This is a genomic window from Chlorobium ferrooxidans DSM 13031, assembly GCF_000168715.1.
Classification (GTDB): Bacteria; Bacteroidota; Chlorobiia; order Chlorobiales; family Chlorobiaceae; genus Chlorobium; species Chlorobium ferrooxidans.
This window is the reverse complement of sequence record NZ_AASE01000006.1, coordinates 1-57671: the sequence shown is the minus strand read 5'-3', so window position 1 is coordinate 57671 and position 57671 is coordinate 1. Positions and strand designations below refer to the sequence as shown.

54 protein-coding genes and 2 tRNA genes (1 of these 56 running past the window's edge) are annotated in these 57671 nt (G+C 49.3%); 38 read left to right on the top strand and 18 right to left on the bottom strand.

Annotated features, from left to right (window positions below):
- Together CFERDRAFT_RS04750 and CFERDRAFT_RS04745 are read left to right on the top strand one after the other, a co-directional pair.
- Positions 1–86, top strand: partial view of a protein-L-isoaspartate(D-aspartate) O-methyltransferase gene (locus tag CFERDRAFT_RS04750; RefSeq protein WP_040433210.1) — the 3' portion only. It extends 574 nt beyond the left edge of the window; the window shows 86 of its 660 coding nt (coding positions 575–660); its start codon lies beyond the left edge, outside the window; it ends in the stop codon at positions 84–86.
- Positions 87–132: 46 nt separating this feature from the next.
- Positions 133–2241 carry a peptidylprolyl isomerase gene (locus CFERDRAFT_RS04745; RefSeq protein WP_006366082.1) on the top strand — a complete coding sequence of 703 codons (2109 nt, stop codon included), beginning with the start codon at positions 133–135 and terminating at the stop codon, positions 2239–2241.
- A gap of 18 nt (positions 2242–2259) precedes the next feature.
- Here CFERDRAFT_RS04745 and ptsP read toward each other — a convergent pair whose 3' ends face one another.
- The 6 genes from ptsP to rfaE2 form a co-directional block, all read right to left on the bottom strand.
- Entirely contained in the window at positions 2260–4065 is a 1806-nt protein-coding gene (gene ptsP, locus CFERDRAFT_RS04740) for a phosphoenolpyruvate--protein phosphotransferase (protein ID WP_006366081.1), read from the bottom strand.
- A gap of 9 nt (positions 4066–4074) precedes the next feature.
- On the bottom strand, positions 4075–5601 hold the full coding sequence (gene dnaB / locus CFERDRAFT_RS04735; RefSeq protein ID WP_006366080.1) for a replicative DNA helicase: 1527 nt from the start codon (positions 5599–5601) through the stop codon (positions 4075–4077).
- Complete coding sequence (locus CFERDRAFT_RS04730; RefSeq protein ID WP_006366079.1) at positions 5598–6254, bottom strand: uracil-DNA glycosylase; 657 nt, start codon at positions 6252–6254, stop codon at positions 5598–5600. The genes dnaB and CFERDRAFT_RS04730 overlap by 4 nt, the downstream gene beginning before the upstream one ends.
- A 4-nt stretch (positions 6255–6258) precedes the next feature.
- Entirely contained in the window at positions 6259–7506 is a 1248-nt protein-coding gene (gene coaBC, locus CFERDRAFT_RS04725; protein ID WP_006366078.1) for a bifunctional phosphopantothenoylcysteine decarboxylase/phosphopantothenate--cysteine ligase CoaBC, read from the bottom strand.
- 64 nt (positions 7507–7570) lie between these two features.
- Positions 7571–12106 (bottom strand): translocation/assembly module TamB domain-containing protein, encoded by a 4536-nt coding sequence (locus CFERDRAFT_RS04720; protein WP_006366077.1) that lies wholly within the window; start codon positions 12104–12106, stop codon positions 7571–7573.
- Positions 12093–12614, bottom strand: a complete 522-nt coding sequence (rfaE2, locus tag CFERDRAFT_RS04715; RefSeq protein ID WP_006366076.1) for a D-glycero-beta-D-manno-heptose 1-phosphate adenylyltransferase — start codon at positions 12612–12614, stop codon at positions 12093–12095. Before rfaE2 ends, CFERDRAFT_RS04720 begins: the two co-directional genes overlap by 14 nt.
- 106 nt (positions 12615–12720) lie before the next feature.
- On the opposite strand from rfaE2, the gene CFERDRAFT_RS04710 reads away from it, so the two are divergent.
- The 9 genes from CFERDRAFT_RS04710 (at position 12721) to waaF (ending at position 22079) form a co-directional block, all read left to right on the top strand.
- The gene (locus CFERDRAFT_RS04710) at positions 12721–13626 is read left to right on the top strand and encodes a lysophospholipid acyltransferase family protein (RefSeq protein WP_040433173.1); all 906 of its coding nucleotides are present in this window, start codon (positions 12721–12723) and stop codon (positions 13624–13626) included.
- Positions 13627–13717: 91 nt separating this feature from the next.
- Positions 13718–15643, top strand: a complete 1926-nt coding sequence (locus tag CFERDRAFT_RS04705) for an ABC transporter ATP-binding protein (RefSeq protein ID WP_006366074.1) — start codon at positions 13718–13720, stop codon at positions 15641–15643.
- A 60-nt stretch (positions 15644–15703) separates the two neighbouring features.
- Entirely contained in the window at positions 15704–16531 is an 828-nt protein-coding gene (locus CFERDRAFT_RS04700) for a glycosyltransferase family 2 protein (protein ID WP_006366073.1), read from the top strand.
- A gap of 161 nt (positions 16532–16692) precedes the next feature.
- A complete protein-coding gene (locus CFERDRAFT_RS04695; protein WP_006366072.1) occupies positions 16693–17502 on the top strand; it encodes a glycosyltransferase family protein in 810 nt (269 codons plus the stop codon).
- A 72-nt stretch (positions 17503–17574) separates the two neighbouring features.
- Positions 17575–18648, top strand: a complete 1074-nt coding sequence (locus CFERDRAFT_RS04690; protein ID WP_232209758.1) for a glycosyltransferase family 9 protein — start codon at positions 17575–17577, stop codon at positions 18646–18648.
- Positions 18627–19385, top strand: a complete 759-nt coding sequence (locus CFERDRAFT_RS12455) for a glycosyltransferase family 2 protein (protein WP_040433171.1) — start codon at positions 18627–18629, stop codon at positions 19383–19385. Before CFERDRAFT_RS04690 ends, CFERDRAFT_RS12455 begins: the two co-directional genes overlap by 22 nt.
- Positions 19357–20169: a glycosyltransferase family 2 protein gene (locus tag CFERDRAFT_RS12450; RefSeq protein ID WP_040433170.1), complete on the top strand. Its 813-nt coding sequence runs from the start codon at positions 19357–19359 to the stop codon at positions 20167–20169. Before CFERDRAFT_RS12455 ends, CFERDRAFT_RS12450 begins: the two co-directional genes overlap by 29 nt.
- Positions 20170–20171: 2 nt before the next feature.
- Entirely contained in the window at positions 20172–21041 is an 870-nt protein-coding gene (locus CFERDRAFT_RS04675; protein ID WP_006366068.1) for a glycosyltransferase family protein, read from the top strand.
- Positions 21042–21098: 57 nt separating this feature from the next.
- Positions 21099–22079: a lipopolysaccharide heptosyltransferase II gene (gene waaF, locus CFERDRAFT_RS04670; protein ID WP_006366067.1), complete on the top strand. Its 981-nt coding sequence runs from the start codon at positions 21099–21101 to the stop codon at positions 22077–22079.
- 11 nt (positions 22080–22090) lie between these two features.
- Here waaF and CFERDRAFT_RS04665 read toward each other — a convergent pair whose 3' ends face one another.
- The 3 genes from CFERDRAFT_RS04665 to CFERDRAFT_RS04655 all read right to left on the bottom strand — a co-directional run bounded on the left by CFERDRAFT_RS04665 (position 22091) and on the right by CFERDRAFT_RS04655 (position 25303).
- On the bottom strand, positions 22091–23068 hold the full coding sequence (locus CFERDRAFT_RS04665) for a glucosamine inositolphosphorylceramide transferase family protein (RefSeq protein WP_006366066.1): 978 nt from the start codon (positions 23066–23068) through the stop codon (positions 22091–22093).
- Positions 23069–23156: 88 nt separating this feature from the next.
- Entirely contained in the window at positions 23157–24206 is a 1050-nt protein-coding gene (locus CFERDRAFT_RS04660; RefSeq protein WP_006366065.1) for a glycosyltransferase family 9 protein, read from the bottom strand.
- A 17-nt stretch (positions 24207–24223) separates the two neighbouring features.
- A complete protein-coding gene (locus tag CFERDRAFT_RS04655) occupies positions 24224–25303 on the bottom strand; it encodes a glycosyltransferase family 4 protein (RefSeq protein ID WP_040433166.1) in 1080 nt (359 codons plus the stop codon).
- 257 nt (positions 25304–25560) lie between these two features.
- Here CFERDRAFT_RS04655 and CFERDRAFT_RS04650 point away from each other — a divergent pair, with 257 nt between their 5' ends.
- The 17 genes from CFERDRAFT_RS04650 to CFERDRAFT_RS04570 all read left to right on the top strand — a co-directional run bounded on the left by CFERDRAFT_RS04650 (position 25561) and on the right by CFERDRAFT_RS04570 (position 39861).
- A complete protein-coding gene (locus CFERDRAFT_RS04650; RefSeq protein ID WP_006366063.1) occupies positions 25561–26532 on the top strand; it encodes a CPBP family intramembrane glutamic endopeptidase in 972 nt (323 codons plus the stop codon).
- A gap of 10 nt (positions 26533–26542) precedes the next feature.
- A complete protein-coding gene (locus CFERDRAFT_RS04645; RefSeq protein WP_006366062.1) occupies positions 26543–27364 on the top strand; it encodes a phosphatidate cytidylyltransferase in 822 nt (273 codons plus the stop codon).
- Positions 27365–27489: 125 nt separating this feature from the next.
- Positions 27490–27960, top strand: coding sequence for a PTS sugar transporter subunit IIA (locus CFERDRAFT_RS04640; RefSeq protein WP_006366061.1), 471 nt, complete (start codon positions 27490–27492; stop codon positions 27958–27960).
- A gap of 103 nt (positions 27961–28063) precedes the next feature.
- Entirely contained in the window at positions 28064–29353 is a 1290-nt protein-coding gene (hisS, locus tag CFERDRAFT_RS04635) for a histidine--tRNA ligase (RefSeq protein WP_006366060.1), read from the top strand.
- Complete coding sequence (locus CFERDRAFT_RS04630; protein WP_006366059.1) at positions 29350–29604, top strand: glutaredoxin family protein; 255 nt, start codon at positions 29350–29352, stop codon at positions 29602–29604. The genes hisS and CFERDRAFT_RS04630 overlap by 4 nt, the downstream gene beginning before the upstream one ends.
- Before the next feature lie 131 nt (positions 29605–29735).
- Positions 29736–29945, top strand: a complete 210-nt coding sequence (locus tag CFERDRAFT_RS04625; protein WP_156777996.1) for a hypothetical protein — start codon at positions 29736–29738, stop codon at positions 29943–29945.
- A gap of 124 nt (positions 29946–30069) precedes the next feature.
- The gene (rimP, locus tag CFERDRAFT_RS04620; RefSeq protein WP_006366058.1) at positions 30070–30591 is read left to right on the top strand and encodes a ribosome maturation factor RimP; all 522 of its coding nucleotides are present in this window, start codon (positions 30070–30072) and stop codon (positions 30589–30591) included.
- Positions 30592–30704: 113 nt separating this feature from the next.
- Positions 30705–32255: a transcription termination factor NusA gene (gene nusA, locus CFERDRAFT_RS04615; protein WP_006366057.1), complete on the top strand. Its 1551-nt coding sequence runs from the start codon at positions 30705–30707 to the stop codon at positions 32253–32255.
- A gap of 65 nt (positions 32256–32320) precedes the next feature.
- Positions 32321–35026, top strand: coding sequence for a translation initiation factor IF-2 (infB, locus tag CFERDRAFT_RS04610; RefSeq protein WP_006366056.1), 2706 nt, complete (start codon positions 32321–32323; stop codon positions 35024–35026).
- 18 nt (positions 35027–35044) lie between these two features.
- The gene (gene rbfA / locus CFERDRAFT_RS04605) at positions 35045–35410 is read left to right on the top strand and encodes a 30S ribosome-binding factor RbfA (RefSeq protein ID WP_006366055.1); all 366 of its coding nucleotides are present in this window, start codon (positions 35045–35047) and stop codon (positions 35408–35410) included.
- A gap of 21 nt (positions 35411–35431) precedes the next feature.
- Positions 35432–36154, top strand: a complete 723-nt coding sequence (gene truB / locus CFERDRAFT_RS04600; protein WP_006366054.1) for a tRNA pseudouridine(55) synthase TruB — start codon at positions 35432–35434, stop codon at positions 36152–36154.
- 17 nt (positions 36155–36171) lie between these two features.
- Complete coding sequence (locus tag CFERDRAFT_RS04595) at positions 36172–37137, top strand: bifunctional riboflavin kinase/FAD synthetase (protein WP_006366053.1); 966 nt, start codon at positions 36172–36174, stop codon at positions 37135–37137.
- 45 nt (positions 37138–37182) lie between these two features.
- Positions 37183–37452 (top strand): 30S ribosomal protein S15, encoded by a 270-nt coding sequence (gene rpsO, locus CFERDRAFT_RS04590; protein WP_006366052.1) that lies wholly within the window; start codon positions 37183–37185, stop codon positions 37450–37452.
- 90 nt (positions 37453–37542) lie between these two features.
- Positions 37543–38430: a YicC/YloC family endoribonuclease gene (locus CFERDRAFT_RS04585; protein WP_006366051.1), complete on the top strand. Its 888-nt coding sequence runs from the start codon at positions 37543–37545 to the stop codon at positions 38428–38430.
- 4 nt (positions 38431–38434) lie between these two features.
- Positions 38435–39013 carry a guanylate kinase gene (gmk, locus tag CFERDRAFT_RS04580; protein WP_006366050.1) on the top strand — a complete coding sequence of 193 codons (579 nt, stop codon included), beginning with the start codon at positions 38435–38437 and terminating at the stop codon, positions 39011–39013.
- 19 nt (positions 39014–39032) lie between these two features.
- Positions 39033–39386 carry a DNA-directed RNA polymerase subunit omega gene (locus tag CFERDRAFT_RS04575; RefSeq protein WP_006366049.1) on the top strand — a complete coding sequence of 118 codons (354 nt, stop codon included), beginning with the start codon at positions 39033–39035 and terminating at the stop codon, positions 39384–39386.
- Positions 39364–39861 carry a VOC family protein gene (locus CFERDRAFT_RS04570; RefSeq protein WP_006366048.1) on the top strand — a complete coding sequence of 166 codons (498 nt, stop codon included), beginning with the start codon at positions 39364–39366 and terminating at the stop codon, positions 39859–39861. Before CFERDRAFT_RS04575 ends, CFERDRAFT_RS04570 begins: the two co-directional genes overlap by 23 nt.
- Positions 39862–39991: 130 nt before the next feature.
- Here CFERDRAFT_RS04570 and CFERDRAFT_RS04565 read toward each other — a convergent pair whose 3' ends face one another.
- The 7 genes from CFERDRAFT_RS04565 to fni form a co-directional block, all read right to left on the bottom strand.
- Positions 39992–40732: a sugar phosphate nucleotidyltransferase gene (locus tag CFERDRAFT_RS04565; RefSeq protein ID WP_006366047.1), complete on the bottom strand. Its 741-nt coding sequence runs from the start codon at positions 40730–40732 to the stop codon at positions 39992–39994.
- A gap of 31 nt (positions 40733–40763) precedes the next feature.
- A complete protein-coding gene (panD, locus tag CFERDRAFT_RS04560; protein WP_006366046.1) occupies positions 40764–41150 on the bottom strand; it encodes an aspartate 1-decarboxylase in 387 nt (128 codons plus the stop codon).
- 16 nt (positions 41151–41166) lie between these two features.
- A complete protein-coding gene (lptC, locus tag CFERDRAFT_RS04555) occupies positions 41167–41718 on the bottom strand; it encodes an LPS export ABC transporter periplasmic protein LptC (RefSeq protein WP_232209757.1) in 552 nt (183 codons plus the stop codon).
- 9 nt (positions 41719–41727) lie between these two features.
- Positions 41728–42270 (bottom strand): OmpH family outer membrane protein, encoded by a 543-nt coding sequence (locus tag CFERDRAFT_RS04550; protein ID WP_006366044.1) that lies wholly within the window; start codon positions 42268–42270, stop codon positions 41728–41730.
- 246 nt (positions 42271–42516) lie between these two features.
- The gene (gene dprA, locus CFERDRAFT_RS04545) at positions 42517–43644 is read right to left on the bottom strand and encodes a DNA-processing protein DprA (RefSeq protein WP_006366043.1); all 1128 of its coding nucleotides are present in this window, start codon (positions 43642–43644) and stop codon (positions 42517–42519) included.
- A gap of 30 nt (positions 43645–43674) precedes the next feature.
- Positions 43675–44673, bottom strand: coding sequence for a polyprenyl synthetase family protein (locus CFERDRAFT_RS04540; RefSeq protein WP_040433199.1), 999 nt, complete (start codon positions 44671–44673; stop codon positions 43675–43677).
- Positions 44674–44684: 11 nt separating this feature from the next.
- Positions 44685–45758: a type 2 isopentenyl-diphosphate Delta-isomerase gene (gene fni / locus CFERDRAFT_RS04535; RefSeq protein ID WP_006366041.1), complete on the bottom strand. Its 1074-nt coding sequence runs from the start codon at positions 45756–45758 to the stop codon at positions 44685–44687.
- A gap of 184 nt (positions 45759–45942) precedes the next feature.
- Between fni and CFERDRAFT_RS04530 the strand changes: the two genes are divergently transcribed.
- Complete coding sequence (locus CFERDRAFT_RS04530) at positions 45943–47211, top strand: ABC transporter permease (RefSeq protein WP_006366040.1); 1269 nt, start codon at positions 45943–45945, stop codon at positions 47209–47211.
- 137 nt (positions 47212–47348) lie between these two features.
- Here the strand turns inward: CFERDRAFT_RS04530 and CFERDRAFT_RS04525 are convergent, their stop codons facing one another.
- Together CFERDRAFT_RS04525 and glmM are read right to left on the bottom strand one after the other, a co-directional pair.
- Entirely contained in the window at positions 47349–49205 is a 1857-nt protein-coding gene (locus tag CFERDRAFT_RS04525) for an ABC transporter ATP-binding protein (protein ID WP_006366039.1), read from the bottom strand.
- Positions 49206–49214: 9 nt separating this feature from the next.
- Positions 49215–50624: a phosphoglucosamine mutase gene (gene glmM, locus CFERDRAFT_RS04520; protein WP_006366038.1), complete on the bottom strand. Its 1410-nt coding sequence runs from the start codon at positions 50622–50624 to the stop codon at positions 49215–49217.
- Between the two features lie 403 nt (positions 50625–51027).
- Here glmM and rpsT point away from each other — a divergent pair, with 403 nt between their 5' ends.
- From rpsT to CFERDRAFT_RS04465, 9 genes are all read left to right on the top strand, one after another.
- On the top strand, positions 51028–51303 hold the full coding sequence (gene rpsT / locus CFERDRAFT_RS04510) for a 30S ribosomal protein S20 (protein WP_006366037.1): 276 nt from the start codon (positions 51028–51030) through the stop codon (positions 51301–51303).
- Between the two features lie 118 nt (positions 51304–51421).
- A complete protein-coding gene (gene ruvA / locus CFERDRAFT_RS04505; RefSeq protein ID WP_006366036.1) occupies positions 51422–52024 on the top strand; it encodes a Holliday junction branch migration protein RuvA in 603 nt (200 codons plus the stop codon).
- Between the two features lie 9 nt (positions 52025–52033).
- Entirely contained in the window at positions 52034–53302 is a 1269-nt protein-coding gene (locus tag CFERDRAFT_RS04500; protein WP_006366035.1) for a bifunctional folylpolyglutamate synthase/dihydrofolate synthase, read from the top strand.
- Positions 53303–53622: 320 nt separating this feature from the next.
- A complete protein-coding gene (gene rho, locus CFERDRAFT_RS04495; RefSeq protein WP_006366034.1) occupies positions 53623–54912 on the top strand; it encodes a transcription termination factor Rho in 1290 nt (429 codons plus the stop codon).
- Positions 54913–55193: 281 nt separating this feature from the next.
- Positions 55194–55266, top strand: a tRNA-Lys gene (locus CFERDRAFT_RS04485).
- 33 nt (positions 55267–55299) lie between these two features.
- Positions 55300–55381, top strand: a tRNA-Leu gene (locus tag CFERDRAFT_RS04480).
- Positions 55382–55519: 138 nt separating this feature from the next.
- The gene (locus CFERDRAFT_RS04475; protein WP_006366033.1) at positions 55520–56275 is read left to right on the top strand and encodes an electron transfer flavoprotein subunit beta/FixA family protein; all 756 of its coding nucleotides are present in this window, start codon (positions 55520–55522) and stop codon (positions 56273–56275) included.
- A gap of 12 nt (positions 56276–56287) precedes the next feature.
- Positions 56288–57274 (top strand): electron transfer flavoprotein subunit alpha/FixB family protein, encoded by a 987-nt coding sequence (locus CFERDRAFT_RS04470; RefSeq protein WP_006366032.1) that lies wholly within the window; start codon positions 56288–56290, stop codon positions 57272–57274.
- A gap of 80 nt (positions 57275–57354) precedes the next feature.
- Positions 57355–57671: bifunctional nuclease family protein (locus CFERDRAFT_RS04465; protein WP_040433155.1), on the top strand; the 317-nt coding region annotated here is incomplete at its 3' end.

The following is a 57671-nucleotide window of genomic DNA, read 5'->3' as shown; positions in this document are numbered from 1 at the left end:
TTGGTGACGAACTCAGAAAAGAGGTGTTTCAGCAGTTTGTTTTTGTGCCGCTGATTGGCAGGGAGGGCTGGAGCGATGACCTGTAACGGACGATTTTTATATTTAATAACATCATAATTGAAGGGATGATCTATGGCTCTCATGTCCAACTTGCGAGATAAGACTCATATTATACTCTACACGCTTATGGCGGCATTTCTTGCGCTGATTGTGTTTGAGTGGGGGATGAATTTTACCGGATTTACCACCAAGGCAAATCAGGCGGGTAAAATCAATGGAAAGACGGTTTCCATGGCAGAGTATGATGAGGTGTACAAAAATTTTACTGCAAATTATCGAAGAGCCAATCCCGGAGCTGAGCTGACTCCGGAAGCCGAACTCTCGCTTCGTGAGCAGGCCTGGAATACGGTTGTAGACCAGACTCTTCTTGAACAGCAGTTTGAAAAGTTCTCCATCTCCCTGCAGGATCAGGAGGTGGTTGAAGCTCTGGAAAGTTCTGCTCCGCCCCAGGTGATCCGTCAGAATTTCAGTGATCCGGCTACCGGAGCACTTGATCGAAAAAAGCTCGACAGTGCACGTCGTGATCCCCGCAACAAGGAGTTGTGGCTGCAGATAGAGAAGATTGTCCGTCAGGAGCTGAAGGTCAACAAGCTGATCAGGGCATTGCAAACCCTTGACCATGTGACCGGCAGGGAGGTTGACGATATTATAAACAGGCAGTTCACAAGGTTTTCTGCCTCTTTTATACCTGTTCCCGTAAGCTTTGCCGGTGCTGACAGCAACTTTCCGGTAAAGGAAGAGGAGATCAAAAAGTATTATGATGATCACAAGGAGCTTTTCCGGCAGGCGCCTTCAAGGAAAGCCGATTTTGTGTTTTTCCCCCTTACTCCCTCAGCAAAAGACAGTCTTGCCGTTCGAACCGAGCTTGAATCGATCAGGGCTGAGTTTTCTGCTCCTACGGTTAATGACAGCGATTATGTGAAGGTACAGAGTGACCGCCCGACCGGGATTAATGTAACCTATAACCGCAGCGATTTTTCACCGGCAGCCGGAGCAACACTCTTTAATCCTTCAAATCTCAAGCCGGGAACGATTGTCGGTCCTTTAGCTGATCGGGGTGAGTACCGCATGATAAAAATCAAGCAGGTTACTACCTCCCGGCAGCCAGTGGCAAGGGCCTCACATATTCTTCTGAGGTTTAATCCGGCCAGCCGGGCTGAAGTGCAGAAAGTCAGGGAGCTTTCACTGCTGATTTCACAACAGCTTCAGGCTGGTGTTCCTTTTGAGTCTCTTGCACGGAAATATTCTGCTGATCCCGGAAGTGCGCTGAATGGCGGTGATATCGGATGGTTCAGCAGGGAACGGATGGTTCCTGAATTTGCTGCAGCAGTGTTCAATGCTCGTCCCGGTGCGGTTATCGGTCCTGTTCAGACACAGTTCGGACTGCATATTATCAAGGTTACCGGTTTTGACCAGAGTGCGGTGGTCTGTTCGGAGATAGTCCGCAACATCCGCCCCTCCACGGAGAGTGTCGAGAGTGTAAGGCGTCAGGCTCTTGCCTTTCAGGCCTCGGCCAAGGAGAAGGGCTTCGACCAGACTGCGGCTGCTGCGAAATTGCGTATTGACAAGACCGGAGAGTTTGGCAAACATATGGCGGTTGCGCAGATCGGATACAGTGATAAGGTAACGGCTTTTGCCTTTAAGGCATCCGAAGGAGACCTTTCAGATCTGCTTGAGACTGAAAAAGGGTTCTATGTCATGCGTCTTACGGAGAAGAATGATACCGGATACCGGCTGCTGGATCAGGATATGAAAAGCAGGATTACGGCAGAGCTGGTAAGGGAGAAGAAGGGTGCCGCCCTTGAGAAAAAGCTCTCCGCAATGGCGAAGGGAGCCGGAATGTCGATTGAAAAGATCGCTGCGGCAAATCAGGGCTTGGCTGTCGTGTCAGCAGAGAATATCCAGTGGAGTGACGGGCTTATTCCGGGTTATGGCGTTGACCGCCCTCTTGTTGAAGCCATGTCAGGTATGGTGGTTGGAAAACTCTCCTCGCCGGTGAAAACTACCGATGGATATGCGCTGGTTCTTCTCACGAAGAGAGCGCTTCCCGAGGGGCTGGATCCCAAAGCGGAAAAAGTTACGGTAACACCCCAGCTGCTCCGGGCAAAACAGGAGCAACTGTTTGCTGAATTTTTTGCAGCTGTTCGCAAAAACGCAAAAGTTGAGGATTTGCGACCCTGATCACCCCCCGGATTTGGATCAATGAGCCGCCTGGAAGGTTTCCAGGCGGGCTTTGATGGCTTGGGTGCTGTTGAGTGTCAGGCACTCCCCGGCAAGTTCTTCGGTTTCGGCAATGGTGTAGTGTGATACCAGTGATTTAAGGTTCGGTATATCCGAGGCTACAACACTGAATCTTCTGAGCCCGCATCCAATCAGGAACGGCAGGGCAAGCGGGTCTGAACCCATGTCACCACATATCATCGCCCTGCAGTGGTTTCTGTTGGCGGAAGCAATAACCCGGTGCAGCTGGCGTATAATTGCCGGATGGAATTTTTCAAAGAGGTCCTGCACAACCACGTTGTTCCTGTCCACAGCGAGGGTGTATTGGGTAAGGTCATTGGTCCCGATGCTGATGAAATCTACATGTCTGGTGATTTCATCAATGATCTCCACCGCTGCCGGGACCTCAATCATTGCCCCGATTCCCGGCCTGTCAATCTGTTGCTCCATCTCTCTGGATAGCTCCTCAATGTGGCGGTCGATAACCTTCCGGACATGGTGAATCTCTTCAAGAGAGATGATCATGGGGATTAAAATATCAATGTTGCCGTGGACATTAGCCCTGATTACTGCCCGTATCTGGTCATCAAGTATTTCAGGCATATCAATCAGTATTCTGATGCCCCTCCATCCAAGGTTAGGATTGGGTTCCCTGACGGGAGAGTAGATCAGTTTGTCGCCTCCGATGTCAAAGAGCCGAATATCAAGTGGCATGGGAGCTATCGTTTCAGCCATATCGATGTAATAGGAGTACTGTTCGGACTCCTTTGGCACTTTGGTTCCGTCAGTAAAGAGGTTCTCGCTTCTGAAAAGCCCTACACCTTCCCCACCCGAAGCCGTCAGGTTCTGGAGCTCCTCCTTGAAATCGATATTGGCGAAAAAGGTGATTCTGACACCGCATTTCGTTGTTGCCGGCAGCGTAGCTGTCAGTGATGCACTCTCTTCATGCTCTTTCTCCTCCTCTTTTTTCCTTTCATACCAATCAATTCGCTCCTGACCGGGATTGGTGATTACGACTCCTGTTGTTCCATCAAGGATCACAGGCATGCCGGTTGTCACCTTGTGTGAGAGGTTTCCGAGTCCTACGACCATCGGAATATTGAGTGACTTGCATATCAGGGAGATATGGGAGGTGGTTCCGCCTGAATCGGTTAAAAATCCCTTTACATTGCTTCGGCTGAGCAGGATGACATCGGCAGGAGAGAGATGATAGGATGCGACAATGACACCTTCAGGAATCCATGAGTGCAGTTTTCGTACATGAAGGTTTCTGATGATCCGGTCCTTTATATCGAGGAGATCGTCAGCCCGCTCCCGGAATATCTGTTCTTCGGAAGTTTTGAATTTTTCAAGATAGAGGTTGAACTCCTCCTCTATGACCATATGTGCCGGTTTTCTCTCGGAGAGAATTCGCGATGAGATGGTATCAATAAGTACCGGATCATGCAGGATCATGATCTGGGCCTGAAAAAGATTGGAGTATCCTTTACCGAGTTTTCTTGTTGTTACCCGCTCAATTTTTTTCAGTTCTTTCTCGGAACGGTTCAGTGCAGCAAGAAAACGTTCAATCTCGTCATTGATATCCCCGTGTTTCAGTTCCTGGATCTCATGATGATCGGTCTCCTTGACAAAACTGTAGCAAGTTCCGATTGCTATCCCTTTGGATGCACCGATCCCTGCATAGGACAGCTCCCTTTCCTGCCCCGTTGTGTCGCTGTTTTTGATCGCCGGTTCCGGTGCTCCATCTGTTTTTCCGGAGTCCGGGGAGTGAGTATTGTCTGACATAGGTGAGGGTTAAAAGGGTGCTTCATCCTGATTTATGAATACTCCGGCATTGGATTTACCGGATTCCGGCAGTGAGGGCGTGTAGCGTTCAGGCTCATGGGATGTATCAGCAGCTTCGCCGGCAGTGATATAGGTATTTGCCGTTGACTGAAACCGCCCGTAGTTTTTCAGGAAGAGCAGACGGATGTCGCCAATCGGGCCGTTTCTCTGCTTGCCTATAACAATTTCTACAACATCCTTGGTTGATGAGCCGTCCTCGAAGGTTGTTTTACCGTACATTTCCGGCCGGGAGAGGAACATGACGACGTCGGCATCCTGTTCGATAGAGCCGGACTCCCTGAGATCGCTGAGCTGGGGCCTGCGGTCGCCCGAGCGCTGTTCAACCGAGCGGTTAAGCTGGGCAAGCGCAATGACGGGAATGTTCAGCTCCTTTGCCAGTGCTTTCAGCGATCTTGAAATCTGCGCAATCTCCTGTTCACGGTTTGTTTTCCCGTCACGTACGGGAGTGACCAGCTGAAGGTAATCGACCACAAGCATACCGATATTGTGCTCCTGCTTCATACGGCGGGTTTTGGCGGCAAGCTCCATAATCGAGATACCCGGTGTATCGTCAATAAAGAGTTTCGCTTCGTTGAGCTTGTCCATGCTGTTGATGATCCTGCCCATCATTTCCGGCGTTATACGCCCTGTTCTGACAAGCTGGGACTCAACATAGGCTTCGGCGCACATGAGCCTTACGGCAAGCTGAACCTCAGCCATTTCAAGGCTGAAAAAAAGAACCGGTGTATCAAAATCGACCGCTGCATTTCGGGCAAGGGCAAGCGCAAACGCGGTTTTACCGGCCGAAGGCCTTGCTGCAATGATAATCATGTCGGAGCCCTGGAATCCGGCAGTCATCTGATCCAGTTCAGAGAATCCCGATCCGATGCCGGTGACGGAGGATTGTGATGCCCTGAGGGTTTCAAGCATCCGTATGCCGTTTTTTACCAGCTCTTTTATCAGTGAGGCCTTCTTTTTTATTCCCGCCTGGGAGATATTGAAAAACTGCTGGGAAGCATGTTCAACCAGATCAAAAATATCCATTGATGAGCTGTAGGCAGCCCCGGATATCTTGGCTGATATGGAGATCATTCTCCGGTAGAGGTACTTCTCCTTTGCCAGGCGGGCATAGTACTCGATATTGGCGGCGCTGATAACTTTGCCGGAGAGTTCCGCCAGATAGTGCCGTCCTCCGACAGGCTCCAGTTCGTTCATTTTCAGCAGCTCTTCACTGACGGTGATAATGTCAATAGCCTGCCGTTTATGGTAGAGCTGCATCATCGCCCTGAAGATGATCTGATGACGTTTTTCATAAAAAACCTCTTCACCATTATCACCGAATATCTGGATGACCTGTTCAATAGGGTCATCTTCGAGCAGAATGCAGGCAAGGACCTCCTGCTCGATTTCAGTAGAATAGGGAGGAACGCGGCTCTCCTGACTGAAATCAATATCCTTGTCAAAATCTATGGCAACCGCTGCTTTCTTGATCATCATGCAATATCCTTGTCGTGAAGCGTTTCTTTTCCGCCCGTTTTTTTGTAATGGTGCTCCATCATCTGCACATCCTCCCAGCAGGCTCTTTTCCAGTTGGGGTTACGCAGCAGTGCGGCCGGGTGATAGGTCACAAAACAGTCAAACCCTTTCCATTCGATCAGCTTTCCCCTCATCATTCCCATGGAGAGCTTATTTTCAAGAATGGTATTTGCGGCAACCTTTCCAAGAATAAGAATTATTTTAGGCTTTAAAATCTGCAACTGCTGTTGCAGCCATGGCCGGCAGAATCCGATTTCATCCTCAAGCGGGTTGCGGTTTCCCGGCGGCCGGCACTTCAGAATGTTGCAGATATAGACCTTTTCACGTTCAAAATGAACCGCCTGCAGAATTTTTGTGAGGAGCTGGCCGGATCTTCCGACAAAAGGCCGTCCCGACGCATCCTCTTCTGCTCCGGGGGCTTCGCCGATGACAACAATTTCTGCAAGAGGGCTCCCTTCGCCAACGACAACATTCCGCCTTGTTTCGGCGAGCCGGCACTTTCGGCACGCCATTGCAGCTTTTTGCAGCTCCGCAAGCTGTTCAGCTGCCGAAGCGGAAGGGTGTTCACTGCCGGACGGCGTGCTCACTACAGGATCAAATAACAGGCCTTCCATGCAATTATCGGCTGTTTTTATGGAGAGGAGACTTACTCCCGTACTGTTTTTCTATGACCTCAAGCAACCGCTCTGCCGCGTCATGTTTTGTCAGTTGAGGCAGCTCGGTTGTTTTGCCGCTACGCTCTATCAGGGTCAGAATATTGGTATCAACTTCAAAACCGGAAGTTTTGCGATCAAAAAAGTTGAATGCTATCAGGTCAAGCTGCTTTGATTCCAGTTTCTTGCGTGCATTATCAATATCTGACTGCATTTCGAGTGCAAATCCTATGGCAAGTTGTTTGGTGCTTTTCTGCAGGCTGAACTCTGCAAGGATATCCGGGTTTTTTACAAGCGTAATCTCGATCTCTTCGGCCTCTTTTTTCATTTTTCTTTCATATGGTGCGGCCGGTCGATAATCTGCTACAGCCGCCGCGCCGATAAAGATATGGCAGCTTTGGAAAAATGTTCGGGCGGCAGCATGCATCTCCAAAGCACTTTCAACATCGATGCGTTTCACTCCCGGAGGAGTTTCAAGATGAACCGGGCCTGTAATGAGGGTCACCAGTGCTCCGCGTTTTGCTGCAGCACCGGCTATGGCGAATCCCATCTTGCCCGAAGAGTAGTTGGAGATGTAGCGCACGCCATCAATCTTCTCTCTTGTCGGTCCGGCTGTCACAACAATGGATCTGCCCTGCAGGGGGGACTCTTGCTGTGTTGAGTGCAGGGCCTCTTCAAGATGGGTGTGGATGGTTTCGGGCTCAGGCATCCGGCCGGTTCCGGATTGTCCTGAAGCGAGCTCTCCGCTTTCAGGTTTGAAGACCAGGCAGCCCTGTTTTTCAAGGAGTGCGATATTTCGCTGCACTGATGCAGAGAGAAACATCTGGCCATCCATGGCAGGAAAAATAAGTACCGGTTTGCCTGGCCGCAGAGTGAGAAAGCAGGCTGTGAGCATATCGTCGCAAAGGCCTGCCGCCAGCCGTGCAAGAGTATTGGCTGTTGCCGGGGCAATGACCAGCGCGTCGGCCCACTCGCCAAGCGAGATATGGTGAGTGTAATCGGTTTCCGGTGTGTCAGCAGGAGGGAATATATTCCGGTAGACAGCCTCCTGGGAAACGGTTGCAAGCGCAAGTTCACTGACAAAACGGGCGCCGCCGTCGGTAAGGGCAACCCTGACATTTGCCCCTGCTTTTTTCAACACTCTTACCAGTTGCGGCGTTTTGTAGGCGGCAATGCCGCCGCAGATGCCGATGATGATGTTTTTGCCTCTCAAGAGCTTATTTCCTGTGGGTTTATTTCAGAATGGTTAACCTGTCAATTTACAAAAACAGCAGGATTTATTTTTTTTTGCCGGATGAAGGGATAATTCGTTTCCAGAACTGATCCCATGAGTTGAACCGCTCCCTGAAGGAGACGCTTGCTCCCCATGTTTCCGAAGGTTTCTGCAGATTGATGCTCGATGTTTCATTTCCGGTCTGTCCGTAAGAGCGATAGGCCTCCAGGTATATTTTCGGAGTTACACGGTATTCGATTTTCTGTGCAGTACCGTAATAGTCTGACATAACAGATTGTTTCATGCTCGGTGAGCTGCCTGTGCCTACAAAGCGGACTTTCCCGCCGGTACCGGGGACATTGAGTGCAAAGTAAAGATCAAGTCCGCTAAGGGCTCCGCGGTTGTCCACGCCGACATTGACATTGAAGCTTTCGATTCCGGCAATATCCTGCACGACTCTTGAGAGCTGTGAAGAAATCATACCTGTTCCGGTCGATATTCCGACGTTTGATGCAAAGCCGGTGTTCTGGTTGCTGCTGCCCGGCCTGATATACCACTGTTTTGAAAGCAGCATGGTGATAACATTCAGCTGCGCGTTCGGGTCTATCTGGCTTGATTGTCCGCCGATGGTGTTCCGGGAGGAGAAGGGTTGAGACTGCTCGTTGAGGTAATAGCCCATCTCCACCTGTGGTTCATTGAGCGAACCGGTGATGGCAAGCAGCAGTTTTACATTATCCCGTTCACCGGTCTGCTGGTTTACAGCAGTTACGTATTTGGCTCCATACAGATTGTCCATAACGCCGCCCCGGATGTCAGCGTTGTTCCAGGTTACCTTGCCGCCATCCTGCAGATCGAAATTTGAGTTGGAGAATTTGTATTTACCTCCGATGACATTCACCGAACCGAACAGCCGGTAGAGCTGATCGGTTTTATTGACGACAAGTGAGAGATTGTTTACCGTTGTTTCAATCTGTTCGCCTCTGAGGCGGTCAAAAATCACACTGCACTTGATCGGTACATTACTTGTCAGCCTCAGGTTTTTTATCTGGAGGATATCAAGCAGTGAATAGTAAAACTCTGCGGGTTGAACGGCTGCGTTACTTCCGGCAATCTCAGCTGAACTCTGTGATGGATAGCGGGGAACAAATTCAATGAACTTGTTGACTCCAATATACTTCGCGCTTTCATTGGCTCCAGCCCGATAGAGAGAGAAATCAGCAGCGTTGATTCGCAACTCTCCTTCGGCGAGCGGGGAGGTGAATGTGCCATGCAGCAGCAGATTGTTTGTAGAACCGGTTATGGTTCCAAAAGAGGTTTCATCCTTCCGGTCTTTTTTGTTGAACAGTAACAGATTGTCAATCCGGCATTCAAGAGCAAGTGCTCCCGGTTCCAGTTTGTCAAGTTTTACCACGCCGTTGATATGCCCTGTGCCCTTGAGATTGTCGCGGATTTTGATATCGCGAAGTTCGATCGCTTTCGGGGTTATAAAGAGCTCCCCATTGAGCAGATAGGTAACCTGGGTGGGTTCAATTCTGATTTTTGTATCAAGCAGCCGGCTTGTCAGATAGATATCGGGTGTCGGTGTTCTCCCTTCAATTTTGAGTGTTGTCGGTATTATGCCTTCGGCATCATCAACGATGGGAACTATATATTTGAGCAACTGCGCGGAAAGATTATCCGATCGGAATGAAACTCTGATGGGTTGTTGCGGTGCAGTCCGGATGTGCAGGGGGTAGTAACTGAGTTCCAGCGGAATGGTTCCGCTTCCCTCGAACGTGTTCATTACCACTATCGGTTTTGCACTGTTCAGTGCGCCCGGTGAGCTGTTATGCATCTCAAACTGAAGCTGGCCGGAACTGTGCCGAGCTGTGCCCTGCACGGTTCCTATCCGGATTTTATCATAGCGGATATCCTCTCCGTTCAGTTTGAGTGCCGTTGTTTTCGCGCCGGGTGTACCGCTGACTGTCAGAGAGGCATTGATGGTTCCTGCAAGCAGATCAAGTGATGGATTGATGGCTAACTGTCTCAACTCCCTGAGCTGAACTTTGTAGAGTATACATTGAAAGGTACCTGACTGAGAATTGCTGAGCTCTCCATTAAGCACAATCTGCTGACCCCCTTTCATCAGACTGAAACGGTTGAAGAGTGCTGATGTTCTGCCGAGCATGATATGTGACTTTTCAGATGCCTGCCAGATACCTTCAGCATCTTTCAGAGAGAGGTGGTTAACGGTCAAATCATAGCTGCTGCCGCTTTTTGCGGCTGATAATTTTGCCGAAAAGTTCTGCTTCGGTTCAAGGGTGGAGATGTCGAGAGTGGTCTCCAGCCGTGAAGGGGTATACAGCGCAGTAAAGATGGCTGCACCTGTTTTTTTGCCGGCCAGGGAGAGTGATGCTGCCTTTGCATTTACCGATGCTTTTTTCGTCCCGCTGGCAGTACACTCCACTCCGGCCGCCATAGCGAGCTTCTCTATGAGCACACTGTTATTGGCCTTCAATTGTTCGACTCTGATTGCACTCTCTATCGAGCACTCACCATTATTGTAGAGGGCTCTCCCTTCAGCACGTCCCTTCACAGAGAGCGCCTCTACAGGGAAGAGTCGCTGAAAGGGTGAGAGATCTTTGATTGTTACCAGGTAGTTGACCGTGAATGGTTTTGTCAGTTTGCCCGCGCTGTTTTCAGGGGCAGGCATGGTTGACTGCCAGATATTCTGTGATGCGATCTCCCTTGCGATTCCGGAGCCTGCAAGCCTGCCAAGAGCAATCAGCTCGTCAAATGAAAAATTTCCTTCGGTAAGCAGGTCAAAAAAATCACTGTTGATCGTGGTTCTGGAGCTGCCGGGTTTCTGTACAATTTCGACCGATGCCTTTGAATTCTCTTTCAGCCGGATATTGTTGATTTGAGAGGGCGCGAACTTTATCATGGCAAAAACATTCAGGGCTTTCGCGTCAACACCTGATCCATTCATGCTGAATGTGCCGTTCAGATCGGTTTTATACTGCTCTGAACCGAGGATTTTTGATAGATCAAGAGCCGTGGCCTTGCCGGCTGCCTGGTAACGGGTTGCTTTATCTTTCAGGTCGACTCCCCCGTCAAGGATGAATGTTGTGAGATTGTTTTTGAGGGAGACTGTAGCTGCCATCATGTCATTGGCGAAGTCAAGCAGCAAACTTCCCTCTTTGATCGGCTGATTTTGCCAGTAGGAGTCGGCCAGCTTCATGTCAAGCTTCAGGCGGTTGATCTTTTTGTTGACTATTACGCCTTCAAAGCTGCCGGATGCGTTGATCAGACTTTTTTCTCCACCCGCATCAACCAGTTTTTGAGGTTTCAGGTTTTTCAGCACCATGGTGCCTTTGGAGGAAAACTGTTCAGATCCCTCTTTTGATGTCTCTGCATTCAGGGAGAGATCTCCTGGAGCAGTTCGAAGGGTCAGTTCTGACTTGACCGTTTTCAGATTACCTTTTACCCGTCCGAGAAAGGTAATGTTACCGGTTTTTTTTGCGATCTCCCTGTAGGTACTCTCATGCAGTAGAGACTCGATAAATGCACCTTCAACCCTTGAGCTGTCACATTCAAGCTGGTAAGCCAGGGCATTTCTGTTTTGCAGGTTGAGCAGTTCTCCTTTAACGATGATGCGGTTTTTAAGGTGTGTCAGGTTTGCATCCAGGATTTTGACATTATCTTTTTTCCCTTTTGCGTTGCCCTTCAGGGTGTACAATCCGTCAGGAAGAAGAAGTGCCGGAAAAAACTGTTTCAGATCACTGCTGTGGAGGGAGAGCTCCTGAATATTCAAAAATGAGTCGGCGCGTAAAAGCTGCTTTTGAATCAGGGAGGAGAAAATAGTAAAATTGTCAAAAGTGGCCGAGAGTTCAGCTTTGCTTTTATTTGCCTCGGCTTTCAGTGCAATTATTTCTGCGCGGTTTTCAGAAAAGAGAAAACTTCCCGATGCATGGTGCAGGGTGATGTTTTCGCGGGGGAGTGTGAGTCTGAGTCGGAGTGTATCAAGTTTTCCCTTCAGAAATTTGTCCTTTATGGTGAACGATGAGAGTTCCAGGTTGATATGGTTCACCGAGAGCCGAAGGGCGTTCGGGTTGCTCTTCTTTCCGGTATAGGTGAGCGTGCTGTTTTTCAGATGCAGTTTTTTGCTGAAAAAATGATCCAGTGGAGTCTGCTTAATATTGGGATCGCGAAAAGCAAAGAGCTGTTCAATATTGAGTTTGCCGTTTTCCTGTTCGATAACTCTCGCGTTCAGCGAATCGGCAACAAGCCGTCGCAGATAGAGTTTTCTGATTTCAGGCTGGAGGAAGGTGAGGAAGTTTACTTTTGCTGAAACTTTGCGCGCTTCAATCGCAGGAACCGCTTCACCGGGGCTGTATATACGGGGGTTGATCAGGGTGACACTGTTGGGGAATTTCAGGTGAAGTTCGCCCAATTCAAGACGACCGACAAAGTTTTCGTTAAAAAGAGCAGTTGCCCGCTCTTTGACCAGCAGGTCAATTACTCCGCTGTTCAGAACAAACAGAGCGGCAAGCGACAGAACAAAAATGAATGCCGTGAAAACTGTCAGCAGCTTGATGGTGTAGTGTTTAATCCTTTCCACTGCCGGGTGATGGGTTAGTGTAGAGCTGAAGAATCTTATCAATGATATTGCTTGTTGACCGGCCGTCGAGAAGCGGGACGGTCAGTACTTTGCCGCCACCTTCAAGAACGGCCTTTGCTCCGGCAATCTGCTCAACGTTCCAGTCCGCTCCTTTGACAAGAATATCCGGCAAGAGAAGATGGATAAGCGATTCGGGCGTATCTTCTTCAAAAAGGGTAATCGCATCGACCGCCTCAAGTGCAGCAAGTACGGCGGCCCTGTCGGTTTCGGAACAGACCGGTCGATTCGGGCCTTTCAGTCTTCGTACCGAAGCATCGCTGTTGAGACCGATCAGGAGAATATCTCCCAGTTGTTTTGCAGCATTCAGATATCCGACGTGTCCGGCATGCAGGATATCAAAGCAGCCGTTTGTAAATACAACGGTTTTACCGGCAGCCTGCCATGCGCGAACCCTGAGAAGAGCCTCATTCCGGCTCAGCAGCTTGTGGGAACCATGCATAGTTGCCATCTTTTTGCTATACTTTGCCCGGTAGTGTATGAATAATAAGTCACCGAATTTTTTTCAATTTAGCGTATACTCTTCGATTGTCCGCATGCTAAAATACAGACTTACCATGAAGCGAAGCTGGGAGGATAGTGACGGGGTGACCGATCGGATGCTTTATGGTTTAATCATGATGATCGGCTGGTTCGTCCGTACGATAAGCCGTAAAAAATCAAGTGCATTAGCTCACGCACTCGGTGATTTTATCTACCGGGTTCTTAAACTCCGGCGTTCTCTTGTTGAAGAGAATCTTGCCCTGACATTTCCCGAAAAAAACCGTGAAGAAATCTCTGCGATTGCCCTCCAGGTCTATCGCAACCAGGCTGAGAATTTTATAGAAATGCTCCGTCTTCCCATGATAAAAACAGCTGAAGATGCCGCCCGGCTTCTTGATCTTGATGCTCGTCATCTTCTGTCGAAAACGCTTGATCAGCAGAAAGGTTGTGTGCTGGTTTCGGCTCATTTTGGCAACTGGGAGCTGATGGCGCTCTGTTCCGGACTTTTGATGGCCCCTTTTACTATCGTGGTAAAGGAGCTGAAGAATCATGCCATTGACCGTAAAATCAATAGCTGGAGGACGATGCAGGGGAACAGGATCGTCTATGACTGGCAGGCGCTTCGCACGGGGTTGCGAACGCTCCGGGAAGGGGGGATTGTAACAATTCTCGGTGATCAGTCTGATTCGGGAGGATCATTTTTTACCGAGTTTCTCGGAAGAAGGACCGCCGTATTTCTTGGTCCGGCCTTTCTCGCCCTGAAAGCGGGAGTGCCGCTCTTTGTTGTCATGTGTCGCAGTATAGGAAACGGACGTTATACCATCGATATTGAAGAGATTGACATGAGTGATCTTGGACGCGAAAAGGCGGATGCCGAAGAGCTTGCACGCCGGTATACAAAGGTGATCGAACGTTTTATCTATCAATATCCTGAAGAGTGGTTCTGGCTGCATAACCGCTGGAAGCGTTCAGAACCCTGAGGCGGGTTTTACCGCCGGCTCCTTTTTGTATAAGAGGGGCTGAAAATGTAGATTGCGTTCGGGCATTGCTGGCTGTCACAATAACCTCTTTATGAAAGTATTATCAAGGATTGTTCGCTATCTGCTCCCCTCAAAAGGCAAGATTGCACTTGTTCTGGTTGTCAGCATCATGACCTCGCTGCTCGGGGTTGTGTCAATTTATTCAGTTCTTCCTCTTCTGAATGCGGTTTTTACTGCCGACCGCACGATTGCGGGTTCGGTCCCCCCTGAAACAGCCTCGCTGCATGGCAGGGCCCCTGAAAAAAGTACCGACCAGGTTCCGGTTGTTTTTAATGGCTTTGATACCGAAAAGCTCAAGGCTTCGGTGACGGAGTCCTTTGCAGAAGCGTTTCATGCCGAGACCAAAGAGAGAACCCTGCTCAATATCTGCCTCTTTCTGATAGGGGCATTTGCCGTAAAAAACATGTTTGTCTATATGAACGGTCAGCTCCTCTACCGGATTCAGACCAAGACGGCCAAACAGCTCCGGGATGATGTATTCAATAATATCATTGAGATGCACTTGGATTATTTTAACAAGAACCGGGTTGGCAATCTGATGAATCTGGTTTACAACGATGTTCAGACGGTTAATGAATCGGTAAGTTCCACCTTTGTCAATTTTCTGCAGAACCCGTTTGCGGTGGTTGTTTACGCTTGTGTCCTTCTTGTTTTGAGCTGGAAGCTTACGCTTTTTGCAACGGTGACTTCGCTGCTGATATTTTTTGTGATCAGCATAATCGGCAAGCAGGTGAAGGGTCTGGCATCAGCGTTCCGCACAAAAATGGGTGATATGAACTCGGTCTTGCAGGAGAAGTTCAGCGGGATCAAGGTTATCAAGTCAAGTGCATTTGAAAATGTCGAACTTCAGCGTTTTCAATCGTTTACAAGGGATTTCCGGAAACTCGATATCCGGATTGCAAGACTTCGTAATATTATCAGTCCGGTTAATGAAACGCTGCTGGTTGCGGCCATTGCCCTCGTGCTCTGGTTTGGCGGATTGCAGGTCTTTGAGGGAAGGATGACCTCCTCTGAACTGATTCTCTTTGCCTTTACACTCTATTCCACCATGGGACCGATCAAGAAATTCGGAGATATCAGCAGCCAGATGGCTGTCGGAAAGGCCTCTGCTGAACGGCTCTTTGAGCTGCTTGATACGGTGCCGGATATCAGTAACGGGAGTCGCTCCATAACAGGTTTTTCCCATGAGATCCGCTTTGAGGACGTCTCGTTTAAATACAGCAAGGAGGCTGATGCTCCCAATGTGCTTGACCATGTCTCTTTTGAACTGAAGAAAGGGGAGATGGTTGCACTGGTCGGACAGTCGGGATCAGGAAAGTCGACGACGGTCGATCTTCTTCTGCGTTTTTATGATGTTGATTCAGGCCGTATTACCATTGACGGGATCGATATCCGGGAGTATGACTTCAAGCAGTTGCGCCGGATGATCGGTGTGGTCAGCCAGGAGGTGATTCTTTTCAATGATACCATCAGGGAGAACATTGCCTACGGGATCCATGGAGAGATCAGCCAGGAGAAGGTAATCATGGCGGCAAAAATGGCCAATGCCCATCACTTCATTGAGGAAAAACCCGAGCAGTATGATACCCTGATCGGAGACCGTGGGGTACAGCTTTCAGGCGGACAGCGACAGCGGCTGGCTATTGCCCGTGCCATGGTGAAGAATCCTGAACTGCTGGTTTTTGATGAGGCGACCAGTGCTCTTGATAATGAATCCGAAAAGGTAGTGCAGGAGGCAATAGACCATGCCCTTGAAAACCGTACGGCTCTGGTTGTCGCTCACCGGCTCTCAACTGTCAGGAATGCCGACAGGATCATTGTCATGGAGAGGGGGAGAGCGGTTGAATCCGGAAGTCATGAAGAGCTTCTCGCTCTTGGCGGGTTATACCGGCAGCTCTATGATATTCAGTTTTCCGGCAAGACGCAGGAGTCCGAACGGACGCCGGTTGCTTCCTGAATATACCGCCAATGCCGACTGTTAAGAGTGCCATTTTATTCCTTCAAGCCTTCCGCAACCATGGTACATATTTCTGATCGTTTTGTTGTCGTCATTCCGGTATTCAACCAGCTTCACTTCACTTCGCAGTGTGTTGAAAGCCTGCTCAGGCAACATGTCGAAACTGATGAGATCCTGATTATCGACAACGCCAGCAGCGATGAAACACCGCTCTGGCTGGCGCAACATTCCGAATTACGACATCTGCGTAACCGGGAAAATCTTGGTTGCGGCTGTGCCTGGGCTCAGGGTGTGGTTCTCAGTCCGGATGCCGAATGGATAGTACTGCTCAATAACGATGTGCTTTCGGGGCCTGAAGCGATCCATAACCTGCTTGATGCAGCAGAACGTGAAAAGCTTGGAGTCGTAAGTCCGGCGCTGCTTGAGGGGCCGAACGACTACGATTTTGAGGATTTTGCTCCGAAATTCCAGAAAAATATGTCCGGTATGATTCGCCGGGGGCGCTTCCATGGGGTCTGTTTTGCTATTCATCGGAGCGTTACGGAGAAAATCGGTTTTCCTGACACCGACCGGCGTCTGGGGGGATATGAAGATGCCGAGTTTTTCTTCCGCTGCCGGCGAGCAGGGATTCCGGTCGGGATTGTCGGTGATTCGGTCTTTCACCACTTCGGCTCTATTACCCAGAAGGCTATCAAGCAGAAGACGGGACAGAAATCTCTCGGAGACCTCAAATATTTCCGCTCCAGGGTTGGTTCAAAATGGTGGTCAAGAAAGAGGGATAAATTTGTGTCAAGGTTTATTTTCAGGAAATGGATCAGCGATGAAAGGGCCGGAACCGGCTGTTCACTGCATATGATACGCAGGGATGGAGCATGGGAGCTTCATTGATTACTTTTTTCAGATGCCCGTTAATCATGGGATCGGTTTGCTTGAAAGGTAAGGTCTGTATACTCACCATGGGCGAATACTCCGAAGCTCTGCTTCGGAAAAAATATCAGTCAAACATGAATTAATAGACCGCAGCCAGGCTGCGGGGATTCTTGGGTCCTATGAGAAAAAAAGCTGCGGTGGTCAGCAGGGGATGGCTAGGTGATACGATTGCGTGCTCGGCAGCAGCATCATCCCTTTGCGAGAAAGGTTATGAGACAACCTTTTTTATTCGATGGCCACAGTTGAAACCTATTTTCGACAATGACAGGCGATTTGTTACCAGGCTCTACGGTCGTTTTTTGACCTACAAGATTTCGCGGCCGCTTTTTGGGGCATATTATGATGTAGTGATACGGGAACCGAAAAGTTGGAGTTATAAAGAACCATTTACTTCGGAAATCAGGAGGATTGCGGGGTGTGAACCTGTGAGGGAGTATACTCTTAAGCTTTCAGCAGCACAGATGGCCATGACAAAAATAAACTCTTCCGGGACCTTTCCTGTCATAGCGATGGCGAGGGATACCTATAAAAGGGCATATGGAAGGGATGTTGATGCTCTGGTTGCTGCACTGTCGCATATCGCTGATATACACTGGGTTGGCTTGAGTCAAGAAATGGACAGTAAAAAAGGGAAAAATGTTTCACTGGTTCGTGACGCCTCCCTGATATGTCATTCAGACCTCTTTGTCGGTCCTGAAGGGGGATTGTTATGGGTTGCGGCGGGTCTTGGAACGCGATGTGTCTATTTTACCGAGCATATAGCAGAGATCTCGAAAAACAGTCAAAAAGGCGATCCGGCTAATGTTTTAGGCTGTAGAAATCATTTTGAGGATTCTTCGCATATAGATCTGCCTGCTTATTGTTCTAATGATTTTGTCGTGAAAAAAATTGTTGAAATATTACAGATCGGGTATCAATCAATTTGTTGAGCATTGCCATAGTTAAGATAAGGCTCCTCTGCTTCATCGTCATATTCAAGCATGCCCATGCATGACTGCAATTTGAAACGCATACTTGTTATTGTACAACGCTCCAACGGCGATGTCTTTCTGAGTTCCCCGCTGATTGAGGTACTTTTCCGTACTTTTGGCCGCCCGGGCATCGATCTGCTGGTCAACAGCGACACGCTTGCCATAGCCGGGACGCTTCCGCATATCCAGCAGATACATCTCTTCTCCTACAGTACAGAGGGAAAGGGGAGGGGTTCCCAGACAGCTGATCTGCTGAAAAGGATTTTCCGCCGCTATGACCTGAGTATCAATCTGACGGCAAGCGACCGTTCAGTTCTCTTTGCTCTGCTTTCCGGACGAAGAGCCATAAGCGCAGTGGAGCCTGACCGGAAAAAATCCTGGTGGAAGCGCCTCTTTCTTTCGGCCCATTACGAGTTTGATGCGTCCCGGCACATCATTGAGAACAATACCACCGCTCTTGACCTTCTGGGCATTGGTTCCGGCAAGCCGACCGTGAGCTCCTGCCACTCCCCGCAGGCTGACGAACGTGTCAGGCAGATGCTGGAAGGGGCCGGTATTGGCGAATTTCTTATTGTTCATCCCGGTGCACAGTATAACTACAAGGTATACCCCGAGCGGCTCAGAAACACTCTGTTTGAACGCCTGAACAGTTTCGGCATACCGATAGTTGTCACCGGCGGCAAAAGCCTGCTTGACCTTGAGATAAAAGGAACACTGCCGAAGCTTGAAAATGTTCATGATTTTATCGGCAGGACAAGTATGGATGAATTGATTGCGCTGAGTGACCGATCCCTTGCTTATATTGGAGCCGATACGCTGAACATGCACATTGCTGCTTCGCAGAACAAACGTATTTTTGCCATTTTCGGTCCGACAATTCCAGGCATGTGGTCTCCCTGGTGCAACGAGCTCCACACCGGAACCAGGCTGAACAGGCCTGTGCAGACTTATGGCAACATTACCATATTTCAGGCTGACATGCCCTGCGTCTCCTGCGGCAGGGCGGGGTGCGACGACCGGCATGGCGTCAGTGAATGCCTTTACCAAATCGATCCCGTTCTCATCACTAACGAAATCGACCATTGGCTAACAACATTTCGGTAACGATCCTTACCAGGAATTCCGCAGCCTTGCTTGCCGAGTGCCTCGGTGCGCTTGAAATGTTTGCGGAAGTTGTCATTGTCGACAACGGATCGACCGATGATACGATTGCTGTCGCTTCACGCTTCAGGAACGTCCGACTCTTCGAGCACCCCTTCACCGGGTTTGGCCCGATGAAGAACATTGCGATTGACAAGGCCGCCAACGACTGGATACTTTCAGTTGACAGCGATGAAATTGTTACTCCGGAACTGTCGGCCGAGATTTTGAGTCTCAAGCTGGACAGCAGCCGCATCTATGCTGTGGGGCGTGATAACCATTACCGCCGAAGGCTGATTTGTGGCTGCGGCTGGCAGAACGATCAGGTCCAGCGGCTTTTCAACAGGAAGCGTACCCGGTACGACGACAAGCTGGTTCATGAAGGACTCAGGATGGATGAGACGCTTCAGACAGAGCTTCTGGAAGGAAGGCTGAACCATTATCCCTACGACAATGCTGCGCAGCTTATCCATAAAATGCAGCACTACTCCACGCTCTGGGCTGAGGAGCATCGTGGTCGGAAAAAAGCCTCCCCCTTCAAGGCGCTCTTCTACGGAGTACTCACCTTTTTCAAGTCCTACCTGTTCAAGAAAGGGTGGCTTTACGGTTACGAGGGGCTTCTGATCTCGATTTCAAATGCGAACGGGGTTTTTTACAAATACATCAAGCTCTATGAAGCCGACAGATCTCACAGCCTGTAGTCTGGTTATTACTACCTACAACTCACCTGATCTGCTGGATCTTGCCATCCGGAGTGCACTTGCGCAGTCCGAGCCGCCCTCTGAAATTCTTGTTGCCGACGACGGCAGTACAAGCGATACCGCACTGCTCATTGAAACTCACAGGGTTCGTTCGAGAGTGCCGATGGTTCACCTCTGGCAGGAAGACCTGGGGTTCCGGGCCGCCTCTTCGAGGAACAGGGCGATTGCTGCGGCAAAGGGCAATTACATCGTGATCGTTGACGGAGATATACTTATGCATCGCGATTTCATCAGGGACCATAAACGGCTGGCGCTCAAGGGTACGTTCATTCAGGGATCAAGAGCGCTGCTTTCGAAGGAGAATACCCTGAATCGGCTCGTTACGAAGAATATCACCGTCGCCCTCTTCGAAAAGGGGCTCGAAAACCGAAAAAATGTTCTGCACTTACCGCTGCTTTCAAAGCTTCTTGCCTTGAAAAGCAGCTCCCTGAGCGGTATACGAAGCTGTAATATGTCGTTTTTCAGAAACGACTGCATCCGCATCAACGGATTCAATGAGGATTTTATCGGATGGGGACGCGAGGACAGTGAATTTGCCGCCCGGCTCATCAACAGCGGCATTCTCCGCCGAAATGTCAGGTTCAGCGCCATTGCATCGCATCTCTGGCATCCGGAGAACCCGAAGCACCTGCTCTCTGAAAATGATCGTTTACTTGAACAGGCTGTCGTCGGCAGGCTCGCCACCTGCCCGAATGGCATCGATAAATACCTGGCAAAGAGATAATTATGAAAATCAGCGCCTTTACCTTTATCAAAAACGGAACCATCTTCGGTTTTCCCTACACGGAATCAATTCGTTCCGTGCTGCCGATTGTTGATGAGTTTGTTGTCAACGTCGGTGTTAGTGATGATGACACCCTTGATCGAATCCGGCAGATCAATGATCCGAAGATACGGATCATCCAGTCGCACTGGAATGACAGGATGAAGGTTGGCGGCTATGTCTACGGTCAGCAGAAAATGATTGCACAGTTCAACTGTACAGGCGACTGGGCCTTCTATCTTGAGGGCGATGAAATTGTTCATGAAGAGGAGCTGACAAAAATTGTCGATGCATGCCGGACCCATCTGGATGATGAGCGAATCGAGGCTCTCACCTTCGACTATTATCATTTCTATGGCAATGCGAACAGTTATCTCGATTCACCCGGCTGGTACCGCCGTGCTGCCAGAATCATCAGAAACTCCATAAGAACGACAGCTCCTGACGGGCTTTTCTGGCATGTGCTTACCGACAATAACAAGGTTTCACGCTATCCGAAGAGTGCCCATACCGGGGCCTCGATCTATCACTACGGATGGGTCCGGAGCGAGGAGGCGATGAACAGGAAATCGGAAAACGTTCAGAAGTACTGGAATAAAAACCATAGCCGGATCGATTATGGTGAGATTGACCAGAAGATTGTCCGCGAGTTCAGGGGCTCCCATCCTGCAGTTATTCGTGCATGGCTTCCGAAAGAGGAGGGCCTTTTTCGGGCCAATCCCGGCCATATATTGACCCGGCGGGAGAAAAAACACCGATTCATGCTCCATCTTGAACGCTGGTTCGGGATGGAATTGAGTAAAAAACATTTTGATCCAGTAACCCGTGAGTGACCATCACTGCCGACGGCATTCACAGCAAACAGTTTCTCCATCATTTGCAGTGCCATTATGAACCCTTCCATTGTCCTTCTGCCGAACTGGATTGGAGATATGCTCCTGGCCCTTTCACTGGTCATGAGACTGCCCGAAAGCCGTCGATCAGAGACCACGCTTCTGGTGCCGCCTCAGATGAGCGGCCTGGTAGGAGAGCTCTGCGATCTGCCCCGGATTGAGTATCTCCGGAGCAGTGCCGAAGAGCGCAAGCGTACGCTGAATGCTGTGCGCAACGGGGGGTTTCACGCCTTCTACCTCATCCCTTTTTCATTTTCTTCGGCATGGTTTGCTATGAAGACAGGGGTGCCGCTCAGGCGCGGCCTGCCGGAAGAGATGAGGCGTTTTCTTTTGACCGATCCGGTCTCCGAAGAGTTCAGTGACAACAAGCTGATTCATATTACCAGAGAATATGCCGCCATTCTTGATATGCCATATCATCCCCCTGAAGAGTGGAAGGGTGTAAAGGTTGAGCCAGGCAGGAGTCACGCCGGTTCAATTGTCTACTGTCCCGGTGCGGCATACGGGCCGGCCAAGAAATGGCCTCACTTTCCTGAACTTGCAAAGCTGCATGCGCGCTTTAATATTGTCGTGCTTGGAATGAAAGAAGACCGGCAGTCGGCAGAGGAGATTGCAGGCATGGCGCCCGGCCGGGTTACGGACCTTACCGGAAGGACTTCGCTGAAGGAGGTTGCTGCGATCATGTCCGTCGCTCGCGGAGTGGTCTCGAACGATTCCGGGCTGATGCATCTTGCCGGTTATATCGGAACTCCGGTCATCGGCCTTTTCGGTTCCACAAGCCCGGTGTGGACAGGCCCTCTCGGGAAACAAAGCATAGTCATGAACTATCCTGAACCATGCGCCCCCTGTTTTCAGAGAACCTGCAAGTATCACCACTATCGATGTCTTGCAAACATTACTCCGGAAGCTGTAGCGGCGGCAATGGAGAAATTGTGCGGTTTACCTGAACAATCAGCCACTCAAGAGGCCTGCCATTGAGGGAGAGCTGCTCATTGCTTCGGTTGCTGCCGATCGATTGAGAATCCATCCACCAGCGCAAACCACTCTCCGTTCTCTCTCTGAAAGGGGTCAACGGTATGCATACCATCTCTGTTCCACCATTCATCGCCGGGCTGTATCACCGGCTTCTCCCTTGCCAGCTCTTCACTGTAGGTGTTTTCTGTGAGTTCAGTTATCCGGAACGCCCACACTTTTGTGCCGTAGTTCGGAATCTCATCCTGTGCATATCGATAGATGACGTCATTATAAAGCGTTACTCTTCCTCCGGGACGGGCAAAATTCGGACTGTTGCACACTACAGGGCTTTTCGGATGTTCTTTCCATGGACCGGTAATGGTTTCAGAAGTGAAGAGGTGGAGGTTTTTTGATTTAAGGGAATAACTGAAAAGATACCAGCGATTCCGATAGTGAATAACTGAGGGGTCAACCAGGGCTGCAAAGCGGTCTTTGCCCTGGACAAGTGTTGTCAGATGCTGCCACTGGTCAGGAAAATGAACTGCACGGTAGAGTTGAATGCCCCCTGAGCCCATACATTCAGGGATCATGTAATAGTTTTCCTCTGCCATGAAGAGATAGGGATAGGAGAGGTGAAAACGCTCTCGGAGAACAACCTGGCAATACATCCACGCTATGCCGTTTTTACTGAATGCATAAGCTATCTCTCCCCTGTTTCTTTTCTTGTTCAATACTTCAAAGAAAAGGTGGTAGCCGCTCTCTGTTTTTATCATGAACGGGTCAGCAACAAAGCGGGCCGAGATATCGGTGATATCTTTTGCGGTAAGCACAGGATTTGTAATGCCTGTCGGCGGGTGAAGTTCAACGGGAGAGTGCCCTTCATAGATGCCGATTGCCCAGGTTTCCCTGCTGCGCCTGAGAATCTTTTTTTTGTAATGCTTTCTAAAGCGGGCAGTGACGATCAGCAAAATCGTAATGGCTGGCAGGATGATCAGCAAGAAGCTTGTCGTCATAACGATTTATATACATGGTTGCTGAAAGTGAGTGCTGCATGCAATGGCCCGGCAGCCACGTTATCTCCGGTGATCGTAACACCACCGGTTATGAGAGTTTTTTGAGCATCTCCCGGAGTGCCGAAGAGAGTTCGGCAGGATCGATATCAATGATATCAGGTGTCTGTGATATGATAACCTTCTGTATGGTGCTCAAAGGTCCGAACTGTGTTCGATCAGCGAGATACTCCCTGTAGAGTGCTATCAGCGGCGTATCGGAGCAGGCAGCAATATGAACAAGGGAGGTGTCTGGAGTGATGAGGAGCCTGAGCTTCCTGACGATTTCGCCTACCTCATAGATGTTACGGGTTGACGGAGATTCAATGATATTGGTATGCGGCTTTTCAAGTGCTCTTTTCTCTTCAAGGTCCTGAGGCGTTGAAAAGATTATAAACTGTTCGTCAGGGAAGGCCTGAACGAGTTCCGACCATTGCTGCAACGTACGGTGTCCGCCAATATGCCCCGCACTGATATTAATACCTATGTATTTTCCGGGCTCAAGACTCTTCAGGAAGGCTTCCGTTTCATGCGATACCGGCATCACCGGCAGATACGGTCTGCATGGCGGTTTTAACGTTTTTGTCCCGAGGAAATTCAGCAGAGCAAGGTTTTTCAGTGACTCATGGGTGTTGGGCTCCATACTGATAAGGTGGTCGAACAGACCTTCATGACTGGGGCTGAAGTGGCTTACCTTGCTGCGGGCGCGGACAAGAACCGACTGTATCAGAAAATGGAATGACGGGTGATCCTTTGGATTGAAAAGCAGATCAAATTTTTTTGAAAGAATCCCTTTATAGTATCGCGGCATGTTTCTTTTTGCATGATAAACCGCCGTGACATTTTTATCGGCACTGAAGAAATTGAAAATAATCTGACTGAAGGCAATGACATGGATTGCGAGTTCAGGAAACTCCCTTCGCAGGGTGCCGATCAGGGGTGTCAGCAGAATACAGTCTCCATAGCACTCCCGTGCGAGAATAACGATGCTTTCGGGTGTTTCCTGAAAAGGCGGGATGTTCTCAGGTCGCTTTCCAACGAATTGGAGGCTCTTTGCAAAGTGCTGACGAAATACCCGATGATCCTTTTTTTTCGATTTCATACTCCCAGTGTAGACGATTATATGCTTTCTATTAATCCAGCAGCCAGCAGTTCGTACTGGTCAACTACTTTTTGCAGGTCAAACTTCTCTTCCACGGTCATGCGTGCAGCTTTTCCCATCTTACGATAGTCAGATTGCAGCACTCTTGTTACCCCTTCAGCAAGTGCCTGACTGCTGCCGGGTTTAACAATGATACCGGACTGGTTGTTGACAATCACATCTACGAGTCCGCTTCCGGATGTGGCAACAACCGGTCTGCCCGCCGCCATGGATTCAAGTGCACTCATCGACATACCCTCTTCGGGCGAGGGCATAACGGTCATGTCCACTCCGGCGAGTATCTCCGGAATATCTGTTCTGAATCCGGTGAAGAGCACCTTCTCCTCAAGATCTCTTTGTGTTGTGAACGCCTTCAACTTTTTTTCGATACTTCCTGTTCCAACAATCAAAAAACGGATTGAACCGATTTTTTTCACTATTTCCGGGATTGCTGCCATAAAGCATTCCACTCCCTTGTTTTCGTCCAGTCGGCTTATGATGGCAACCACGTATTGCGAAACCCTCTCCTTTTGCGATGAGGTTGCATTACTGTCGAACCGGCTCAATTCGATACCGTCATAAATTACCGTGATTTTATCTGCGGGGATTGAGAAATCTGAAACAAGCTCACGTTTTATCTTGTCAGAAACAGCAATGATTCTGTCGATAAGTCTGGAGTAGAGGAGTTTATTGATCTGTTTTTTTAATCCGGTTTTCCGGTAGGGTACATTACGGGTCAGGATTACTTTTGTGCTGGCTATTTTTGCGGCAAGGGATGCGACCCAGTAAAATTTTGGAGAGCAGATCTCGATGAGATCAATATGGTTCTCTTTTATAATCCGGATAAGCTCCGGGATAACGAACAGGTTTATATCTGATTTCGGGTCGATCGTGAAAACCGGAATGTTCTCCCCGGGGAGCCGGAGTGAAAGGCCGCTTCCGGGTAAACAGCATACCGCGACCTTGTGACCCCGCATTTGCAGTTCCCGGCTGAAGAGCAGAATTCTGTTTGCGCCGCCAGACCAGTGGGGTGTGGCATCAAATATCATAAGATTCATCTGTGGCTGCTCTTATTGACGAGAAATTCTGAAAATGGATAAACCCGGTTTTATCGTTTATTGACAGCTTGCTGGCAAGGTATTGGAACAACTGCGGATGCTGTTTTTTCTGCCAGCAGGGTACGCTTTCAATAGAGAGTTATGGTTTCCGCTTGTTTTTTCTCTCGCCAATACCTATCTGTTCATAAGGTCTGAATTCAGGGTGTTCAGGATGATAAAGTATCAAATTTCAGGAGTTTCATTGTAACAGATAATCAATGCGGATATTTTCCTCTCCAGACTCATTTACAGCACAGCGCCCCTCTTTTCTGGTCAATACCCTTATTCTGGCTGTTCTGATGGTGCTCTACTCTCTTACCGGAGAGCTTCTGTTCTGGCTGATCAATGGTGAGCGCCTTGATGCGCTCTCCCTGATGCATTCGGTGAGCACCATGATTCCCCTCATGCGCCTGATTCAGATTGCCGGTCAGATTCTTGTTCTTGCCATTCCGGTTATCCTGCTTGCCGTCTGGCATACCGGCAGCAGAAATGCGTTTTCCGGGCGAAGCCTTGCCTTTTTGGGGGTCGGGATGCGTCCGCACTCCGGCAGTGTTTTCCCGGCAGTTGCGGGTATTTTCCTTCTTCAGCCGGCGTTATTTACCATCACGGCACTTCAGGATCTTTATCTGTGGCCGGCTCTTGGCGCTGCGGGTTCAGCTGTTGTCAGCCAGCGGGATATGATGGACTCTTTTATCAAGGCACTTGCGGTTGTGCGTTCGACACCGGAGCTCTTTTCGGTTGTGTTTGTTTTTGCTCTTACTCCTGCGGTGTGTGAAGAGCTCTTTTTCAGGGGATATATCCAGCAGAATTATACCCGCTCGATGTCATCGGCCAAAGCTGTTTTGCTCACCGGAGTGGTTTTTGCATTCTTTCATCTGAGTCCGGCGAATCTTCTTCCTCTTGCGTTTCTGGGGTGGTATATTGGGTATGTCTACAGCGCTTCAGGCAGCCTGATGGTGCCTTTTGCTGCACATTTAGCAAACAATCTCGCCGCTCTCCTCATGCTTTATGCGGCGGAGAGCGGATTTTCTCTGAACGTACCCGCTCAGATACCGCTTCTCCAGAGTGTATGGTGGTGGGTTGTTGTTGCCGGGAGCTTGTCTCTGTTTGCTCTGGTGATTCGCCGGTTTTTTCCGCTCTTGTCTTCAATTGCGGAAGAGGGTGGAGAAAAATACCGGTCAGATGTTTAAACCATGATCTATGTCTAAACTCTTAACGATAAATTTATTGCAGCGGGTAGTGGTGGCTGTTGCCGGTATCCCTTTTCTGCTCTGGCTGATCAATGTTGGCGGGGTTTGGTTTTCCGGCTTTTTTTCACTGCTCGCACTGCTTGCGGTCTATGAGTTTCATCATCTTGCAGCCCACAAGGCTTCTCCTCCTCCCCTGTGGCTGGCAGTGCTGATAACACTGCTCTTTCAGCTTGATTTTGCGTTTCATCTTGTTGAGGTATGGGAGCTGCTGCTTGCGGTTGTGCTCTTTCTTTTCGTGCTCGAACTGTTTTCGAAGGAGGGTTCACCGCTGCTCAATCTCGGCTCGGTTTTCCCCGGCCTGCTCTATGTTAACCTTACCTTCGGCGCTCTTTTACGGCTGCGTCTTGATGCTCCGGAGGGAAGTGGCGTTGCCATGGTCTATCTTCTTTTTCTCTGTGTCTGGGCGGCTGATATTTTTGCTTATTTCGGCGGAAGCACCCTCGGCGGGAAATTTATTCACCGCAAACTGTTTGAACGTCTGAGCCCGCATAAAACCTGGGAGGGATTTCTGTTCGGTCTGGCGGGCAGTGTATCGGCGGCACTGATATACGGTAACTTTTTCCCATCGTTGCCATTGAATACTGCGCTGATGACGGGATTGCTGATCGGGTTTGCCAGTCCGGCAGGGGATCTTGTTGAGTCCATGTTCAAACGGGATGCCGGAGTCAAAGATTCATCCGGTCTGATACCGGGACACGGGGGGGTGCTTGACCGGTTTGATACCATCATGTTTGTGTCGCCATTTCTTTATTTTATAGCGTTTTACCTCTGAGCCTGCTGCCAGCCGGAGCAACATGCGGTATGGATTATAAATGTTTTATATTACCCGTTAAACGGGTGATCAGCTCTCGTGTGTTTCCCCCTGTATAAGCGTATTAACCGCAAGAGATTGTCATAATGAAAATTGAAGGTCTTCTTTCCGAAAAATATATAGTTCTGAATCTTGAACTGGCAACAAAACGCCAGGTGATTGAAAAAATGCTCTCTATTGCGGCCACTCATACCGGAGTGACGGATATTAATAAGCTGCGGGAGGATGTTGTCCGGCGTGAAGAGGAGATGTCTACCGGTATCGGTAAACAAATAGCCCTTCCCCATGCCAAAACCAGTGCGGTTACAGAGCCGGTTCTGGCATTGGCAACGCTTAAGCGTGAGATTAATTTCGATTCGATTGACAATGAGCCTGTTCAGATTGTTTTTCTTCTTGCCACTCCGGCAGAGATGCTTGCTGAACATCTGAAGTTGCTTGGTCGGATTACAAGGCTTGCCGGTCGTGAGGAAGTTCGAAGGAACCTTCTTCTTGCCAGATCGCCATCCGAGGTTCTTGAGCTTTTCAGAGCAGAGGAGAAGGATCTGCCCCAGATTTAACGGGATCGCCCCTTGAATGGTCAATAAACTATATACAGGTTGGGCATACCCGACTCATGTCTTATGTCCATAACATTTTTACTATCAGAGGATTATCAAAGCTATGCCGCAGTATCAGGCAGTAAAGGGCGCAAGGGATATTTTCCCGGAAGAGTCCGCTCAATGGAAATATGTTGAAGGAGTTATTCATACGGTCGCATCTCTTTACGGGTTCAGCGAAATAAGGACTCCTGTTTTTGAATATACCGAGCTGTTCCAGAGAGGTATCGGTTCGACAACGGATATTGTCGGAAAAGAGATGTTCTCTTTTCTGCCGGATCCGAACGGGCGTTCCATTACGCTTCGTCCGGAGATGACCGCCGGAGTAATGAGGGCGGCACTACAGAAAAACATACTCTCAGCTGCCCCGGTTCACAAGCTCTACTATATCGGTGAACTGTTTCGCAAGGAGAGGCCCCAGGCCGGCCGTCAGCGCCAGTTTTCGCAGTTCGGGGCAGAACTGCTCGGCGTTTCAACGCCGGCAGCAGTGGCTGAAGTGATCACGTTGATGATGCAGGTTTTTGAATCGCTCGGTCTACGCAATCTGAGACTCAGAATCAATTCGCTTGGCGATAGCGATGACCGGTTTCGTTACCGGGAGGCATTGAAAACCTATTTTGCTCCCTTTCACGACAGGCTTGATGACTCCTCAAAAGAGCGGCTTGAAAAAAATCCCCTCAGAATTCTTGATTCAAAAAATCCGGCTATTCAGGAAATAGTTGCAGGTGCTCCACGGTTGTATGACTACCTCTCAGTCGCTTCGGTTGAGGATTTTGAAAAGGTGCTCTACTACCTTCAGGAACGGGGAATTACCTATGAGATCGACCATCGTCTTGTCCGGGGGCTTGATTATTACTGCCATACAGCCTTTGAAGTTACCAGTTCAGAGCTTGGTGCCCAGGATGCCATAGGGGGAGGAGGTCGATACGATGGCCTTGCCCGTGAGCTTGGAAGCTCCTCAGAAGTGCCGGCTTCAGGTTTTGCCGCAGGTATGGAGAGAGTGCTTTTGACCATGGAAAAACAGGGACTGTTTGCGGCGCTGACCCCTCAAGGGCCGGTCGTCTATGTTGTTCTTCAGCAGGCAGAGCTTGCTGATCACGGCATGCAGGTCGCATGGCGTTTGCGCAAGGCCGGAATCAGGACGGAAATAGACCTCGCCGCAAGGAGCATGAAGGCCCAGATGAGAGATGCCAACAGGATGCGGGCGTCCTGGGCGCTCTTTATCGGCAGTGCCGAAGTGACGACAGGGCTCTACGCATTCAAGAATCTTGTTACCTCGGAGCAGACAACTCTGTCACTGGAGGCTGTGCTTGAGACTCTTCATGAAACGGCGTCAGGAGAGCTGCAGAAATGATGACAGGCAACATTCGCCACCGTGTAACGCTCTATGGTAAAAAAGAGTGCTGTCTGTGTGATGAGGCTATGGAGCTGCTTGAACGGGTTCGTGCTTCAGTGCCATTCGAGATTGAGAAAATAGATATTTCCGGCAATCCCGGGCTGCAAGAGGAGTTCGGACTGAAGATACCGGTTATCTGTGTTGATGGTGTCAGGGTATTCAACTACCGGGTAAACGAAAACAAATTGCGCTCTCTTCTGGCACTCTGACAGGAGAGGGGTGGAGAAAAATCTTCTCTTTGTCGTTGTTGTCCCTGGCGTCCCTGATGTCCTTTTATCAATTCGCTACCGAATTTGTTCGGTTACCAATAGTTTAATTGTTCAGACCGGAGCTTCCTGCAATGCTGAAATTTATTCTGCTTGTTCTTGTTTTCTACCTGCTCTTCAGAATGGCGGGGCGTCTGTTGAGAGGCGGACTGTTTTTTTATTATGGTGCCCCCCGTCACCGGGAAAACTCTTCGGGCTCTTCTGCTTCACCGAAGCGGATTGAAGAGACAGACTATGAGGTTATAGAGAGCCATCTACCGGACAAGGAGAGGGATGTTGTGTAACTATTTGGCCGTTGAAGGATTTTTTGTACATTAGTACACTTGATTTGACGACGCGAGAATTATCTTATCTGAAAGTGGGGGTTCCCCACTTTTTTGTTTTCCAAAAGGTTTGTACGGGGTGATCATGCAAGAGCGCATCAGGAGCAGTGTTCTCCAAATTATTGACGGGTCTGCAGGCACCAGAGGAGAGGGGGCCTACCTTGTTGATCTCAAGGTGAAAGGTCCACAGAGAGCCAGGAAAATAGAGATACTTGTCGATGACGACAGCGGTGTTCGCATTGATCAGTGTGCATGGCTGAGCAGAAGGCTCAGGGAGCTGCTTGAGAGTGATGAGGAGCTTCTTGCGCTGGTTGGGGAGGATTTTGAAATCACGGTCTCTTCTCCGGGGCTTGGCGAGCCACTCATGCTTCATCGTCAGTATGTAAGGCATTGCGGGAAAATTATGGAGGTAACCTATACGGATGAGGATGCGGTGCAGAGAGAGCTTAAAGGCCGTCTTCTGCGGGTATCGCTATCGGAAGAGAGCCGGCCGCATATCGTGATTATGCCGGAAAAAAACAGGAAAAAAGGCAGTACGCCAAACAGAGAGGAAGTCACCCTTTACCTTGATCAGGTAAACCGTGCGGTTCCTCTGGCGCAGTTATAACAGGGCACCGCCCAACGCAGTAATCGGGTTTCGCAACAAATACATAGCGGTGACCAGAAGGTTTTTAGGGATCAGCGGGAGTTATCTTTTCAAAAAGCACAATCAAGAAAGAGATGGTCAGAAAAAAGATAAAAGATGAGGGAGTGGACAGAAGAGCACAGATTGCCAGTGCCTTCGGGGAAATCGAGCAGTCCAAGATCTTTCTGGACAAGCGCACGGAAAGTGCGGCTGTTAAAATGGATATTGCCGATCTTCTCAAGGATATCATCCAGAAGCAGCTCAGAAAAGATTACGATCCTGAAGTTGAGTCCAACATTTTCATCAACCCGGAAAGGGGAGATTTTGAAGTCTATATTCTGAAAAAGATTGTCAAGGAAGTGGACATTGAAAGCATCGAGATCAGTCTTGATGAGGTGAGGAAAATTGATGACTCCCTTGACATCGGCGATTACTATGAAGAGGGTCCTATCAAGCTGGATGATTATCTGAGCCGTAAATCCATTCAGATCATCAAGCAGTCCGTACAGAAAAAAGTCCGGGATCTTGAGCGTCTCGTAGTCTATGAAGAGTGCCTTGAGAAGGTGGGCGAAGTCGTTGCCGGTGAGGTCTATCAGATCCGTTCAAATGAGGTTATTTTTACCTATAACACCTCAAAAGATCACCGTGTTGAGCTTGTTCTGCCGAAGTCGGAGATGATGAAAAAGGATAATCCCCGCAGAACTCCGAGGATGAAACTCTATATCAAACGCATTGAGCGGGAGAAAGTGAAGACAAAGCTTGATGACGGTAATGTGGTCGAGCGCGAAAAGGCGGACGGCGGCATGAAGGTTATTGTATCAAGAGTTGATGACCGTTTCCTCTACAAGCTTTTTGAACATGAGGTTCCGGAAATTCTGGATGGTCTTATTGTTATCAAGGCTATTGCACGAGTACCGGGTGAGAGAGCCAAGGTTGCTGTTGAATCCACCAGTGCCAGGATTGACCCTGTAGGGGCGACTGTCGGGTACCGCGGTAAACGTATTCAGAGCATTGTCAAGGAGCTGAACAACGAGAACATTGATGTGATCTACTACACCGATGAGCCGCAGATCTATATTTCACGTGCGATGCAGCCTGCAAAAATCGATCCGCTGACGGTTCACGCCGACCCGAAAACAAGGAAGGCTCGGGTTATGCTCAAACCGGACCAGATCAAGTATGCCATTGGAAAGAACGGTAACAATATTCATCTGGCAGAAAAACTTACCGGCTATGAGATCGATGTGTATCGTGATGTTATCGACAAGTCGATGGAAGATCCGACCGATATCGATATCATCGAATTCCGTGAAGAGTTTGGTGATGATATGATTTACCAGCTTCTGGATGGCGGTCTTGATACGGCTAAAAAAGTGCTGAAAGCCGGAGTTGAAGAGATTGAAAACGCATTGCTCGGGCCTTCCAAGCCTGAAGAGGTAACGGTTTTTGGCCAGCCACAGGGTCGCAGACCAGGCATAAAACCGAGAGAGCGAAAAGTAACCGAGGATGAAAAGCGGTACTGGAAAAAGATTGCCGAGAACATCTATAAAACCGTCAAAGAGCAGTTCACCGAATCGGATTTGCAGGGTCTTTTTGATGACGATGCCAATCAGGATTCAATTGAGCCGGTGGCGGATGAATCCTGAGTAGTCCCTGTAGATGTCAGCATTGGATAAAGAGTAAAGAGTTTTTAAATCCAGAGGAGGATGTAATGGCCCTTGAGGACATGGAAAAGAGATATCGAATAAGTGATATAGCAAGAGAACTGCAGTTGAGTCCGCAGGAAGTCTTACTTTTTGTCAAGCAGGAAGGAGGCAAGGTGGCCTCTACATCCTCTATGGTAAGTGAAGAGATGCATAACCTGATTTTCAGCCACTTCAGTGTTGAAAAGAAAATGGTTGATGAGACCAAAAAAATCAGGGCGGAAAAAGAGAAACGGTTGTCAAGACTTGAGGAGCAGTCGCGCAAAACGTATGAAAAAGAGAAGCAGCTGCGTGAAACCCTTAGTCCGCAGTCAGCTCCGGCCGTTACGACCCGGGATGCAAAAAAAGAAGATGTTGAGCACGCTCTTCCTGGCGATTTTCCGGCACCTTCTGTTATTGAGCAGCCATCTCCGGTTGCTGACGATGGAGAGAGTGCTGATGCTGAGTCTCAGTTGCCGATTATTGGCGAAGATGCAGTTATTGATCCAGTAAAGATTGAACCGTCAATCAACGAACATCTGGTCTCTTTTGACAGTCCGCAGAATATGGGGGGCCTTACTGTACTTGGTACGCTTGATATGCAGGCCGGCAGGAACAAGAAAAACCGGAAAAAGAATTTCAAGGAGCAGGCTGATGCCTTGAAAGACGAGTTTGAGACGAAAGTCACTGAAGAAGCGCATGTTGATGAGAAAGGCGCTGTGGTAAAAAAACCGCTGAAAGCTGCCGGGGACGAAAAGCCGAAATCGGTGCTGGATGAGAGTGCAGGCAAAAAGAAAAAGGGCAAGAAGAAAAAGAAGCCGGAAGTGGATGACAAGGTGATTTCGGCAAATATACAGAAGACAATCAGCGGTATGGAGGATGGCAGTGGTACCGGTTCGCGCCAGAAATTCCGCAAGATGCGCCGGATCGATCGGGAGCGCGAACAGGAGGAGGCTGACGCTCTGCGTGAGTCACAGCAGCTTATTGTCAGGGTAACCGAGTATGCTTCACCCCACGAACTGGCCGAACTTATGGGAGTTACGGCAAAGGATATTATCCAGAAGTGCTTTGCACTCGGGAAGTTTGTCACCATCAATCAGCGCCTTGACAAGGAGTCTATTGAACTTATTGCTCTTGAGTTTGGCTATGAGGCCGAATTCATCTCTGAAGTTGAAGCAACAGCCGTTATTGCCGAGGAGGATGCTGAAGAGGATCTTCAGACCAGACCTCCCGTTGTCACCATCATGGGACATGTTGATCACGGCAAGACCTCACTGCTCGATTATATCCGAAACAGTAATGTTGTTGCCGGTGAATCCGGCGGAATAACCCAGCATATCGGTGCTTATGAAGTTACGGTTGACGGAAACCGCAAGATCACCTTTCTTGACACACCGGGCCATGAAGCCTTTACCGCCATGCGTGCAAGGGGCGCCCAGGTTACCGATATTGTTATCCTTGTTGTAGCTGCAGATGACAGCGTTATGCCCCAGACCATAGAGGCGATCAATCATGCAAAGGCCGCCGGTGTCCCGATTGTTGTTGCCCTTAATAAAATTGACAAGGTTGAAGCTAACCCCGAGAAGATCAAAACACAGCTTTCCGAAGCGGGAGTGCTTGTTGAAGAGTGGGGTGGCGAGTATCAGTGCCAGGAGATCTCTGCCAAGAAAGGTCTTGGTATTTCAGAGCTTATGGGCAAGGTGCTGACCGAGGCTGAGATGCGTGAACTGCGCGGCAACTATTCCGCAGAGGTTCCGGCAAGCGGTATTATTGTTGAGTCTGAGCTCGACAAGGGCAAGGGTGTGATCTCGACGGTTCTCGTTCAGCGCGGATTCCTCAAGGTTGGTGATCCGTTTGTTGCAGGCAATACACTTGGCAAGGTTCGGGCCATTATGGACGAGCGGGGAAAGAGAATTCCCTCTGCCGGGCCTTCACAGCCCGTTATGGTGCTCGGATTCGAGGATCTTCCGCAATCCGGTGATGTTCTGACGGTTATGGTAACTGACAGGGAGGCGCGTGACCTGGCGCAGAAGCGGCAGGTTATTCGTCGTGAGCACGATTTCCGTCGCAGTACGCGTGTCAAGCTCGACAGTATTGCCCGCCAGATCAAGGAGGGCCTCATGAAGGAGCTGAGTGTCATCATCAAGGCTGATACTGATGGCTCCATACAGGCTCTTGCTGACGGACTCATGAAGATTCAGAATGAAGAGGTCAAGGTGCAGATTATCCACCAGGGTGTCGGTCAGATTACCGAGACCGACGTTCTTCTTGCTGCGGCTTCAGATGCTATTATTATCGGCTTCAGGGTACGTCCTAATGTCAATGCCAAGAAGCTTGCGGAAAAGGAAGATCTTGATGTTCGCTTCTACAGCGTCATATATCATGTTCTTGAAGATGTCGAAAAAGCTCTTGAGGGTATGCTCTCTCCGGAACTTCATGAAGAGAGTCTCGGCTCCCTTGAAATCCGTCAGGTCTTTAAAGTGCCGAAGATCGGTAACGTTGGCGGATGCTATATGCTTGAGGGTAAAATTTTCCGTGACTCCAAGGTCCGATTGCTTCGTGACGGTGTGCAGATCTATGAAGGGCAGCTTGCTGCACTCAAACGCTTCAAGGATGATGTCAAAGAGGTGGACGCCGGATACGAGTGTGGTCTGAGTCTCAAGAATTACGATGATATCAAGGTTGGCGATATAGTTGAGGCTTACAAAATCGTGGAGAAAAAACGGAAATTGTGAACCTCTTATTGTTGAGTTATGTCCATACGTACTGAGAAAGTAGCATCACTCCTGCAGCAGGAGCTCGGAGCAATTATGCAGAAAGAGCTCCCCCGAAACGGGCCGATTATCACGGTTGTCGATGTGAAGGTAACGGCCGATCTCGGTATAGCAAGGATATATGTATCCATTATCGGGACCTCCAAAGAACAGGTCGAAGCCATGGCATATCTGCGTGAGGAGACAAAAAGTATCAGAAAGATTCTCTCCGCAAGAATCCGCCACCACTTCCGGCGTATTCCGGAACTTGAATTCCATGAAGATCATCTCTATGAGCGAGCCACAAGGATTGAAGAGCTGTTGAGCAGTGTGCGTAAAAGCGCCCCTGAAAACGGTGAAGCGTAAGCTTTTTTGCAGGCAGTGAGTATGGATGAACAGCAAAACAGGGAGCAGCTTCAGGATGAAGGTGCATTTCTCCTGATTGACAAACCGTTGGACTGGACATCGTTTGATGTGGTTGCCAAAATCAGGAATACCTACCGCCAAAACGGTCTGAAGCGCAAGGTTGGCCATTGCGGTACCCTTGACCCGAAAGCTACCGGTCTTCTTATCCTCGCCTCCGGCCGGAAAACCAGGGAGATTTCCACTCTTGAGATTCTTGACAAGGTTTATGACGGTGCCATCAAGCTTGGTGTTATGACGGAGAGTCATGATTGTGAAACCAGCGAATACGGACACTGCGGCACCGATCATCTTTCAGAGGAGCTGATCAGGCATACGGCTGCAATGTTTGTCGGGACTCATCAACAGCAGCCTCCCATGCATTCGGCTGCCTGGCACCAGGGCAAACGACTTTATGAACATGCCCGCAAAGGTGAGGTGATACGGGAGAGGAAGGCGAAGGAGATTGTGATCCATCGTTTTGAAATTACCAGGATTGACCTCCCGATGGTCTATTTTGTTCTCCATGTCTCCAAGGGAGCCTATATCAGGGTTATAGCTCATGAGTTCGGCCATGCGCTTGGTACAGGCGGCTATTTGGCCTCCCTGAGGAGAGTTGCTATCGGTCCCTATCAATTGAGCTCTGCCAGAACCCTGCCCGACACTATCGAGGATATCGTTCAAAGCACCCATCAACCCGATCTGTAAAGGGAGATAACGGAAGTATGCGTATTGTGGAATATGATAATCATCATGTCTGTAGTTTTGGCACAGCCTCTCCTGTCGAGTTTCCTGTTGTAGGTTCAGCGGTAACCATTGGCTCGTTTGACGGAGTGCATAAGGGTCACCGGATGATTATTGCCCGGCTTGTTGCTCTTGCCCGCAGTCGTCAGTTGCGAAGCGTGGTGGTGACTTTTGAACCCCATCCAAGAAGAGTGCTCAAGGGCGCTGTTACCGGTCCGCTTGGATTGCTTACCACACTGGAGGAAAAAATCAACCTGCTTTCGAGGGAGGGGGTTGATCTGCTTTTTGTGGTCCGTTTTACGCCGGATTTTGCCCGGCGCAGCTCGGAGGATTTTATCCGCAATGTGCTGGTCAACCTTATTGGAGCTAAAAGTATCATTATCGGTTATGACCATGCTTTCGGACGTGACCGGAGCGGAAGCGGCACGACGCTTGAGCATCTCGGCGGAGAGCTGGATTTTGATGTAGAGGTTCTGGATGAACTGCTGATCGGTGATGAGCATTTTTCAAGTACAAGAATCCGCCAACTCCTTGCAAGCGGTCTGATTGCCGAAGCTAATGAGTTTCTCGGCTCTCCCTATATGATCAGCGGCGTAGTTGTTGATGGTGACAAGCGGGGACGGGAGATCGGCTTTCCAACTGTAAACCTCCAGCTTTCCGATCCGGACAAGCTGCTGCCCAGGAGCGGGGTCTATCTTGCCCGAACCGAGCTTGACGGTCGTTCATTCAAGGTCATGATGAATATCGGCTTACGTCCGACGGTCAGTTCAGAGGGGATTACAACCGTCGAAGCCTATATTCTTGGATATTCCGGCACGCTCTACGGTCGTACTCTGAAGTTCAGCCTTTTTCGCTTTATCAGGGAGGAGCGCAAGTTTACGTCACTTGATGAGCTGAAAAACCAGCTTGAAAAAGATAAAAAAACGGTGGAGTTGTATAGTATATAATATTATATTGCGGGTCAATCGATTTAACATAACAAATGAAGAGCTATGAGTCTCACAAAAGAGCATAAAGCGGAAGTTATCCAGCAGTTCGGCGGATCTGACAAGAATACCGGGAAATCTGAAGTTCAGGTGGCACTGTTCAGCCGCAGAATTACCGATCTTACCGGCCATCTTCAGCTGCATCCGAAAGACAAGCACTCCCGCCGTGGGCTGCTTATGCTGGTAAGCAAGCGCAAAAAAGTTTTGAATTATATAAAGAATGTTGATATCGACCGTTACCGTAAGGTGATTGCCGAACTTGATCTCCGCAAGTAAGCAGTTCGGTCCGAACTCTTTTTGCCCGATCTCTGCAGGGCTTTTGCTCTGCAGGTTATCTTTTTAACAACGAATGAAGCAGGGAAGCCTATGTTGGAAAGTATGACCGGATATGGCAGTGCGGAGTCAGTTGAAAACGGTGTTCGCACGCTTGTTGAGCTGCGCTCAGTCAATAACCGGTTTGCAGAAATCAGTGTAAAGCTTCCCCGTCAGTTACTCTCGTTTGAACTTGAAGTCCGCGAAATGATACGGGCCCATTTTCAAAGGGGGAAAATATCCGCGTTTATTCAGGTTCAGCTTGATGAAGAGCAGCCTATAGCTGTCAGTGTCAACGCTTCAAAGGTCAAAGCCTACAAGGGACTGCTTGAGACCCTTCAGAGAGAAGCCCAGCTCACTACACCGGTTACACTTGAGCATCTGCTCCGTTTCCCGGAAGTATTCGATAACGGTACAACTTCACTTGACCAGATCGAAAAGCTCTGGCCTGTCGCAAAAAAACTGCTCCAGGAGGCCATAGATCGTCTCAAGGCGATGCGCCGAAGGGAAGGGGAGGAGCTTATGGTTGACTTCAGTGTACGCATTGCGGAGATTGAACAGACACTCGCTCTTGTTTCCACGCTTTCGGCAGAAAACCTTGAAGCGGTCAGAAAAAGACTGGCGGCAAAAGTAGAGGTAATCGCCTCAAAGGATCTGGCATACAGCAGGGATCGACTTGAAATGGAGCTGGTTCTTGCTGCCGACAAGCTTGATATTACCGAAGAGTTGACCAGATTCGCCAGTCATAACAAGTTTTTTCTTGAAGAGCTGGGAAATGATGAAAGCGGCACAGGAAGAAAATTGAACTTTCTTCTTCAGGAGCAGCTTCGTGAAGCCAATACCATCGCTTCGAAATCCCAGAATGCGGAAATATCCCAGAAAATGGTTCGAATAAAGGAAGAACTTGAAAAAGTCAGGGAGCAACTGCAAAATATAGAGTGATGTTATGGTTGAAGAGCGGAAACGGCAAGGGAAACTGATTGTTTTTTCAGCACCATCCGGTACCGGCAAGTCAACAATTGCCAAACATTTGCTGGAGCGGATTCCTGATATCAGATTTTCGGTATCCGCTACAACCCGCGAGAAGAGGGTTGGTGAAGTAGAGGGGATTAACTATTATTTCCTGAGCAGAAAAGATTTTGAGGAGAAGATCCGCAGCGGTGGATTTATTGAACATGAGTTTTTTTTCGGAAACCATTACGGGACCCTGCTTGATAAAACCCGTGAGGTTATTGAGAGCGGCAGCCATCTTCTTCTTGATCTTGACGTCAAAGGCGCACTGAATCTCAAGCGGCTCTTTCCTGAAAACTCGTTATTGATTTTTTTCAAGCCGCCGAGTATGGAGATACTGGAAGCCAGACTCAAAGGGCGGGAGAGTGAAGATGAAGAGAGTCTGAAATTGCGCCTTGAGCGTGCCCGTCTTGAACTTGAGTATGCGGAGCGATTTGATGCGGTGATTGTAAACGACAATCTTGATCTGACCGTGGAGACGGTCACGGAAAAAGTCAGAAAATTTCTTTTATAAACGTCATAATTATAGTGCAATGTCGGTGAAACCTGTTGATTTGAACAAGCTGAGAAGTGCGCACTCGAATTTGTACGAGACGGTAGTTGCGATTTCGAAAAGAGCTAAAAAAATACATGATGAAGAGCGCGCTGATCTTGAAGACAAGCTGCTCCCTTACAAGGAGATGATCCGCAACCCGAGCAGTGAGTCTGAATCGGACAAGATATTTCCTGAACAGATCGCTATCAGTCTTGAGTTTGAAGTCCGTGAAAAGGCCTCGCATAAAGCAGTTGCGGAGTATTTCGAACACAAATATGATTATACCCTGGAGAAAACTGCCGAGAAAAAGCCTGTTCAAGTAGAAGAAGATGATGAAACTGACGGGGATTAATCAGATTACCCTTCGCGTCAATGACCTGCGTCTTGCCGAAGCATTTTATGGAGGTATTCTTGGTTTCAAGCTTGACCACCGGGTTGGAGCGAATATCTCTTATCTGCGTATCAACTCTGACCTTCTGGTACTGGTAAAAGCCGAAACCCCGGGATCTCCCGAAGCGCGTGATATCAGGGTTGACCATTTCGGTTTCAGGCTCTCCTCCGATGCTGAAGTCGATGCTGCTGCACGCTATCTTGACGATAGCGGTGTACATCTCGTGACCCGACCCGCCCATCGACGTGAGGGGAGGGCTTTTTTTGTCATGGATCCGGACGGAAATCTTGTGGAGTTCTACTCCATGCATGAAGCCGGAATCCAGAAAGAGAGTCCTGATATTGATGTCTCCACTCCCGGTGCGCTTGCAAGTGGAAGTCGCCCGAAAGTTTCGGAGGAAAAAGACCTTCAAAAGCCCCGCCGTTCAAGGAAATAAACCATTTCTGCAGGTAAACACTCCTCTCTCCCTGTGCTCTTATTCTTTCATAGGTCTTGTACGACCTATAGTACCTATAAAAGAATCAAGACGCTTTAGCCAAAAGCACGTTCACCATTTCGTTCAACAATCAGGCTTGCTGATTCAGCAGTATTGCTTCAGCTTCTTTCAGCTGTTCAGGGGTATTGATTCCAAGTATCTCATCCGGATTTCCGGTTTTGAAGGCACAAACCCGTTTGCCGCTTTTAAAACAGATGCTGAATACATCGGTGAGATAGTACTCATGCTGGGCATTATTGGTGGTGATCTCTCCAAGTGCCGTAAACAGTACCGCTGCATCAAAGAGATAGATACCGGAGTTGATTTCACTCACGGCGCGTTCCTCTTCAGTAGCATCCTTGTGTTCAACAATTTTCAGCACGATGTCGCTTTTGTTGTGCCGGATGACTCTGCCGTAGCCCGAAGGATCGGCAAGATCAGCCGTCAGCACGGTAGCGACTGCACTCCGGCTGCGGTGAAACGCTATCAGTTGCTGAAGCGACCGGAGTGTGACAAGAGGCGCATCTCCGGAGAGGATGAGTACCTCACCGTCAAAATTCCTCAGAGCCTCTTTGGCCTGCATAACGGCATGACCTGTTCCGAGCTGAGGTTTCTGAAGAGCAGCAATGAGAGCGTAGCCGGCAGTCGCTTGTTTTACCTGTTCCGCCTGATGGCCAACAATGAGTACGACTTTTTCCGGGTCAAGTGCGTTTGCTGTGTCGAGAACATACTCAACAAGCGGCTTTCCATTTGCTCTATGCAGCACTTTTGGAAGGTCTGAATGCATGCGCGTACCTTTTCCGGCCGCCATGATGATTACTGCAAGTCCCATAAATATTATAAACTATTGGAGTAAGGGGGAGCTACGATAACGGTTCACTCTTTTCGCCGACGCGGTGACGGCTTTTGGGGTTATTCTCTCTGTCGACAATAAGAACCATTGGTTTATAGTTTCGAGCCTCATCTTCGTCCATGACCGCGAAGGTCATGATAATGATCTCATCGCCTGCAAGTGCACAGCGTGCAGCGGCTCCGTTGAGCTGAATCACCCTGGAGCCATGTTCACCCTTGATGATATAGGTTTCAAACCGTTCACCGTTATTATTGTTGACCACAAGCACTTTTTCATTGGGGATCATATCTACCATCTCAAGCAGTTCATTGTCAATGGTGATGCTTCCTTCATATTCGAGATCACCACTGGTTACAATAGCGTTGTGGATTTTTGATTTCAATACATGTAATTTCATGAACAGATTGACTTCATTATTGTTGTATAAATGCTTCGCCGCTTCCCTTGAAAATGCGGTACTTCTTTAACCCCTGATCGCTTTCAAAACCATATCCCCGTATGGTCTCTCCGGGCCTTGTTATCGTTACAAACTTGTCTGAGCGGATCATACGGTCTTTGGCTGTCCGTTTGACATACTCGGTTCTTATAACCGTTGTCACGGCGGAGGTAATGACCACATTACCGGAAGCTTCAATATCCTGATTATCATGAATAACAGCTTTTTCGGCTGTTATTGACGTCGAGGGTAGGCCGTTGACGTCAAAGAAGGTAACCCTGATTCCCCCGTCAAGATGATGTTCATCTCCGGTGTTTGTTCTGTATATCGCACCGTGCCCGGCTTCAATAACGCCCGTCCTGGTACCCGAATCGGTAATAGCAAGCCTCGCCGTCCAGCTTTCCTGAACGGGATGATTGATACCTATAAAGCGGGTCTCCGGAGAGCGACGCTCCTTTTGAGAAGCGCCGCATCCCGTCATGACGAACAGAAGAGCCAGCAGAAAAAGAACGATGGACTTATCGAACACAGTGGATCATTACTTGATATTCAACTGGTTCATTACCTTGAACGTCAGATCATGATCAGGGGTGCCGTAGACCTGGGCGCCTTTATCAATCACCAGGGTAAATCCGTCCTGCTGGGCAATTGCCTTGACTGCGGAGAGTACCTTTTCACGAATCGGAGTCAGGAGCTCCTGCTGCTTTCTTTCAACAACTCCACCCTGCTCCTGCTGGTACTTCTGGAGTGCCTGAGCCTTGCTGTTTACCTCCTGCTCTTTCTGATCTCTCGCCGCTTTGGTTGTAGCAGCCGGGAGCTGACGGTAAGCCACGACTGATTTCTGATACTCTGCATTCAAGCGGGCAAGCTCTTTCTGGAGAGGGGCTGCCGTAGCCTGCAGGGTGGTTTCAGCCTGTTTGGTTTCAGGCAACTGCTGGATGAGTTTTCCGAAATCAACAACACCAACCTTGCCGGTATCCTGCGCAGCCTGGAGCGAGGAAGGAGCAATGAGCATAAGGGACAATGCCGCCGTAACCATGGCCCGGCGGGAAACGTTTATAAATCCTCCTGAATGATTCATCAATTTCAAGGTTTAGGTTATCATGTTTATGAGCCGAAATTGTATAACGTGTAACAGGACAAAATTATACATTCAAAGGTAATAATTCCACGATAAAATACTATAAAAAGCTGATAAGCCCGCATGCTTGCCGATATTGTGATGGATCTGTCACAAGATGACGGGATGTGGATGGCTGACAGGCCAGGAAGAGAGCAGGGGCGGGGCTCTGAGGAGTTTCAGGTTTTCTGTATAATTGGCCGATTGCTATATTTTTCGGAAAAACTGTTCAGGCATCTGCATGATCGCGGATTTCAATTCGAGTTCAAAAAGATGTACAAGCAGCAATGAGATATCCATTCCCGTTTCTGCCGCCAGGGTATCGATATGTACCGGCTCTCTCGTCATTCGTTCCAATATAGTCCGTTCATGGTCATTCAGCTTCAGATAGAGATTGTCAGGCGGGAGAGCGGCGGTTTCCGTGAGTGTGTTTGCAAAGTGCGGCCAGAGTTCCGTAATGATATCTTCAACACTCATGACGGCTTTTGCCTGTCCCTGCTGGATCAGCCGGTTTGTTCCTCTTGAGCTCCGTGAGAAAATACTTCCGGGTACGGCGAAAACCTCCCGGTTCTGCTCAAGAGCATTTGCGGCAGTAATCAGTGCGCCTCCTTTCAGATCTGATTCTGTCACCAGAGTCCCGGCAGAGATGCCTGATATGATACGGTTTCTTTTCGGGAATTTTCCCGGAGAGAGTGATGAACCGATCCACTCTTCGGAGATGAGCGCGCCATGCTCAACTATTTTAGGCCATACTTTACCCTGTGGATCGGTGTAGATGGTGTCAACACCACTGGCAAGAACGGCTACCGTTGTCCCCCCATGTTTCAGGGCCGCCAGATGTGCCGTCATATCAATACCGTAAGCCATACCGCTGAAAATGACCGCGCCGAGAGATGCCAGCCCCTGGCAGAGCTTTTCGGTACACTCTTTGCCGTATGCAGAGGCCTTTCTTGTGCCTACAACGGCAATGCCGGGCGTGTGTGGATCCGGCAGTGTTCCCCGGATGAAGAGGCATGGCGGCGGGTCGTAGATCTCCTTCAGAAGGGGAGGATAGTCAGGGTCAAGAATGGTAAGCAGTTTTGCATTGAAGCGATGCAGGGCAGCAATCTGCTCCTCTGCTGCGTTCAGAGCAGCAGCTCTTGTTTCGGAGTGAGCGAGATAATCATGAATCTGACGTGCAAGAGGTTCTCCTATGCCCGGTATCGTTTTCAACGCTTCAACATCAGCCTGCAGCACATCGTTGATGTCCGGCAGGTGGTTGATGAGTGCCTTGATCCTTGATGGTCCGATTCCCGGAATAAGGGTCAGAGCCAGAAGCAACATGCTCTTTTCCATGGTGCGCTTCCGTTGAAAGAAGCGGGAAACTCAGAAATCCCTCTTCATGAGAATGTTTGAAAATCCTTTAAGGTACTCTCTTCCTTCGGCATAGGGGAGCGAGTCAATGGCTGAGAGAGCCTCTTCGGTAATCGAGTTGATGAGTGCTACAGTCTCCTCAAGTACACCGCACCGCTCATAGATGGCTTTTACTTCCGGTACCCTGTCGGCACTGATCCCTTTATTCATGAAGATGGAGTGAAGGAGATCATGTTCCCTGCCTGAGGTCAGTTCAAGCGAGCGGAGGAGAAGATAGGTCTTTTTGCCGTTCATAACATCGCCGCCGGCAATCTTGCCTGATTTACCGTCGTCAGCCATGATATCGAGATAGTCATCCTGAATCTGAAATGCCCGGCCGATTTTTTCACCAAAGAGCACCAGGCTTCTGAGCTGTTCATCCGTAGCATTTCCGGCAACACCTCCGGCTTCAAGCGCGGCTGAGATCAGGCGCCCTGTTTTCTTGGCAATCATGTCAAGGTAGTCGGCAATTGTTGCATCTTTTTTCTCTTCGAGCTCCATATCGAGAGCCTGTCCTTCACAGATTGTGATATTGGCATCATTGAGAATGTGAACCAGTTCGGCGTGACGGCTGCTTTTCGCCTGAAGTGCCAGCTCGTAGGCGTAGGCAATCATCATGTCTCCGGAGAGTATCGCCGCATTGACGTTCCATTCAAGGTGAACAGTCGGTCTGCCATGGCGAAGGTCGGCCTGATCCATGATATCATCATGCATCAGGGTGAAATTATGCAGAACCTCAACAGCAAGAGCAACATTGAGGGCATTTTCAGAAGAGCCGGAGACGGCTTCAGAAGCAAGGAGAGTCAGGAACGGGCGGATTCTTTTTCCCTTTCCTTCCAGAATATACCTGGCTGGCTCATAGAGTGTTACCGGAGATTGTTTTTCAAAACATGTTCCGAGAGCATCATTGATTTTGGTGTGGTAGAGCCGGTACTTTTTCTCGACAAGTTCCTGTGTAACGGGTATATTCATGGTGAAGTCGGTCATTGTTTTACGATAAGGCTTTTGCTCCGGAGCTCCTCGATAGTAGCTGCTCCGGTGAGAAACATGACGGCCCTGAGATCGTTCAGCCATGATTCAATGGTCAGTTCAAGTACTCCTTCATGGAGCGCTTTCAGCAGATGGCCTGCCGATGCTCCGAGATTTGCGCCAAGCGCCAGCGATTTTGCAATATCCATTCCGCTCTTTATACCACCTGAAGAGATGAGCTCTACGGTGCTGAAAATTTTGTTCGATATTTTCAGGGCCGCGATCTCTTTCAGGCATTGAGCTGTTGGTATTCCCCAGTTCAGCAGCTCTTCAAGCGCAGGGGTGCTGAAACGGCTCTCAGTGCCGAACTGGCGTGTATAACGGATCTCTTCAACTTTCTGCCAGCTGGTTCCCCCTGCGCCTGCGACATCAACAGCCTTGACGCCGGCCTCGAAAAGCTGAGTTGCAGCCGCGCCCGAAATACCGCTCCCGACCTCTTTGGCAATTACAGGAACAGGGATTCTGGCCGTTAGTGTGCTCAGATGATCAAGCACATGGCGGAAATCAGTATTGCCTTCAGGCTGAAAAAGCTCCTGTGCGGCATTGAAGTGTACAATGAGTCCATCGGCTTCAAGGAGATCAAGCATGATGCTGATATCGCTATCCGTAAGCCCTTTGGCGATCTCCGGTGCGCCGATATTGGCAAAAATCTGTATTGATGGTGCGTACTTTCTGACTATGGCAAAGCTTTCACGGTGTGAACTGTTTTCAAGTGCCTGACGCATGCTTCCGACACCGAGAGGAATTCTGAACTGCTCTGCCGTTTCGGCAAGGCGCTGGTTCAGATATGTCGCTTCACTGTATCCTCCCGTCATGGAGGAGATCATGAGCGGAGCTGCTATTGTGCGGCCAAGGAACGTTGTTGAGAGGCTGATATCGGCAAACGAGAGTTCAGGCACGGCATTGTGCTCAAATTCGTAGTGCTCAAAACCGGTGGTTTTGCCGCTGAAGGCAATATCGCCATGCAGGCAGATCTCCACGTGGCTGTGCTTGCGCTCAATTGTTATATTGCCTGCTGTTTGGCTCATGCGCTTTTCGATAGCTTGCTTTCTTTTATGATGCCGGATTTTAATGGTATAACTTAATAAAAATATCCCATAACTTATTGGCACCTAAAGAAATTATCAGGAGGCACACCAATGCCTGATTCAAAGCAGCAGGCCACACGACTCTTTATTGCTGTTCGCTACACTCTTATCATGCGGGTTTACCATGTTTAAAACATTGTTCGATATAGCTGTAAGGCATCTGCTCGGGCGGCGGCGGCAGACACTTACAACCATATTCGGAGTTGCGGTGAGCACCATGGTGCTGATCACGACCAACTCCCTTACGCGCGGTCTGCTTGACTCCTTTATTGAAACCATTGTCAATGTTGCACCCCATATCACCGTCAAGGGGGAGAAGATGAACCCGGTGCCGGTCAATATACTTGCCGGTCAGAAGGAGTCCTCTGTTGCAATTGTTGAAGATAATATCCAGAAGCTGGAGCGTGATGAGGTGCGCAATTACGGCCAGATTCTCGGTGTTTTCAGCCTGCCCCAGTACAATAAACGGATTGTTGCCGCCTCTCCCTATGTTCTGTCGCAGGTTATGGCTGTAAAGGGGAGTCGTAACCAGCCGCTTCTGCTCAAGGGAGTCATGATTGACAGGGAAGATGCCATCAGCGGAATTCGCAAAAAGCTGACTTCCGGCGATATCACCCTCTATGAAAAAACACCCAATGCTCTTTTGGTGGGGCGTACGGTTGCCAGGGATATGAATCTCCAGCTTGGTGATGATGTGGTCATTATCCCCTCTTCAGGAAAGAGCCGTCAGTGCAAGGTGGCCGGTATCTTTTTTTCCGGCGTCAATGCTGTCGATAATGGTGTTCTTGTCTCTCTTAAACTTGGTCAGATCATTGAGGGACTTCCGGCTAACAAGGTATCGGGTATAGCCTTAAAGGTGGCCGATCCGTTTAATAATGCAGGGCTTTCAAAAGAGCTGGAGAAGATAACCGGTTACCGCTGCCTGACCTGGCAGGAGGAAAATGAAAGTGTGCTCTCCCTCTTTAAACGTATCGGCTATATCGTATTCTCTCTCGTTGCCTTTGTAGGCGTTGTCTCGGGTTTCGGAGTAGCCAATATTCTGGTTACTACGGTTTTTGAGAAGAGTCGTGACATTGCCATCATGAAGTCGTTCGGATTTTCAGCCCTGCAGCTTGTCAGCATGTTCGTTCTTGAAGGGTTTATTGTGGGCCTCGCCGGTGCCCTGACAGGGGGTGTTCTTGCCATAGGCTCTATCAATCTCTTTGCCAGCCTGCCTGTTGAGAGCTCCCAGGGACCTCTGACCAAAACAGGCTTCAGTATGTCCTACAATCCCATATATTTTTTTATAGTCATCGGGGTGACCGTGCTTATCAGTACGCTTGCAGCTATTCTCCCTTCCGCAAGAGCGGCGAAGCTGGAGCCGGTTAGTGTGCTTCGCGACAGCAGTTTGTAACGGTATTTTTGTTAACCTGTTGCGCGATTCGATTGCTGCGTTGGGCGGTGCTCGAAATCCTCATTCCGACTTGCGTCGGCCTACCAATATTTCGCTCCTCCGGAGCTGAAGAATAAAGCAGTGATAGCGGTGAACGTTCAAACCTCTTTTCGGGTGGTCTGTTCGGGATGCTGCAGGAGGTAGAGCTTGTAGTAGAGGCCCCGTTTTGCCAGAAGTTCCTGATGGTTGCCGGTTTCCCGGATCATGCCCTTGTGCAGAACGATTATCCGGTCAGCTTTCTGCACGGTTGAGAGCCGGTGGGCAATAATAATCGAGGTACGCTCACTCATGAGTTTCGCGGTTGCTGCGTCAATCAGCGTCTCTGTTTCCGTATCAACTGAGCTGGTTGCTTCATCAAGCACCAGAATTTCCGGATTGTAGAGCAGTGCCCGCACGAAGGCGATCAACTGTTTCTGGCCGGAGGAGAGGCCGGTGCCGTTTTCAAGCACCCTGTACTGGTAGCCGCCGGGGAGCTGCTCGATAAACCGGTCTGCTCCAACCACTCTTGCGGCTTCCCGCAAGGCCTCGTCGGAGACATCGGGATTGCCGAAGGCGAGGTTTTCGCGAATGGTGCCGGAAAAGAGAAAGACATCCTGCATGACAACCCCGACAAGTTTTCGCAGTGAACTCGCCTCGATTTTCCGGATAGGGATGTCGTCAATGGTGATGGAGCCCTTGCTGAAAGGGTAGAGTTTGGAGAGAATATTGATAATTGACGTTTTCCCGCTCCCGGTTGCCCCGACAATGGCAACTTTTTCGCCATGCCGGATGTCGAAGGAGATATCCTTGAGTATCCAGTTATCGCCGTCGTAGGCGAACCAGACATTGCTGAAACTTATTTTCTCCCTGAAGGTTGAGACGGGTTGCACTTCTGCAGGGTTTTCAATCCCCTCCTTTTCATCAAGCAGTCTGAAAATCCGGTCGGATCCGGCAATCGCCGTCTGAATAACGTTGAACCGGTCGGAAAGGTGCTGAAGAGGGCGGAAAAAGAGCCATATATACTGCACAAACGAGATAACCACTCCAATGGTGAGGTCAGCCTTGAGCAGGCGCACGCCGCTGTACCATATCACCAGACCCGCCGCCGCAGCACTCAGCACTTCAATCAGCGGATAGTAGATGGAGAAATAGAAAACCGTGCGGATGTTTGCATCCCGGTGATCGCGGTTAATGGCGGCATAGTTCTCATATTCCCGTTCTTCGCGGTTGAAGAGCTGTACAATGCTCATGCCGGTAATATGCTCCTGAAAGAAGGTGTTAAGGCGGGCAAGATGGGTCCTGACATCCTGAAACGCAACCCGTACCCTGTTTTTGAACAGGATGGTTGCATAGAGCATGAGGGGGAGAACAGTGAGTACAATAAGAGTCAACTGCCAATCTATCCACACCATCAGGACAACGATAAAAAACAGCTGCAGGATATCGCCGAGAATCGTGATAATACCGCTTGAGAGCATCTCGTTGAGCGATTCAACATCACTTGTTGTTCTTGTGATCAGTCGTCCTATGGGATTGCGGTCATAAAACCGTGCCGGCAGTTTTTGCAGATGGGTGAAAATATCCATCCGGAGGTTGAATACGGCCTTCTGGCCGATAATCTGGGTTAACCATGTGGTGATATACTGCTTGATGCCGTCAAGCAGTATGGCTCCCGCAAGCAGGATGCTGATAAAGGCAAGTCCCCTGAGATCGCCACGGGCGATATGGTCGTCAATGGCGATTTTTGTCAGATAGGGCCGAAGCGGACCAAGGAAAGAGCCTGCAATGGTAATTGCAACAGAGGCGGCCACAAGGGTTTTAAATGGCTTGATATAGGCGAAGAGACGGGAGACAATATAGCTGTCCACCGAGCCTTTTTTCTCTATGCCAAGTGTTTCGTCCTGTTGTGTCCGGAAGCTTTTGTTCTGCTCTTTACTCATTATTTTTTCATCCAAATACCGGCCGTTTCCGGCCATTTCAGCTCATTAATGCCCCTGCGTTCGTTTCTCTATATCCCTTTTCAGTTTATCAGCCAGCGTTTCAGCCTCCTTTTTTGACGGCGCTTCGGAATAGATACGGATAATTGGTTCTGTGTTCGACGGACGCAGATGCACCCAGCTGCTGGCAAAATCAAGTTTCAGCCCGTCAAGAGCGTTTGATTCAGCTTCAGGGTATTGCAGGGCAATATCGGTCAGAATATTCTCAAGCGATGAACGGTCAGTTTTTCCGAGCGTAGTTTTCTGCTTCGACATCACATAATCGGGAAACTCTTTTCTGAAGGCTGAAAGAGAGCCGTTACTGTTTGTTGTGCGCCAGTGGGTGAAGGCCTGTACAAAGAGCGCTATGCCGACAAGAGCATCCCGGCCGTAGTGCAGTTCGGGAAGAATTACTCCTCCGTTGCCTTCTCCGCCGATAACGACTGATTTTTCTTTCATCACCTCGATCACGTTGGCTTCTCCGACTTTTGCGCTGTAGCATTCGACGCCGTATCTTCCGGCAATATCTCTCAGTGCACGGCTGCTGGAGAGGTTGTTTGCCACAGCGCCGCTGTGCTTTTTAAGATAAAAGTCTGCGCAGGCCACAAGGGTATACTCCTCGCCGAACAGGGTCCCGTCTTCACAGATGAGTGCGAGCCGGTCGACATCCGGATCAACAACAATTGCAAAATCGCATCCGCTCTCTTTGAGTCCGGCGATGGTTGCCGAAAGATTCTCCTCAATCGGTTCAGGATTGCGGGGGAAGAGGCCGCTGCCGCCGCAGGCAACCGGAACGATATGCTCCATGCCGAGCTTTCTGCACAGCTTAGGCACAACGGCATAACCGGCACCTTCAACACAGTCCACAAGTACCCGGAACTGCTCTTTTGCTATTGCTGCTGTATCAACAAAAGAAAGTTGCAGAATCTTTTCGATGTGCAGGTCGTCATAGCGATCATCATGGGTGATGGCGCCGATATGATCCCATCCGGCCGGGCAGAACTGCTCTCTGTCTGCTATTGCAAGCAGCTCGTCAACCTCCGTGGCAGTCAGAAACTCGCCAAGGTGGTTGAGCATTTTCAATGCATTCCAGGCAACAGGATTATGGGATGCGGTAATGATCAGCCCTCCGTCGGCACATTCGGAGGTGACGGCAATCTCTACCGTTGGTGTTGTTGCGATATCAAGGTCGATAACGTCACAGCCGCAAAGCACCAGAACATTGCTGACAAGATCACCGATAGCCTTGCCTGTAGGCCGGGTATCCCTGCCGATGACTATCCTCGGACGTTTTGTCCGGTCATCCTTACGGCGAAGAATCCATGAGGCAAAGGCCATGGCAAAAGCGGTAAGATTTTTTGGGGTAAGGCTTTCACCGACTATACCGCGTATGCCGGAAACGCTGATCATGAGGCTCATAAGAATCACTATTGAAGGTCACGGCTATAAATCTATTCCGCGATTCGATTGCTTCGTTTGACGGTGCTCAAAATCCTCATGTACTGCGTTGTACATTCCGGTTTCTGCGCTCCGTCCGCCTCGCACTCGAACCGCTCATGACAATTTATAGCGGTGACCTGAATTGAAAAAGATCTGGCGCAATATAAGGAAAAAGGTCCGAGTTCTGAATGCCGTTCCTTGCCGGAATGGAGCAGGCATGCACCGGGGTCGGCTTGTACTGAAACCGGAAGGGAGTGGCGAGGCTTTTTCAGGATTTCTTGATACTCTTTTGATTATTTGCTCCTTTCTTCTATATTATATGCCCTTTGTTATTGAAGCAAGGAGGCTTTTGAAAAATTTTATATCCTAACAGCAACCGTATATGCCTTTACACAAATCGGCTGAAAAAAGACTGCGGCAGTCAGAAAGAAGAAATGCCAGGAACAGAGCAAGGAAAAAAGAGCTTAAAGTTCTTGTCAAAAATATGCAGAAACTGATTGATACCCGTGCAGACAAGGCGGAAGTTGAAGTCGCCTATCGTTCGGCTGTTCAGAAACTCGATCGTCTTGGCGTCAAGAACTATATCCATGCCAATAAAGCATCCAGAAAGAAGTCTCAGCTGACTCGTCTTTTGAACAGTTACGGCAAGGCCGAGTAAGCTTTTCATGCCTGCTTTCCGGTTCAATACTGATCTTCATTCTCTGACATCCGGCCTGAAAAATCCGTAACAGACACTCTGTGAGCGGTTTTCAGTCCGGGTTTCCATTCCTTCTCTCATGTTTGCATATTTTCGTGGCAGGCTTGTCTCACTCCTGCCGGAAGAGGCGGTTGTAGAGGTTTCCGGGATTGCCTACCGGTTTCTTATCTCCGCGAGCACCAGCCGACAGCTGCCTGAAACGGGCAGTGAAGTATTGCTTTATTCCCATCTCTCGGTCAGAGAGGATGCTCATCAGCTTTATGGTTTTATTACGGAAGCCGAGCGGCAGATGTTCCGCCTGCTTATACTGACTTCCGGTGTGGGGCCAAAGCTTGCTCTTGCGGTTCTTTCCGGCCTGCAGGTTGCGGAAGTTTATGACGCCATCCTCGCGAACACTCCTGAACGGCTTTACGGAATCACCGGTGTGGGCAAAAAGACCGCCGCCCGCATAATTCTTGAATTGCGGGATAAAATCCTGAAACTTTCTCCTGCCGGCACTATTGCGGCACCGTCAGCACAGCTCTCCTCCCGGATGAGGGATGATGCAATCAATGCCCTTGTGACTCTCGGTTTCTCCAGAGTTACGGTACAGAAAGCTGTGGACTCCATTCTTGAAAAAAATTCAGCTCTCAGTGTTGAGGAGGTAATCAAATCAGCTCTTGTTTCAATTCATAACAGTTAGCAGATAACGGTGACCTATCAGGACGCGCTTGATTTTCTCTACCCGCTTCACCGGTTCGGCATAAAGCCGGGTCTTGACGTTGTGCGCGCGCTGCTTGATCACCTTGGTTCTCCCGAAAGAGGTCTCGGTCTGGTGATTCATATTGCCGGTACGAATGGAAAAGGGACCGTTGCCGCCGCTCTAGCATCAATATTTCAGGCTTCCGGCAAAAAAACCGCACTCTACACCTCTCCTCATCTTGTTGATTTCAGTGAAAGAATGCGCATCAACGGAGAACCGATTCCCGGAGAGCGGGTGGCCTGTTACTGTTCACAGCTCAAACAGAGAGCGGCCGGTACTCCTTACACCTTTTTTGAAGCGACAACAGCGATAGCCTTTGCCTGGTTTGCTGATGAAAAGGTTGATGTTTCCATTATCGAGACAGGCATGGGGGGGAGGCTTGATGCCACCAATATCCTGGATCCAGCCTATGCCGTTATTACAAGTATCGGGCTGGATCATACCGATTGGCTTGGAGAGACCCGCGCACTGATTGCGGAGGAAAAAGCGGCCATAATAAAGAAAGGGTGCAGGGTTTATACTGCAGTTTCCGATCCGGAAGCTTTTCAGCCGATATCCTGGGTGGCTGGATTGCATGAAGTATCACTCTTTGTCGCAGGTCAGGATGCGGTCTGGAGTGTTCTCTGTGCCGAAGCAGGAGCGCTTCAGCTCGACCTCCGGACAGCTTCAGGGTATTATCCGGCTCTTAAAGCGCCCCTGAGCGGATCGTTTCATGCGTCCAATGTTGCTCTTGCAGTGATGGTTGCTGAGGACGCAGGTGTTGCACCGGAATATATCTATGCAGGTCTTGAGCAGCTTGTACGGACCGGTTACCGGGCAAGACTGGAGAAGATAGGAGTGTATCCCGCCGTGCTCCTTGATGTATCGCACAATTCCGATGGCATGCGCCAGACGGTCAATGCCATAGCTGATTTCCGGAGCGAATACCGGGCTGTACACGTTATTCTTGGTCTGGCTTCGGACAAGGATGCCGTTTCGGTTATCAGGGAGCTTGCCCGTCTTGACTGCGATTTTTATCCGGTCAATATTCCCTCGGAACGCAGTGTTCCCGCTGAACAACTTGCCCGGTTATGCTTTGATGCGGGCAATGAGGCAACGGTGTTTAAAACAGGAAGTGAGGCGCTCGGGTATCTGAGGGAGTATTCGAAACCCGATGACCTGATTCTTGTGACCGGATCATTTTATCTTGCCGGAGAGATCATTGCTTCAGGTTACTGAAGCGTGCTGCGGTTTGAAGAGAGTTTTTTTACGGAAAAAGTTTTATATTTTAGTCAAGCCACATAAATGCTTCATTTACCCAAGAGAGACATCCGTTTCATAATTCCTTGTTGTGATTATCCCGTTTTCAATTATAGAAAGTCTTCCCCTGTCATCTTCTTTTTCCCTGCTTTCATGTTGCATGAAAACGCGTTAAAGTTAACTCCCGTCGAAGATGCGTGGTTTTGACCATGATTGTGGATATGCCGTCCGGATATAACGGGCTATCCTCATCTTTTCCTGTTTATTTTTTTGAATAACAAGCGTTGAATCCCATTACAATGTCGAACAATCCGGTTTTTAAAGGTCTGGACATCAATATGCTCCAGAAAAAGAAAGTTTTTGAGCTGCATGCTTTAGCCAAAGAGATTGGCGTTACGGCGGCAGGGTTGCGGAAGGAGGAGCTGATTTTCAAGATTATCGAAGCCCAGTCGCAGAAAAACAGCGATTCTGAAAGTGGCAATGTCATGGTCAATACCGGTGTTCTCCAGGTTATCCCGGAAGGGTACGGTTTTTTACGCTCAGCCAACTACAACTACCTCTCCTCTCCTGATGATATATATGTCTCTCCTTCGCAAATCAAGCGCTTCAACATGCGTACCGGTGATACGGTATCCGGCCAGGTCCGGGCGCCGAAAGAGGGTGAGCGCTTCTTTGCACTGCTGAAGATCAACACCATAGACGGCAATGATCCCGAAATCACACGGGAGCGTCCCTATTTTGAAAACCTCACCCCACTTTTTCCCCGCGAACGGCTCAAGCTTGAAACCAAGCAGTCGGAATACTGCGGGCGGATTATGGATATTTTCACACCGATAGGCAAGGGGCAGAGAGGTTTGATTGTCGCACAGCCGAAAACCGGTAAGACCATGCTCCTGCAGATGATTGCCAATGCGATTATCAAAAATCATCCCGAGGTCTACCTTATTGTGCTGCTCATTGATGAACGTCCTGAGGAGGTGACCGATATGGCACGCAGTGTGCCTGCAGAGGTCGTCAGTTCAACGTTTGACGAGGATCCTGAACGCCACGTCCTTGTGGCTGATATGGTGCTGGAGAAGGCCAAGCGGCTTGTAGAGGTTGGCCGGGATGTTGTGGTGCTGCTCGACTCCATTACCAGGCTGGCACGGGCTCATAATACCATCATTCCACACTCAGGAAAAATTCTCTCAGGTGGTATTGATGCCAATGCTCTTACCAAGCCCAAGCGCTTTTTCGGTGCAGCCCGTAATATTGAGGAGGGGGGCAGTCTTACTATTATTGCTACAGCACTTGTTGATACCGGTTCGCGTATGGATGATGTTATCTTTGAGGAGTTCAAGGGTACCGGTAATATGGAGCTGCTGCTTGATCGCCGTCTTTCCGAACGGCGGATATTTCCTTCGATTGATATTCTCCGTTCCGGTACCCGCAAGGAGGAGCTGCTCTTTTCACAGGAAGAGCTATCCAGAACATGGCTGCTCAGAAAATATCTTGCCGACAAGAATCCGATCGAATGCATGGAGTTCATGCGAGAGAAAATGGCCGATACAAAGGACAACAAGGACTTTTTCAAATACATGAATGCATGATTGTGCTCTCAAGCCGGACGGGATCGTTTGCAACACCATTATTAAAAATGAAATACTGTTTAAGGATGAATTTGTATTTGCGCTTTTGAGAAAACTTCCTATATTATCTGCCTTTAAAACAAGTGGAAAGACATTTACTACATGCCCTGCGGAAAAAAAAGAAAACGTCATAAAATGGCGGTACACAAGCGCAAAAAGATGCGCCGTAAGAACCGGCACAAGAAGCGCTTGAGATACCAGAACAAATAAGTTCAGGTACGTCTGTACTTTTGTTATTGGTTGAGAATATAGCTCAGTCGGTAGAGCATCTGCCTTTTAAGCAGAGGGTCGAAGGTTCGAGTCCTTCTATTCTCACTGATGTGTATTGTTATTTTTGGATTTTGACAAGCCCGAGTGGTGAAACTGGTAGACACACTATCTTGAGGGGGTAGCGCCGAAAGGTGTAGGAGTTCGAATCTCCTCTCGGGCACTTGTTAATCATTAAAGCCGCGTTTTCGCGGCTTTTTTTTTGCATTTTTTTCTTCTCCTTCGCTCTTATTTTGTCTATACAGAACCATCTCAAGGGAGATCGTTCTGTTCTAACAGTCAGGAATCAAGGGAACCCAACATGAATATTGCTGTATGTCTCTGTCAGGTGCCTGATAGTGCGTCGGTTATCGGCTTTGCTGACGGAGCATTAGACCGTTCGAGAATCAACGAGGTTATGAATCCATACGACGAGTATGCCCTTGAGGAAGCGGTGTGCCTTAAAGAGCATATTGCCGGGAGTTTGGTAACCGTCTTCACTGTTGCTCCTTTGTCGGCAAAAGATATGCTGCGAAAAGCGCTTGCATTGGGAGCCGACCGGGCAGTTCTCGTGAGTGCAACTGAACCCTCTGATCCCTATCTGAGAGCCCTGCAACTGAAGAGTGCGCTGATGGAATTTTATGAAGGGATTATACCCGACCTTGTTTTTTGCGGGAAAAGCTCTACCGACTTTCAGAGTGCACAGGTTCCATCAATGCTCGGAGCATTGATGGGTATTGTCTCGGTAAGTGGCGTTACCTCGCTGAATCTTTCGGGTGAGTATCTGCATCTTGAGCGGGAGATTGAGGGGGGGGTTGAGCAGATTGAGCTTCACTATCCTGCCGTGATCAGTGCGGAAAAAGGGTTGAATCAACCCCGGAAAACAACGGTCAAAGCCGTCATGGAGGCCAGGAAAAAGCCGATAGATCTATTAACTGTATCGGTCGATGGGGCTCCTCTGGTTCTCATGAGTGACCTTAAAGCTCTTGAGCGGAAAAAAGTATGCCGATTTGCAGAGGATGAAAAGGATCTGGTACTGCTCCTCTCCAATGAGTGTTCTCTTTTTCCGGGCGATTAATAAACCGTTACCATGACAAAATTTCTGGTGTTTCTGGAGCAAAGGGAGGGGGTTCTGAAAAAATCCTCTATTGATGCATGGAACAGGGTTCAGGAGATCGCGGCTTTATCTGCGGGCGCAATAGTGACCGGTCTTCTTGCCGGTCCGGTGGACAGGCAGCGGATTGGCGATCTCCTTGCCGGAGACGGGGTTGTTTATCATGCAAATGAAGAGCGTCTCCGCCCTTACCAGCAGGAATCCTATACCCGCCTTGTTACCTCGCTGGTCAAGCAGGAGAGTATTTCCGCACTCTTTTTTGCCGATTCATCTCTAAGCAGGGATCTGGCTCCTCGACTTTCAGTCTTGCTTAAGGCTTCACTGCTCTCGGGAGATCTTCTTTTCAACCGGCAGGGGTATCCTGACGGTTCTTTTCGTCCGGTTTATTCGGGTTTGGCCACAGCTTCGTTCTCACCGCAACGAAATATCAGTATCTATACTCTTTCGCCTTCGCGGGGAATGGTCATCCGCTCTTCTGCCGACGGCACCGTTCAGGTGATGCCGACAGCGCAGTATCACCACAGCAGCGATAACCTTCTTGCTGAAGTTCGCAGGATCGTTCTTCGCCAGAACAGCCTTGATATTGCCGAAGCTGGTATAATTGTTGCCGGAGGCAGAGGAATGGGGAGCAGCGCGGGCTTTGCCCTGCTTGAAGAGCTTGCAGCTCTTCTTGGCGGAGCAGTCGGCGCGAGCCGATTTGCTGTTGATGAAGGGTGGCGACCTCATGCTGAGCAGATAGGTCAGACAGGCAAAACGGTTGCGCCGCAACTCTATTTTGCCTGTGGAGTCTCCGGTGCTCCCCAGCATCTTGCAGGGATCGCTTCAGCAGGAATTGTTGTGGCAATAAACAGTGATCCGGATGCATCAATTTTTCAGGTTGCAGATTTTGGTATTGTGGGTGATGTGCATCTTGTGCTTCCAAAACTGATCGAAGCGCTAAAGGAATTTTTGAAGAAGAAATGATTAACTGTACCTTATGGTTAATAAATACCCGGATACGCTTTTCATTTGCGGGTATAACGTAAAATATCTTTTGTAAGCCGATGCGTAAACTTCAGGTAGATATTCTCGGACTTTCTACCAGTCCCCATACCAATGGAGCATATGCCCTCATTCTTTATGAGTTGGAGGGAAAGCGCAAGCTTCCAATTATTATTGGCGGGTTTGAAGCACAGGCCATTGCACTGAAACTTGAAAACATAAAACCCCCGCGTCCCTTTACTCACGATCTTTTCAAAAATATAGCCGATGCATTTCATCTGCACGTCAATGAAATCATTATTGATGAGCTGCATAATGAAACCTTTTATGCCAAGGTTGTCTGTGAGGTAAATGGTGAAGTGCATGAAATCGACGCCCG

Coding starts and splice junctions, on each gene's coding strand:
- CFERDRAFT_RS04745 (WP_006366082.1), top strand. CDS start 133: ATGGCTCTCATGTCCAACTTGCGAGATAAGACTCATATTATACTCTAC.
- ptsP (WP_006366081.1), bottom strand. CDS start 4,065: ATGTCAGACAATACTCACTCCCCGGACTCCGGAAAAACAGATGGAGCA.
- dnaB (WP_006366080.1), bottom strand. CDS start 5,601: ATGATGATCAAGAAAGCAGCGGTTGCCATAGATTTTGACAAGGATATT.
- CFERDRAFT_RS04730 (WP_006366079.1), bottom strand. CDS start 6,254: ATGGAAGGCCTGTTATTTGATCCTGTAGTGAGCACGCCGTCCGGCAGT.
- rfaE2 (WP_006366076.1), bottom strand. CDS start 12,614: ATGGCAACTATGCATGGTTCCCACAAGCTGCTGAGCCGGAATGAGGCT.
- CFERDRAFT_RS04710 (WP_040433173.1), top strand. CDS start 12,721: ATGAAGCGAAGCTGGGAGGATAGTGACGGGGTGACCGATCGGATGCTT.
- CFERDRAFT_RS04705 (WP_006366074.1), top strand. CDS start 13,718: ATGAAAGTATTATCAAGGATTGTTCGCTATCTGCTCCCCTCAAAAGGC.
- CFERDRAFT_RS04700 (WP_006366073.1), top strand. CDS start 15,704: ATGGTACATATTTCTGATCGTTTTGTTGTCGTCATTCCGGTATTCAAC.
- CFERDRAFT_RS04695 (WP_006366072.1), top strand. CDS start 16,693: ATGAGAAAAAAAGCTGCGGTGGTCAGCAGGGGATGGCTAGGTGATACG.
- CFERDRAFT_RS12450 (WP_040433170.1), top strand. CDS start 19,357: ATGAAGCCGACAGATCTCACAGCCTGTAGTCTGGTTATTACTACCTAC.
- CFERDRAFT_RS04675 (WP_006366068.1), top strand. CDS start 20,172: ATGAAAATCAGCGCCTTTACCTTTATCAAAAACGGAACCATCTTCGGT.
- waaF (WP_006366067.1), top strand. CDS start 21,099: ATGAACCCTTCCATTGTCCTTCTGCCGAACTGGATTGGAGATATGCTC.
- CFERDRAFT_RS04665 (WP_006366066.1), bottom strand. CDS start 23,068: ATGACGACAAGCTTCTTGCTGATCATCCTGCCAGCCATTACGATTTTG.
- CFERDRAFT_RS04660 (WP_006366065.1), bottom strand. CDS start 24,206: ATGAAATCGAAAAAAAAGGATCATCGGGTATTTCGTCAGCACTTTGCA.
- CFERDRAFT_RS04655 (WP_040433166.1), bottom strand. CDS start 25,303: ATGAATCTTATGATATTTGATGCCACACCCCACTGGTCTGGCGGCGCA.
- CFERDRAFT_RS04650 (WP_006366063.1), top strand. CDS start 25,561: ATGCGGATATTTTCCTCTCCAGACTCATTTACAGCACAGCGCCCCTCT.
- CFERDRAFT_RS04645 (WP_006366062.1), top strand. CDS start 26,543: ATGTCTAAACTCTTAACGATAAATTTATTGCAGCGGGTAGTGGTGGCT.
- CFERDRAFT_RS04640 (WP_006366061.1), top strand. CDS start 27,490: ATGAAAATTGAAGGTCTTCTTTCCGAAAAATATATAGTTCTGAATCTT.
- hisS (WP_006366060.1), top strand. CDS start 28,064: ATGCCGCAGTATCAGGCAGTAAAGGGCGCAAGGGATATTTTCCCGGAA.
- CFERDRAFT_RS04630 (WP_006366059.1), top strand. CDS start 29,350: ATGATGACAGGCAACATTCGCCACCGTGTAACGCTCTATGGTAAAAAA.
- CFERDRAFT_RS04625 (WP_156777996.1), top strand. CDS start 29,736: ATGCTGAAATTTATTCTGCTTGTTCTTGTTTTCTACCTGCTCTTCAGA.
- rimP (WP_006366058.1), top strand. CDS start 30,070: ATGCAAGAGCGCATCAGGAGCAGTGTTCTCCAAATTATTGACGGGTCT.
- nusA (WP_006366057.1), top strand. CDS start 30,705: ATGGTCAGAAAAAAGATAAAAGATGAGGGAGTGGACAGAAGAGCACAG.
- infB (WP_006366056.1), top strand. CDS start 32,321: ATGGCCCTTGAGGACATGGAAAAGAGATATCGAATAAGTGATATAGCA.
- rbfA (WP_006366055.1), top strand. CDS start 35,045: ATGTCCATACGTACTGAGAAAGTAGCATCACTCCTGCAGCAGGAGCTC.
- truB (WP_006366054.1), top strand. CDS start 35,432: ATGGATGAACAGCAAAACAGGGAGCAGCTTCAGGATGAAGGTGCATTT.
- CFERDRAFT_RS04595 (WP_006366053.1), top strand. CDS start 36,172: ATGCGTATTGTGGAATATGATAATCATCATGTCTGTAGTTTTGGCACA.
- rpsO (WP_006366052.1), top strand. CDS start 37,183: ATGAGTCTCACAAAAGAGCATAAAGCGGAAGTTATCCAGCAGTTCGGC.
- CFERDRAFT_RS04585 (WP_006366051.1), top strand. CDS start 37,543: ATGTTGGAAAGTATGACCGGATATGGCAGTGCGGAGTCAGTTGAAAAC.
- gmk (WP_006366050.1), top strand. CDS start 38,435: ATGGTTGAAGAGCGGAAACGGCAAGGGAAACTGATTGTTTTTTCAGCA.
- CFERDRAFT_RS04575 (WP_006366049.1), top strand. CDS start 39,033: ATGTCGGTGAAACCTGTTGATTTGAACAAGCTGAGAAGTGCGCACTCG.
- CFERDRAFT_RS04570 (WP_006366048.1), top strand. CDS start 39,364: ATGATGAAACTGACGGGGATTAATCAGATTACCCTTCGCGTCAATGAC.
- CFERDRAFT_RS04565 (WP_006366047.1), bottom strand. CDS start 40,732: ATGGGACTTGCAGTAATCATCATGGCGGCCGGAAAAGGTACGCGCATG.
- panD (WP_006366046.1), bottom strand. CDS start 41,150: ATGAAATTACATGTATTGAAATCAAAAATCCACAACGCTATTGTAACC.
- CFERDRAFT_RS04550 (WP_006366044.1), bottom strand. CDS start 42,270: ATGAATCATTCAGGAGGATTTATAAACGTTTCCCGCCGGGCCATGGTT.
- dprA (WP_006366043.1), bottom strand. CDS start 43,644: ATGGAAAAGAGCATGTTGCTTCTGGCTCTGACCCTTATTCCGGGAATC.
- CFERDRAFT_RS04540 (WP_040433199.1), bottom strand. CDS start 44,673: ATGAATATACCCGTTACACAGGAACTTGTCGAGAAAAAGTACCGGCTC.
- fni (WP_006366041.1), bottom strand. CDS start 45,758: ATGAGCCAAACAGCAGGCAATATAACAATTGAGCGCAAGCACAGCCAC.
- CFERDRAFT_RS04530 (WP_006366040.1), top strand. CDS start 45,943: ATGTTTAAAACATTGTTCGATATAGCTGTAAGGCATCTGCTCGGGCGG.
- CFERDRAFT_RS04525 (WP_006366039.1), bottom strand. CDS start 49,205: ATGGCCGGAAACGGCCGGTATTTGGATGAAAAAATAATGAGTAAAGAG.
- glmM (WP_006366038.1), bottom strand. CDS start 50,624: ATGAGCCTCATGATCAGCGTTTCCGGCATACGCGGTATAGTCGGTGAA.
- rpsT (WP_006366037.1), top strand. CDS start 51,028: ATGCCTTTACACAAATCGGCTGAAAAAAGACTGCGGCAGTCAGAAAGA.
- ruvA (WP_006366036.1), top strand. CDS start 51,422: ATGTTTGCATATTTTCGTGGCAGGCTTGTCTCACTCCTGCCGGAAGAG.
- rho (WP_006366034.1), top strand. CDS start 53,623: ATGTCGAACAATCCGGTTTTTAAAGGTCTGGACATCAATATGCTCCAG.
- CFERDRAFT_RS04475 (WP_006366033.1), top strand. CDS start 55,520: ATGAATATTGCTGTATGTCTCTGTCAGGTGCCTGATAGTGCGTCGGTT.
- CFERDRAFT_RS04470 (WP_006366032.1), top strand. CDS start 56,288: ATGACAAAATTTCTGGTGTTTCTGGAGCAAAGGGAGGGGGTTCTGAAA.